The following is a 57671-nucleotide window of genomic DNA, read 5'->3' as shown; positions in this document are numbered from 1 at the left end:
TATGGTTGGTTGTTTGATTTGTTTTTTCAATAAATAGGCGTAAAGATATTAATTAAATCCTATCATTTGATTTAAGTTGATCTTATGTATCGCGGTTATTTGACGTAAGGAAGGAGAAGATATAGTTATAATGAAGAATTGTTTATGAATTTGTGGATTATGGCCTAAAGAAATAAAAAGAAACATAAGCATCTTGAATAGTTAGTTTTGTGGTGCATAATAAATGCCGACTGAAATTGATATCAGTAAATTCTGACATTTACTAAAATATTTCTTTTTAGTGATAGTTTATTGTTTGTGAGTGTTCAGGAAATAGATTTAATTTAAGTTTTAACTTTTGTGTATTTTATACCTCTTACTGGGTATTCGTTTCATGATTGTATGAAGCGGGAATACAAACAGTTGCCTAGTATATTTTTCTTATTATTAAAAATTAGGTTAAAGCAATACATTTAAGCTCGATGTTTGCTCTATTTGCACACAGATGTAGTTAATATTAAAAAAGGAAAAAAAATGACCTCAACAACAGATTTTCTGAAGCATATATACGATATTAATCTTTCTTATCTGCTGCTTGCCCAAAAACTTATCTCTCAAGAAAAAGCGTCTGCTATGTTCCGACTCGGTATATCTGAATCTATGGCGACTACATTAGCAGATCTTTCTCTTCCCCAATTGGTGAAATTAGCAGAAACAAATCAGCTAATTTGCCAATTTAGATTCGAAAACAGTGACACGATAGAAACGCTAACTCGTGATTCTAGAGTCGATGAATTACAACAAATCCATACAGGCATATTACTTTCAACCCACTTGTTGCAAACGCACAAGGCAAATGAAAATGAAATAGCGAGAAAATAATGAGTAGCATTACTGAAAAAAGTATTGTTAAAGAAGCTAGTGATATCCGTCTCGCGATGGAACTAATTTCTTTAGGGGCGCGTCTCCAAATGCTAGAAAGTGAAACTCAAATTAGCCGCGGTCGGTTGATCCGTTTGTATAAAGAATTACGAGGGTGCCCTCCGCCTAAGGGAATGTTGCCATTTTCAACAGATTGGTTTATGACTTGGGAACAAAATATTCACTCTTCCATGTTTTATAATGCATACCAATTTTTAATTAATACAGGTCACTGCAAAGGCGTTGATGCTATTTTAAAAGCCTATCGCTTGTATTTAGAACAGTGCATGCCATCATCAGAAGAAGAACCTCTATTAGCTTTGACTCGTGCATGGACGCTAGTTCGTTTTGTTGAAAGTGGCATGTTGCAAAGCTCTGTATGTAGCTGTTGTAATGGGTCTTTTATCACTTATGCACATATACCAGAAAACAGTTTTACCTGTAGTTTGTGTCAGCCGCCATCACGGGCAATAAAAAAACGTAAACTTTCCGAACATCCCGCCGATATTACGCTATATCGACAGGGTGGCATTACCAAAGCGGTAATGTGATTGGATTAATTCGGTATACTCTTAATAATTTGAGCTGTAGGTAAGCGAGTAGGGAATGACTGCAAAATGCAGTGAAATCACGGTAGCTAGCCCAATTGGACACTATCAACCATTCGTTAGAGTTATTCTACAACTTAAAATATAACGAGTATAAACAGGTAACGTATGTGCCTGTTATTCCCAATAATTCCCTTTGACTGCCATCTGTTATCTAACTGAGTTGAAGGGAATATTGTGTTAATACTCATCGGTTATATCATTGTTACAGCTACCGTTATTGGCGGTTATTTAATGGTAGGTGGCCATCTAGGGGCACTTTATCAACCTGCTGAATTCGTTATTATTTTAGGGGCAGGCCTAGGTGCATTCGTTGTTGGTAACAGTGGAAAATCGATTTTAGCGTTAATTAAAGTGTTACCACTGTTATTTCGTCGTTCCTCTTATAACAAAGCAATGTCCATGGATCTTATGGCACTGCTCTTTCAGTTATTAAATAAATCACGCCAAGAGGGCTTGTTGGCCCTTGAAAAAGACATTGAAAACCCTCAAGAAAGTGAAATTTTTTCTCAATATCCTCGCGTATTAAAAGATAAAACCACAACTATGTTTATTGTTGATTATTTGCGCTTAATGGTAACCAGTAACTTACAAAGCCATGAAATTGAAGCGTTGATGGATGAAGAGCTAGAAACCTTTCGTCAAGAGAGCGAGGTGCCAGCATCTGGTTTACAAATGGTCGGTGATTCTATGCCTGCATTTGGTATTGTTGCCGCCGTATTAGGGGTTGTTAATGCATTAGGCTCCGCAGATAGGCCTGCTGGTGAGCTTGGCGCATTAATTGCTCATGCGATGGTGGGAACTTTTCTCGGAATTTTAGTGGCTTATGGGTTCATTTTACCTTTGGCGGCTTTGATCCGCTTACGCAGTAGTGAACAACTAAAAATGATGGAATGTATCAAAGTTACTTTTCTTTCGGCATTGCAGGGATATGCACCACAAATTGCGGTTGAGTTTGGACGTAAGGTTCTGTACAGCGTCGATCGTCCTTCTTTTACTGAGTTAGAAGATAAAGTTCGCGAAGTGAAAGTGGGTAATCGCTCACAAACACAGAACGAGGAGTAATTAATCCATGAGAGCAAATAACGCCCATATTATTCGTGTTAAAAAACGGGTTAGTAATCATCAAAATGGACATGGTGGTTCTTGGAAAATTGCCTATGCGGATTTTATGACGGCGATGATGGCGTTCTTTTTGGTTATGTGGTTGATTTCGATATCCAGTCCACAAGAGTTAACTCAGATAGCAGAATATTTTCGTACACCATTAAAAACGGCTATTAATTCAGGTAAAAAAAGTGGTGACGCCACCAACCCAATTCCTGGTGGAGGGAAGGATATTGTCTTTCGTGAGGGCGATATTTTGCCTGAACCAAATAATAAAATTGAGGATGCGGCAAATTATCGCTTTGAAAAATTAAAGCAATCTCTTGAACAAGCCATTCTTAAAGATCCGCGTCTCAATGAATTAAAACCTCATTTGTTAATCGACATGATTGATGATGGTTTACGTATCCAAATTGTTGATAGTGAAAATCGTCCTATGTTCATGGTGGGGTCGGCTCATGTTGAACCCTATATGCGCGATATTTTACGAGCGATAGCACCTCTGCTTAATGATGTTCCTAATCGGATCAGTATTTCTGGTCATACCGATGATTTGCCTTATGCCAATAGTGCCAATTATAACAATTGGGAATTATCAGCAGATAGAGCTAATGCTTCTCGAAGAGAATTAATTGCAGGTGGATTAAATCAAGACAAAATTTTGCGTGTGGTGGGGATGGCATCAAGTATTCATCTCGATAAAAACAATGGATTAGCGCCAATTAACCGCCGTATTAGCATCATTGTATTAAATGATACGGAAACTGCACAAATCCTGCATGAATACGAGGGGGCGACTCCTTTAAATGATGTATTGAAAAAATCGCTACAACAAGTGGATGTAGCGCCAGTTGATGATAAGAAAACCGCGGATGAGGAATAAAACTCAGCGCCGTTATCAATGTTAACAAACTGATTGTCATTGTATGCCTCGAAATGGGTATACAGCATTAAGTGAAACCTAAGCTAAATTGGATGAAAACCATGGATATTACCGAGTTTTATCAAACGTTTTTCGATGAAGCTGATGAGCTACTTAGGGATATGGAACAACATTTGCTTGAGCTCGACCCTTTTGATCCTGATAGCGAACAGCTCAATGCGATTTTTCGCAGTGCACATTCAATAAAAGGTGGTGCTGCGACGTTTGGTTTCACACAGTTGCAAAACACGACTCATACATTGGAAAATTTACTTGATAAAGCACGCCATGATGAATTGACTCTCACGCCTGATATCATTGATGTTTTTCTGGATGCCAAAGATGTTATGGCTTCGCAATTAGAGGCTTATAAAAATGACTCATTACCCGATGAAGAGACTTTTAAACGTATTTGCGAAGTCCTTGGGCGAGTTGAACAAACAGCAGAAGAGGTGATAAGTCAGGAGCTTCCATTACCGCAGTCTATGCAAGCCGAGACAGTTGCCGCGATAGCTGATGATTATTCATATTATGTCATCATCACATTGACTCAATTAAAAGCGAATGAAGTGGATTTACTTACGGATGAGTTGGCCTTATTCGGTTCTTTGTATCACACCCAAAAAACAGAAGACAGTCTAGTTGCATGGCTTGGCACGAATACCACTATTGACGATATTTGTGGGGTTCTGTGTTTTGTGGTTGATGGATCACAAATTACCCATCAGAGGGTGGATGCACAAACTTGCTTAGCTTATTTACCATCTTCAAATAATGTAGGTTCTGATGAGGTGAAAAGCGAACAAGCTGCGGAGCTTGAAGTTAATAAAATAGCAAGCACAGCCAGTAAGGAAGCATCGACTACTCCACGTAAGACTGCGCCAGCAAAAACAAAAAATGATTCAAGTAGCATTCGAGTTGCCGTTGAAAAAGTTGATCAGCTTATTAACTTAGTGGGCGAATTAGTCATTATTCAATCGATGTTGACGCAACATAGTCAGCAATTGGATCATAATGAGTATAGCGATTTATTAAGTTCCATTGTCCAATTAGAACGTAATTCACGAGCACTGCAAGAGTCAGTGATGTCGATTCGCATGATGCCGATGGATTATGTATTTAGCCGTTTCCCTCGAATGGTGCGTGATATAGCCACAAAGCTGAATAAAAAAATTGAGCTCAAAGTGGAGGGAAGTGCGACGGAGCTTGATAAAAGCTTAATTGAACGGATTGTCGATCCGCTTAACCACCTTGTTCGCAATAGTCTTGATCATGGTATTGAAAAACCAGAAGTGAGAATAGCAAACGGCAAACCTGAAACAGGGACATTAACTCTCTCTGCTTCACATCAAAGTGGCAACATCTGTATTGAAGTACGTGATGATGGTGCAGGATTAAATCGCGAACGCATTCTCGCCAAAGCACGTTCCCAAGGAATGAGTGTCCATGATGGAATGAGCAATGAAGAGATTGCGATGTTGATTATGGCGCCTGGTTTTTCTACAGCTGAAGTTATCACTGATGTTTCTGGCCGTGGCGTAGGCATGGATGTGGTTAAACGTAACATTCAAGACATGGGCGGGCGTATACAAATAGGTTTTACCGAGGGTAAAGGAACTATTATTCGTATTTTGTTACCTCTGACCTTAGCAATACTTGATGGTATGTCAGTAAAAGTTTCGGATGATGTATTTATTGTTCCACTCAGTGCAATTATCAGTACATTACAACCACGCCAAGAAGATATATATCGTCTTGCTGGCGAAGAAAAAATGTTATTAGTTCGTGGTGAGTACCTTCCATTAGTTGAATTACATCAAGTCTTTAGTATCAAAGGCGCAGAGTCAGATTTATCCAACAGCATTGTGCTGATTATTCAGCATGCAGGGCATCGCTTTGCATTGCTGGTGGATAAATTAGTTGGGCAGCAGCAAGTGGTTGTGAAAAATATTGAAAGTAATTACCGCAAAATTCCGGGTATTTCGGCTGCCACGATCATGGGCGATGGTTCTGTTGCGCTTATTTTAGATGTTGCAGAGTTACAAAAAATGAACAACAGCATTTTGCTTAAAAAAAAGCAGCAAAGTGCACAACCCGTTATGCACTAAATAGAGGCTAAACACCATGTCAATGTTGGATGATGATTTAAATAAACTGGAAGAAGAAAAAAATGGAGAAGGTTACCTTATTTTTACTTTAGGTGAAGAAGAGTATGGTATTGAGATCTTAAAAGTGCAGGAAATTCGAGGCTATGAACAAGTCACTCGGATTGCCAATACGCCGGATTTTATTAAAGGCGTGACGAATTTAAGAGGCGTGATCATTCCAATTATTGATTTACGAGTAAAATTCTCCCATCAAAATATCACTTATAACGATAATACGGTGGTTATTGTTGTAAATTTAAAAGATAGAGTTGTGGGAATAGTAGTTGATGGTGTTTCTGATGTGCTGGTTTTAAATGAAGAACAAATCGCAGCACCGCCTGATTTTGCCGTAACTTTATCCACACAATATTTAACGGGTCTTGGAACCGTAGGCGAACGGATGCTGATCCTTGTTGATATTGAAAAATTATTAACCAGTGATGAAATGGCGCTCATTGATAGTATGACAGAATAAGAACTTACGTAAAATGATGCAGTTAAAGCTTTAATATTGTGTTAGGTATAACGGTAAATATTAGTAATAACATTCACTTGTGAGGTAGGCCGTGTCCGCATGGCCTACTTCATTCATTTGTATATTAATTGAGTCGCGATAAAAGAATTCGCCGCACAAATATTCCACTCATCATGGCTAAAGTTTTTAGCCATGAGACCGATATCAAAATAACAATAACATTATGTCAGTACAACCTCATGCACAGTCGAATTAAAATCGTATCAGGACTTTTGTCCGTTATTTTTATCTTTATTCTGTTGCAATTAATATCCAGTGGATTGATGTTTAATAAGCTGGGGGATAATAGCGACAGCATTAATTATTTGAATTCACTTCAACGCCAGAGGCAACTATTAACGGAAAGTTGGGTTAATTTATTGCAAGCACGCGCTAATCTAAATCGATCCGTGAACGCTTTGCTATTAGAAGGTCGCGATTATCAAGATGATGCTAATGCAGATGATTTAATTAAAGCAGCAGCTCGTAATTTTAAAGCTGCTGATTCAGCTTATCAACGCTATAACAAGCTAGTGGAAGAGACTAGCTATGATAAAGCAAAGTTTGAGCAGTTGTTTTTAACTTACGAAACCTACCGCAATGCGCTAGTTCAACTAGGCGAATATGCGCAAAAAGGGCAGCTTGATAAATTCTACGCACATCGTACATCTGGACATCAAATTCAATTTGAAGAGCAATTTAATGCTTATTTTGCTGATATCTCATCTGATTTTCAGAGTGAAGTGCAACGTGCAGATGCCAATTATCGCCAGTCTTTATATTTAATTATTGTCTTGTCTATCATATTGGCACTGATCGGTTTCCTGAGTTACCGCTATGTTCGTAAAGGTATTATTGAGCCATTAGGGCTATTAATTCAGCGTATTAATGTTTTTGCTGCTGGTGATTTAACCCCGACAGTTGATACAAAGTCCACCAACGAAATTGGTGAGCTGGCTCGTGGTGTTGAACATATGCAGCAAGAGTTGATTAATACTGTTCGCGGTGTGCGAGATGGTAGTGAAACTATCTATCAAGGTACGAGTGAAATTGCTGCGGGTAATAATGATCTCTCCGCACGTACTCAAGAGCAAGTCGCGTGTTTAGAAGAAACGGCGGCGAGTATGAGTGAGCTGACTGCCACAGTTAAGCAGAACACAGAATATGCACATCAAGCGAGTGAATTTGCTAGCCAAGCCTCTGCAATTGCTAAAGAAGGCGGAAAAGTGGTCTCTAACGTAGTGAATACTATGTTGAATATCGCAGATAGTTCGCAAAAAATTTCAGATATCACTGCGGTCATCGATAGCATTGCTTTCCAAACCAATATATTAGCACTCAACGCAGCCGTTGAAGCAGCAAGAGCAGGGGAACATGGTCGTGGTTTTGCTGTAGTTGCTGATGAGGTGCGTAACTTAGCCCAACGTAGTGCGAATGCAGCCAAAGAAATAAAAACCCTGATTGAAGATTCTGTTTCAAGAACTGATACCGGAGCTCGCCAAGCAGAAGATGCAGGTGAAACAATGACTAAGATTGTTGAATCTGTCACTCGGGTAACAGACATTATGTCGCATATCGCTTTGGCTTCAGATGAACAAAGCAAAGGTATCTCTCAAGTGAGTATTGCTGTTGCTGAAATGGATAAAGTGACACAGCAAAATGCCTCATTAGTTGAGCAATCAGCGGTTGCCGCCAATGTATTGGAAGAACAGGTAGCCAAACTTGCGCAACTCATTGCTATTTTTCGCTTACCTGCGATGAAACAAAAAGATTTACGAATGACGGAGCCTGCGGCAAGAACGATTTCAAATATCGTCAAAACGCCAGATCTGAAAAAAATATCATCGAAGGATCACCAAGATGATGACAATTGGGAAACTTTCTAAAAACTCAGACCAACGCGGCCACGTTTTATCGTTGGCAGCGTTTCTGTGCGTACTGCGAGAGTGACAGCAGAGCATAGAAGTTCTAGCTGGCATATGTGGGGATAAAAAATGAAGAGTATTCGAATTTCAGTCAGTTTATATCTGCTCCTTGTGATGTTTTGTGGAATGCAAATTCTATCGAGCGCCCTGTCATTAGGGATCGTGTCGAGTGAGCTTTCTTCTTTAGAGCGCATAGATCTTGGTTCTAAAAAGCGTGATTTACTGGAAAAAACCTATGAAGATCTCATGCAGGCACGTAGCACACTCACTCAAATAGTGGTGCACATCAAAGTTAATTCAGATGCCACCAGTATTGAACAAGCTAAAGAGGCTTTTGATGAGTTTTTACGTCAATCAGCTGGCGATTATGAACAATTTAAAGCTCAACCATTGTTAAGTGAGCAAGAAAACTTAGCTGCGATTGAAGAAAAGTATCAAGCGTTTGTGGTTATTTTAAAACAGCTTAGAGCATTGATTGATAACAATGATATTCCAGGCTATGTGGCATTACCTGCTCAACAACACCAAGAGCAAATGGCAAAAGCACTTGATGAGTATATGGATATTTTAACCACAGATAGCCAAAACTCCCTCGATTCTGCCAATTTTTATAACAAAATTGCTTGGATTATGTTTTTTGCTGTGACATTCACCATTTTAGCTGTCTCTGGTTTCGCGCACTTTTGGATGAAGCGTAAAGTGATTTATCCTCTCATTAGCATGAGTGATCATTTTATGAGATTGGCTCAAGGGAAATTGAATCAAGATATTCGTGTTACCTCTCGTGATGAAATTGGTGAAGTTTTTGAACAGTTAAAATTAATGCAAGCGTCACTGGCCACTTCAGTGACCACTCTGAGGACCAATACGGATCAAATGTATACCGGTATTCGCGAAATTGCTTTGGGTAATAACAACTTATCATCTCGTACTGAGCAGCAAGCCGCTTCATTAGAAGAGACTGCTGCAAGTATGGAAGAGCTAACAGCAACCGTGAAGCAAAATGCGGATAACGCACGTCAAGCAAGTGAATTAGCGATATCTGCATCTAAAACAGCAACAAAAGGGGGGGACATCACCGTTGATGTGATTGACACGATGACCGCGATTTCCCATAGCTCGCAAAAAATCAGTGCAATTATTAGTGTGATTGATGGTATTGCCTTCCAAACAAATATTTTGGCATTGAATGCTGCCGTAGAAGCTGCACGCGCTGGTGAACAAGGGCGTGGATTCTCCGTTGTTGCGGGGGAAGTTCGTGCCTTAGCACAACGGAGTGCGGAAGCGGCAAAAGAGATCAAAACATTGATTGATGAATCGGTTGGTCGTGTTAATCAAGGCTCTCAGTTGGTGAATGAAGCAGGACAAACAATGAATGAATTGGTGGCCGCAGTTAATCAAGTCACTGAACTAATGGGAAATATTGCTTCTGCATCGAATGAACAAAGCCGCGGCATTGAGCAGGTTGCTACTGCGGTGAGTCAGATGGATCTCGTCACACAACAAAATGCTGCCTTAGTTGAGCAGTCAACAAGTGCGACGGCTGCATTAGAAGATCAAGCCAATAATTTAGTCGATACGGTCGCCTTTTTTGACATATCGGAATCGAAAAGTGTTCGTGTTAATTAATGATTATTGCTGGAGTTAGCCATTAAGCAGTCGGCTATCGGCTGCTTTTGGGTTTCTATCAAATAGGACAAGGTACGATGCTTTTTTCACCACAAGTAGAACCATTGACCGATGAAGAATTTGGTCGGGTTTGTCGGTTTATCCACAAAAAGTCGGGCATCGTTCTTACCATGAATAAGAAAAACATGGTGTACAACAGGCTGCTCAAACGGTTACGTGACTGTAAGGTTAATAATTTTGCTGAGTATTTACGCCTACTTGAACGTGAACCTTTACATCCGGAGTGGCAAGCTTTTGTCAATGCACTAACAACTAATTTGACTGCATTTTTTCGGGAGCCGCACCATTTTGTGACGTTGAGTGAGTTTGTTCGTGCTCGTAAAAATAGCAATATCAACATCTGGTGCGCTGCTTCTTCGACCGGTGAAGAGCCTTACTCTATTGCGATGACATTAAGTGATGTGCTTGGCGCACAAGCGATGAATGCAAAAATTATTGCAAGCGACATTGATACCGAAGTACTTGATAAAGCGAAGACAGGTATTTATCGAATTGAAGAGCTAAAAAATCTAACGGCAATTCAGCGCCAGCGCTACTTTATGAAAGGAGTGGGTGATTTTGAAGGCTATGCCCGTGTAAAACAATCACTTAGAGATATGATCGAATTTAGATTTTTAAACCTAACGGATGGTGACTGGCAGCTTCAACATCGTTTCGATGCTATTTTTTGTCGCAATGTCATGATCTATTTTGATAAAGACATGCAAATCAAACTATTAGAGCGGTTTGCTCCATTGCTTAAACCTGATGGTTTACTGTTTATTGGCCACTCAGAAAATTTATCACAATTATCACAACATTTTGTAATTAAAGGACAGACTGTCTATAGCCTACAACCGACGAGGAAGGGGTGATGGTGATGGAAAAAATTAAAGTGCTTTGTGTTGATGATTCAGCGCTGATGCGCCAAATCATGCGTGAAATTATTAATAGTCATAACGATATGATGGTTGTTGACACAGCACCTGACCCTTATGTCGCGCGCGATTTAATCAAGCAACATGAACCAGATGTGATCACTTTGGATGTGGAAATGCCACGTATGGATGGCATTGATTTTTTAGAAAAATTAATGCGGTTACATCCTTTACCTGTTGTGATGGTTTCTACGCTTACTTCTAAAGGATCTGAAGTCACTTTAAAAGCATTAGAGCTAGGTGCGGTTGATTTTGTGACTAAGCCACAAATTGGTATTCGCGAAACAATGATGAGTTACCGTGATGTGATTGGTGAAAAGATCCGTGCCGCAGCGATGTCGAAGATCACTCGTCGTAGTCGTTTTGTACGTAATGATAAAACGGCTAATGAGCCAGCGAAGTTGGCGAAGCCACTTTCATCTTATGTTTGTCATAGCCGAGTGATTGCTGTTGGTGCCTCAACTGGAGGAACGGAAGCGATACGTCAATTATTAGAAATGCTACCGTCCGAATGCCCACCGATTGTGATCACCCAACATATGCCAGCAGGCTTCACTCGTTCTTTTGCTGAGCGGCTCAATAAGCTGTGTGCTCTCACAGTGAAAGAAGCGGAGCACAATGAGCCTTTACAAAAAGGTTTTGCTTATATAGCTCCCGGTGATTCACATATGTTGGTTATTGATAACGGACATGGTTACCACATTCGCTTGCAGCAAACAGAGCCTGTAAACCGTCATCGCCCTTCAGTAGATGTCTTGTTTGACTCTGTTGCCAAATGTGTAGGGCGCAAATGTGTAGGTATTTTATTGACGGGTATGGGAATGGATGGCGCAAAAGGCATGCTTAATCTGCGCCAACAGGGTGCGGTGACTTATGCACAAAACGAAAGTAGCTGTGTGGTATTTGGTATGCCACGAGCCGCGATCGAATTGAATGCGGTAGATGAAGTGCAAGATATTGCCAAAATTGCCCCAAGTGTTTTGGCTCGACTTTCAACTGTATCTGCATAGCGGCTACAGAATTTATTATTGTCTTTTTGAAGGAGTGGTTATGGCCGCTAAAGATCTGAGTTTTTTAGTTGTGGATGATTTTTCTACTATGCGACGTATTGTTCGTAATTTATTAAAAGAATTAGGCTTTAACAAAATAGAAGAAGCAGAAGATGGGGTCGATGCATTAGAAAAAATTCGTGCTGGTCACATTGATTTTGTGGTTGCCGATTGGAATATGCCAAATATGGATGGATTAGAATTATTAAAAACTATTCGTGGTGATGAAGCGCTAAAACACATTCCAGTTTTGATGGTAACGGCTGAAGCAAAAAAAGAAAACATTATTGCTGCCGCGCAAGCAGGGGCAAGTGGCTATGTGGTGAAACCATTTACTGCGGCGATATTAGAAGAAAAATTAAATAAAGTTTTTGAAAAGATGGGGCTGCAATAAACGCACCTGTCTAGGAGAGTGTGATGACTGAACAAACATTAACGGCGAACAATTCGGGTAATGAAGACCTTAAGCAAGTCATTACTCGAATTGGTACCTTGATGAGAACGCTACGCGAAAGTATGCGTGAACTGGGCCTTGAAAAAAGTGTTCAACAGGCTGTGGCAAGCATCCCTGATGGTAAAGATCGCTTACGTTATATCGCGCAAATGACGGCTCAGGCGGCAGAAAAAACCTTAAATGGTATTGATGTTATGAAGCCACTTCAGGTAAAAATGCATGCGGATGCAACGGCATTGCAGCTACAATGGAAAAACGTCAATAGCGAGAAAATTACACCTGAATTACATCAATCTACGCAAGCTTTTCTTAGTCAAGTTATTGATGATAGCAATACTACTAAGGCGGAATTGCTAGAAATCATGATGGCTCAAGACTTTCAGGATCTCACTGGCCAAGTGATTAAGAAAATGATGGAAGTGGTTGAAGAAGCTGAAAAACAGTTATTGGCTTTGTTAATGGAAAATACGCCGCCAGAAATGCGGGTGAAACAACAAAATGACAGTTTGCTGAATGGACCTCAAATCAATAAAGAAGGCGTGAATGTTATGGCTTCACAATCTCAAGTTGATGATTTATTAGATGAATTAGGCTTTTAAATAGCATATCCCCTTGCATAGGTGCTGCGAGGGGGCGCACTTCATTAAAATTAACATAAAAAAAGCACAACCTTATCGTTATCAGTAAATAATCGTTAACGTATATGATGGGTTATGGGATCTTCAGCTCTCTTAAAAACCATCTATAAGTAGGTCAATGGCTTTTTTTATGTCATCTCTTTGATCTGTAAAATCTGCAACCATTTTATCAAGTAACGAATGAGGTACTGATGCCATCTGATGCGTCATTAATACATAGGGGCGACCCTCGACTAACAGCGTTGGGTTCAGCCGTACAGGTAATGCGTGACGAACTAAACTTCTATCAAACAACGGAATGACTAGCGGAGTATTAAGCCTATCAATGAGGTCGCTTTGTATATCAAGTAAATATGGGGAATGGCTATTTTCACGGTTTTGATAGAGATTAAATTGCATTAAAACTCCTTGTATTTGTCCGACAGTAATCCGTATTCATCATTGATACGATTGAGTTCATCAAAACCCGCCGTGTTTGCTTGTTTCCACTCCAGTGCTTTTACTTTTTTCAACTCCATAATCAATGCCTTAGTTAAAATGGCTGAAAAGTTTAAGTTAGCGTTTCTTGCTTGCTGATACAGTTCAGGAGCAACGGTGACGCTTACCGTTTTTTTCATTCTATTTGCAACCGTACTCATAATCGCCTCAGATTACATGTGTATTTACCCGTGTAATATAGCATGGCCTGTTGCTTACGTTAGACTTTAACCTTCCATTTTGCTGTTTTTCAGCTCTTTTGCATTACTGTTTTTCGATTTGCGTAGCCACTCGCAATACTGATGTTGTTTTGCTCAATTGGCAAATAACCCTTGCGAACCTTATCTATTTTCCAGCATTGATTTTTTTACACTCTGTCATGCTATAGACCAAAATTGTCATCTGCTGACGAACAAGGAAACGGCGTGTCTGATGAAAGTGATGTAGAAAAAACAGAAGAGCCCACGCCTCATAAAAAACAAAAAGCAAAAGACGACGGGCAGATTGTTCGCTCCAAAGAGCTGAGTTCGTTGATGATGATGTTAGCGGGTATTAGCTTGCTATGGCTGAGTGGGGGGCATCTTGCTGATGAGTTACGGCAAATTTTCCGCCAAGGTTTTATTTTTGATGGCCACTATATTCAAAATACTGGATTGATGTTGAGTTACTTAGGACGAGTAGTGAGTGAAGCATTATTTGCTTTATTCCCTGTGATTGGTGGGTTAGCGCTGGTTGGGATCTCTGCATCATCATTGGTAGGGGGATTAGCCTTTAATAGCAAATCCATTAAGTTTGATTTGAAAAAACTTAATCCAATTTCAGGATTAAAACGCATTTTTTCAATGAATGCGCTTTCAGAGCTATTTAAGGCAATACTGAAGTCGTTATTTGTTGGGCTAGGTGCTGCCATTTTCTTATGGCAAAACTGGCCATCATTGTTACACCTAGTTACTGAATCACCGGTGACAGCCCTAGGCAATGCGATGCATAAAGTGATTTTTGCAGGTTACTTGATTGTATTTTTACTGATCCCAATGGTGGCTTTTGATGTTTTTTATCAATTTCGCTCACATCTGAAGAAGTTGCGCATGAGCCGCCAAGAAATTAAAGATGAGTTCAAACAGCAAGAAGGTGACCCACAGATAAAAGCGAAAATTCGTCAGCAGCAGCGCGCCATTGCGCGTAACCGAATGATGGCAGATGTCCCACAAGCAGATGTTATTGTCACTAACCCAACCCATTATGCTGTTGCATTAAAGTATGACGACAAAAATATGGGGGCACCTAAAGTGTTAGCAAAAGGAGCTGGGGTACTAGCACAGCGTATTAAGGAAATTGGCCAAGAGCATCGGATTTTGCAGCTTGAAGCACCACCACTTGCACGTGCTTTGTATCGTCATGCAGAGATAGGGCAAAGCATTCCTGTTGCACTCTATGCAGCAGTAGCAGAAGTTTTAGCATGGGTTTACCAATTGCGTCGTTGGCGACGTGAAGGTGGATTAAAACCAAGAAGACCGAAAAATTTACCAGTACCACCGGCGCTGGACTTTGTTGGAGAAAACAATCGCGATGGCTAATTTGGCTGCATTATTAAAATTGCCGAAAACGTTACAGGGCACGCAATGGCAAATTTTGGCTGGGCCAGTTCTCATCTTATTGATCTTATCAATGATGGTCTTGCCATTACCGGCTTTTATTTTAGACTTATTATTTACTTTTAATATTGCGTTATCCATCATGGTGCTATTAGTCGCCATGTTTACTAAACGTACCCTCGATTTTGCCGCTTTTCCTACGATCCTGCTATTTGCGACATTATTACGCTTATCACTGAATATCGCTTCAACGCGGATCATTTTGCTTGATGGTCATACAGGCCCAGATGCAGCGGGTCGGGTTGTTGAAGCCTTTGGGCATTTCTTAGTTGGTGGTAATTTTGCTATTGGTATTGTGGTTTTTATTATCTTAGTTTTGATTAACTTCATGGTTATCACTAAGGGAGCGGGGCGTATTGCTGAGGTAGGCGCTCGCTTTGTGCTAGATGGAATGCCCGGTAAGCAAATGGCGATTGATGCTGACTTGAATGCAGGGATCATTAATGATGAAGAAGCCAAAAAACGCCGATCTGAGGTAACCCAAGAGGCCGATTTTTATGGCTCAATGGACGGTGCAAGTAAATTTGTCCGTGGTGATGCTATCGCGGGGATCATGATTATGGTGATCAACGTGGTAGGTGGTTTGATTATTGGTGTTGGTCAGCATCATATGACACTCGGTGATGCAACGAGTGCTTATACCTTGCTGACTATTGGTGATGGGCTCGTGGCACAGATCCCCGCGTTAATCATTTCAACCGCAGCAGGGGTTATTGTTACTCGGGTTGCAACGGATGAAGATGTGGGTGAGCAGATGGTTACCCAACTGTTTAATAACCCACGAGTGATGTGGCTAAGTGCAGGGGTTTTAGGGCTGATTGGCCTGATACCGGGCATGCCTAACTTTGTTTTCTTACTTTTTACCGCTGCATTAGCCGGTTTAGGTTGGTATTTGGTCAAAAAGTCCAAACAACCAGAACAGAAATCAGAAGATGGCCAACTAAAACAAGTTCAAGAAGCCAATAAAGTGATGGAGGCAACTTGGGACGATGTGCAGTTGGAAGATTTACTGGCTATGGAAGTAGGCTATCGTTTGATCCCACTGGTTGATAACGATCAACAAGGCGAGCTATTAGGGCGTTTACGCGGGCTGCGGAAAAAATTTGCTCAAGAAGTAGGGTATCTGCCACCCGTTGTCCATATTTGCGATAATTTAGAGTTATCGCCATGCGAATATCGGATACTTATAAAAGGTGCTGAAGTTGGGCGTGGTGAAGCTCAACCGGGAAGAAGTCTTGCAATTGATCCTGGTAATGCTGCTGGAACATTGCAAGGTGATGCCACAAAAGAGCCTGCATTTGGCCTACCAGCGGTTTGGATTGATGATGATTTACGTGAGCAAGCACAAATTCAAGGTTATACCGTGGTTTCAGCGAGTACCGCAGTCGCAACGCATTTCAATCAAATCTTGCTGCAAAATTCAAGTACGCTATTTGGTCGCCAAGAAGCACAACAGCTGTATGAGCGAGTGAAAAAAGAAATGCCTAAATTAGCTGATGATTTGATACCAGATACGATTTCATTAACCATTTTACATCGCGTATTACAGAATTTGCTCATGGAAGATGTGGTGATCCGCGATATGCGTACCATTATTGAAACACTCGCTGAAATGGCAGGAGAAAACGGTGAACAAAAAGATACCGATTATCTGACATCTCAAGTACGTATTGCTTTGGGCAGAGCAATTACACAACAGTGGTTTGGTAATGCAGATGAAATTCAAGTGATTGGACTTGATGCAAATTTGGAACAAATTTTATTACAAGCCGCTAAAAATGGTGGAGGGTTAGAACCTAATCTTGCTCAATTTATACAAACCCAAGCTGAAGATGCCATTCGACATCAAGAAGCAATGGGGGCACCAACCGTGTTATTAGTTAACCATGGTCTACGTTTGATCTTATCTCGCTTTTTGCGCAGAAGCTTACCTCAATTGGTCGTCATGTCGAATCTTGAACTGAATGATCGCCGTAAAATTCGTATGACATCAATGATTAGTGGTAGCTAATCGACCCAATTAACTTGAGATTGATTGAGATTTAGAGCCCTTGATGAACTAATGTATATTGTGTTTATTCATTGTCCATGAGGTGGGGCAAAATGAGCATAAAACTTGAACTTCAGGTATGCTCAACCATGCTAAGACTAATTCCAAATACTGATTTTAATATTAAATTAAAAGTATTATCGAAAAATATAGAACACAGTGTCATTTATCGAAAGAGGAATAAGTCCTTTTCAAATAGATCATTTTGCTGTCCCTGATAGTTATCGATTGCTGAAGTTAAATAATAAACATCAGTATCGCATGGTGACTACCGGGGATAATCCTGAAACAGTTAATCTAGTTGAATTGAAGTTTAGGAAGGATATTGTATTTAATCATGAGTGCTGTACTTAAATTAAAGTATGGCGTTCATTTGCCGAAAGGCATCGAGTAGCAGTGTCGAACTTGCCTCGAATGTTTTTCAAATGTCTTATTGAACAATACCATATTGTTATGATTGACCAAGAGCAAACATCAACACCTCTGCAACTTGAAGTATAATGGGCATATTCCCCCTGCATTATTTATCAGTATAGGGTAAGCGATACGCAAAACAGCCTGTACTATAAAAGGTAAGTTTTGGGAGAAACTTGATTAAATCGAGATCTTTTTACCTAACACAGGGCGTTTTTGCTCTAACCCATCAGCACCATATGTCGATTGATTATTATGTTTTTTGGCGAAAGCGAGGCGTTGGCTATTGAGTTCAATGTGTAATTGCAACATTTGATGGTTGCGATAATTGAGCTCTTTTAACTCTGTTGTTAGCGCTTTGATCGCTCCCCAAAGACTTTGTAGAGCAGGGAAGTCTTCGTAAGGTGCTGAAATGTTGCTCTCTTGCTCTAAACGTAGGCGGTTTGTTTCACCGTGGCTAATCGCGGCAACCAAATAGCGCTTTTGTTCCGTGGTTTCTTGGAAAGGAGACGGTGGAACACGGTGATAGCCTAACAGCAACTCCTCATTTTTCATCACTATCTGTAGTGATTGCAAATGTGCTAGTTGCTGCTCTAGCAGTATGAGTAATTCATCGTTCATATTGGTTATCTTGCTTCATTTTTCATTGAAAGCATGGATTCATGTGCATCACGTAAAATCCCATCTGCCACTTTTCCCGCGTCCATTTTCAATGTGCCATCTTTAATAGCTTGTTTAATTTTTTCAACTTTTTCACTATTAATATCGCTTGCTTGCGGTTGTAACAGCTTCTTTTGCAATTCACTGGGTGAAAAAACGCTTTCTTTCACAGATTCAGTGGTTGAAACTTTTTTATCGCGAAGAGTTGTTGTCGCATCCTGTGGATCACGAGTGGTGACTTGAGTTAATGCTGAAATTGCAGGTGTTTGCTCGATAGCCATAATATTTTTCCTATTCCGATATCTTTCTGATTCATTTTATCGGCAATTATGTTGAATACTTTAAATGCGATGATAACCTTTCGGATAATTCTATACTCTAAACAATTCAAGATTTAGGGGACAGCTTGCTAAGCGTAGCGACCATACCTTAATGAAAAGCCCTGCACCTTGCAGTATAAAAGTAGATGATTACCTGTATTTTGAGTGCATATTATCGATATAACGATATTGCGACAATCAAAAATCGCTATTTGAGTGCTATCTGAACGCTGCCATTTTCTAATGCTTCTCCATTCACAATTTGCCCATTCACTAGGCGAACGCGTGTGTTTTGTCCCGTGACTGCATTATTAATCGCTCGACCTTCATACTTCACCGAAAAGTTATTGCCGTTGGCAAACACATACACAGTCTGTCCTGCTTTTATTGCCCATGGCCGGCGGATCATGGACTGAGTAACTATTTGGCCTGCATTAATATCACGCAACGCAATACTGCCACGAATAGCGAGTTTGTCCGTTGATACCCCTGCTGGCAGCTTATCTAACAGCCCTTTTTTAGTGCCAATATCTACAAATTCAATTTTTTCACCGCGGGTAATATTACGTGTTACGACATAATATTGACCCGTAACATTAACGATTAATTGAAGATACTGTTTTTTCTTTCCACATTGGACAGGTAATGAAACATTTCCCATATTACGTCCACCAATCGGCGGCATGATCTGCGGGTTTTCACAACTCGGCCAGCGTTCTATTGGCGTTTTAATTTCAATAGAAACTTGGTTTGGTTTGCTATGTATTTTGCGAAAATAATGATTAATATCTTGTGGTAAAGAGGCTTGGGCTGCGGTTGCCATTAAAGTTAACCCACAAAATGCAGTTGTATAAAAATAACCCATCAAGTCGCCTCTTATATTGTCATATTTCAAGTTGTAGCTAAGGCATATTGACTACGTGTATTTACGTCAGTCTCTTGTTTTCTCAAGCGTTAGCAATTCATTCATTTGTTGCCCAGTACTTCGCAAATTATTTTGAGCATATATTAAAACGAGTTTCCTAGATGCTCGCAGTTTACTCATTTGTACAATAATGAATGAGCTAAATAGGTCAATAATTTTGCCTTTATCTTGCCATTAGATTTTTTATCCGCCAGCTAATATAAGCGCGTCGAATTTTAAATTTCAGCGTTTTCTGTATTGCTATCTTCCTAGAGCAGCTTTTTCAACGAGTGCTGAAATACGTTTTATCATTGAGGTTGAACATGATTGATAAATTAGATGCTTTGTTTGCTTTTGGGCAACAAGCGTTATCAATACGCGGATCGCGACAAGCGGTGCTGTCCGCAAATATCGCGAATGCAGATACGCCGGGTTATCAGGCACGTGATATTGATTTTAATCGTCAACTGCAACAGGCGATAAATAACGGCGCCGTGAAAGGTAAGGGGGTTGCACTTGCGGTGACCTCAAAAGGACACATAGAAGGCCATGGGGTAAAACAACCGGCTTTGGATCTCAAATATCGTGTGCCTTATCAGACCTCAATGGATGGAAACACGGTCGATATGGATATTGAACGCAGTCAATTTGCCGATAACACCTTGAAGTATCAGGCAGACCTAACCTTTATCAATAGCCGCATCAAAAGCATGTTGGCTGTCTTACAGCAAGGGTAATGATTATGGCTTTACTGAGTATTTTAGATATTTCAGCTTCAGCGCTGACTGCACAATCACAGCGTCTTAACGTTAGCGCAAGCAATATGGCAAACGCTGAAAGCGTAGCAGGACCTGATGGTGAGCCATTTCGTGCTAAACAAGTGGTATTTCAGATGACACCCCAAGGTCGTCATCAAGTCGGTGGCGTTCGAGTGAGCCAACTGATTGAAGATCCGACACCACCACGTTTGGCATATAAACCCGGCCACCCATTAGCGGATGAAAAAGGTTATGTCCGTATGCCTAATGTCGATATGGTTGGCGAAATGATCAATACCATTTCGGCTTCACGTAGTTATCAAGCCAATTTAGAGGTGATGAACACAGCGAAATCGCTGTTGCAAAAAACCTTAACTATAGGCCAGTAACGGGAGGCTAAATGGGCATTGCAGCGACAATGTATGATTCTTTGGACAATACCACAGCAGGCCCTGAGCCGTTGCAAAGTAATATTCCAAAGAAAAGTCAAACAGATGACATGCGTGACACATTTTTGAAAATGATCGTCACACAAATGCAAAACCAAGATCCAACTAAACCAATGGAAAACACCGATTTGACCAGCCAGTTAGCACAAATCGCGACGTTGGAAAGTATGAACAAGTTGGGTGATAGTGTTAATGGTATTTCTCAGCAAATTGGTTCAGGGCAATCATTACAAGCGACTCAATTAGTTGGAAAAGGCGTATTGATCCCACGTAATGAAATTGTGCTTGCACCATTAAAATCATCCAATAATGACAGCAGTTCATCTGTTTCTAAACCTACCAATCCACTGCCAGAAGATGAAACGACCCGTTCCTTATCTGAAAGTAGTCATGATGGTGAAACAGCTATATCTGAAGGGGATTTTATCTCTTCGCCTTTCGGCTTTTTTCTTCCCAAAATGGCCAACAGCGTTGAAATCACTATCCGTGATAAAAATCGAACTGTGGTGCGAACCATTACCTATGACACTGATGTCAAACCCGATATTTATGATATGTCGTGGGACGGAAAAGATAACAATGGCAATGTGGTTGTCGATACAAAAGGTAAATATTTTTTCGATGTCAAGGCTATCAGTAACGGCACTGAAATCGAAGTTACCAAACTAGGCTACACCCGTGTTAATGGTGTCACGCCGGGGAGTGATGCACCTTTATTGGATGTTGGTATTGGGCAAAGTGTTCCACTTAGTAGCATTTTTAAAGTCTACCCATCCGCTTAATTTTAATTTCCCAACCGTCATGGAGAAAATATGTCATTTTCACAAGCAGTCAGTGGCTTAAATGCTGCCTCAGCAGGGCTTGATTCGATTGGTAACAATATTGCCAACTCCGCAACTAATGGATTTAAAGGTGCAACGACCTCATTTGCCGATATGTTTGCCGGCTCAGGCGTGGGGCTCGGGGTGAATGTTGCTGCTGTAACACAAAACTTTAAAGATGGTTCAATTACACGTACGGATAGACCAACGGACGTTGCTATTTCAGGTAATGGTTTTTTCCGTGTACAAGATGCTAATGGCGACATTTATTACAGTCGCGATGGCCAATTTATTCGTGATAAAAGCGGTAACTTAGTTAACAACCAAGGCATGATTGTAACGGGATACCCAGCGAGTGTTGATAATAAAGGTAATGTGGCTATTCAATCAGGGGGGGTACCTGAGGCACTTAATATCCCAACCGATATGATGGATGCTAAAGCGTCGGATATGGCTAAACTGACGATTAACCTGAATTCGGAAGACAATCCTAAAACATTTGACCCAGATAACCCAGATATACCGGGGAGCTATAACTTTAGCACTACGATGACTGCCTTTGATAGCCAAGGCAATACGCACGAAATTTCTGTTTATTTTGTCAAAACCGATGACAATAAATGGACAGCTTATGCGAAAGATGCCAATGACAAAAAAGCGGTAAAATTAGGAGATATGACATTTGATGGTAATGGTCGTTTATCTACACCAGCAGATGCAAAATTTCCTTTCGACTATAAAGGCCTTAACGGTGCGAATAATGGCACTTTACAAGTTGACCTAAATAATACTCGCCAACAAAAAGTCAGTGAATCATCAGTGAGTGCTATTGATGTAAATGGCTATCCAGCCGGTGAATATACAAACTTCAAAATCGAAGACAATGGTCTGATTGTGGCTAACTACTCTAACCAACAAAAACGTGTAGTGGGGCAGGTGGCATTGTCTGCTTTTGCGAATCCAAATGGTTTAGTGTCTCAAGGTGGCAACGTTTGGGCATCGTCGAATGCGTCAGGTAACCCTATTAATGGCGTACCGGGGGTTGGTCAGTTTGGCAATTTGACCAGTGGTGCACTTGAATCATCTAACGTTGATATGAGCCAAGAGCTGATCAATATGATTGTGATGCAACGTAACTATCAGTCGAATGCACAGACGATCAAAACGCAAGATCAGATGCTGCAAACGATGGTTAACTTACGTTAAGTATAGAGGTTGGCCATGGATCACGTTATTTATACCGCAATGGGGGGCGCACGACATGCGCTTGAAAATCAAGCGATTGTTTCAAATAACATTGCCAATATTTCTACGGCAGGTTTTAAAGCTCAGCTAGCAGCGATGCGTGCTGTCCCCATAAATGGAGATAGCGAGCAAACGCGTACATTAGTCGTTGCTTCGACTCCAGGTGCTGATATGAGCCAAGGGCCACTTAATTACACTGGTCGGCCAATGGATGTGTCGCTTAATGATAAACATTTCTTAGCGGTTGAATTGGCGGATGGAAGCGAAGCCTACACGCGCAACGGTAATATTCAGATTTCACCTGAAGGTGAGTTGATGATCGGTGAACGCCGTCTGCAAGGCGATGGTGGCCCAATTAATGTACCGCCAAATGCGGAATTAACCATTGGTCAAGACGGTACGGTAACGGCGTTATTAGCCACTGATCCACCGACGATGTTAGGCCAAATTGGTCGCTTGAAAGTGGTTGAAGCTCAGCCCCAAGATTTATTACGTGGCGAAGATGGATTATTTCATCTATCGCCACAAGCACAAGCGGCTAATGGTAATGGGCTCCCTCAAAGCGAAAATTCAATTATCACTTCAGGGGTAATTGAAGGCAGTAATGTCAATGCCGCTGAGGCGATGGTGGCGATGATTGCCAATGCTAGACATTTTGAAATGCAGATGAAAGTTGTGCGTAGTGCAGATGAAAATGCGCAAAAAGCGAATCAACTGCTTACCATTAGTTAACTTATTAGTAAGGAATTATCCATGATCCGTTCTCTATGGATTGCTAAAACAGGGCTTGATACTCAACAAACGAACCTTGATGTTATTTCAAACAACTTGGCAAACGTGAGTACTAATGGTTTCAAGCGCCAGCGTGCGGTATTTGAAGATTTACTGTATCAAAACATTCGTCAACCGGGGGCGATGAGCTCGGAACAAACCTCGTTACCATCGGGGTTGCAGTTAGGTACAGGTTCTCGCCCTGTTGCCACCATGCGCATTCATAGCCAAGGTGCTTTAAACAAAACAGGTAATTCAACCGATATCGCGATTAAAGGGCAGGGTTTCTTACACGTCCAAATGCCTGATGGGACGGATGCCTATACACGTGATGGTGCTTTACAACCTAACCAAGATGGTCAATTAGTCACTTCAAGCGGCTATCAAATCGTGCCTGCTATCACTCTCCCTGATAATGCAGAGAGTTTAACCATTGCTCGCGATGGTACCGTTTCTATCAAGGTATTTGGTGACAGCCAGCCACAACAAATTGGACAAATTACGTTATCGACCTTTATCAATGATGCGGGTTTGCAAAGTATGGGGGAGAACCTATACATGGAAACGGCGAGTTCTGGTGCACCAAATGAAAGTGCGCCGGGAACGAACGGTGCGGGCTTGCTATATCAAAATATGCTTGAAACCTCGAATGTCAATGTTGCCGAAGAATTAGTCAATATGATCCAAACGCAGCGTGCTTATGAAATTAACAGTAAAGCAGTTTCTGCATCAGATCAGATGTTGCAACGTTTAACGCAGCTTTAATTTCATAAATTACATCAAGTGGTTATGCCAACAACCACTTGATGAGCGCCTATTAGGTAAAACAGAAACAGCAGCAAAAGAGCATCATAATGACGAAAAGCGGTATTGCCCTTAATAATAGAAAAGTCCCATCATTTTCACCGAATAAGGCTATCGTGATTGCGATGGTATTCGTCATCAGCGGCTGCGCCCACATTAAGCCTGGCCCGCTGGTGGATACTCAAACAACAGCATTACCGACAGCCCCCACTGCACCTGCACCCAATGGAGCAATTTTTCAAAGCACACAACCTGCTTATTACGGCTATCAACCTTTATTTGAAGATAGGCGCCCACGTAATGTTGGCGATATCTTAACGATTAATCTCCAAGAAAATGTTAGCGCCAGCAAAAACTCATCAGCGAATGCCAATCGTAGTGGTAAAACGGGATTCTTAGCCGCAATTTTACCGGGCTTTATGCAAGGTTGGCTTGGCGGAAGCAATACCGAATTGGATGTGAAGGGGAATAGCGATTTCACAGGTAAGGGAGGTGCAAATGCTAACAACACCTTTAAAGGCACGATCACCGTCACGGTCGATCAATTGCTAGCGAATGGTAACTTGCATGTGGTCGGTGAAAAACGGATTGCTATTAATCAAGGAACGGAGTCGATTCGTTTTTCTGGGGTGGTTAACCCACGCACCATAGGTGCTGATAATAATGTGAGTTCAACCCAAGTCGCAGATGCTCGTATTGAATACGTCGGTGATGGTTATATTAATGAATCACAAACCATGGGTTGGTTACAACGCTTTTTCTTAAATGTTTCCCCTTATTAAGATGGAAATTGAGCTGTATATCGGTAGAGATAATCGAATGAATAAATTAGTGACCCTTTTGCTCATCTTGTTCTGTTTCACGGCGGTATCTGCACACAGTGAACGGATCAAAGATCTTACTACGGTACAAGGTGTGCGTGACAATGCGTTGATTGGATATGGATTGGTGGTAGGGCTAGATGGTACAGGTGACCAAACTATGCAAACGCCTTTTACCACACAAAGTTTAAGCAACATGTTATCTCAAATGGGGATCACGGTTCCTCCTGGCACCAATATGCAGCTGAAAAATGTGGCGGCAGTGATGGTGACCGCTAAATTACCGCCTTTTGCTCGTTCAGGACAATCCGTTGATGTCGTCGTTTCCTCGATGGGCAATGCGAAAAGTTTACGCGGTGGCACATTATTGATGACGCCATTAAAAGGCGTCGATGGGCAAATTTACGCGATGGCACAAGGCAACATCTTAGTAGGAGGTGCGGGGGCGAGTGCGGGTGGCAGTAGCATCAAAGTCAACCAATTAAATGGTGGGCGTATTTCAGGTGGTGCGACTATTGAACGTGAATTGCCAACGAGTTTTGGGCAAAGTGGTATGATCAACCTGCAATTGAACGATGATAGCTTTACATTAGCACAAGATATTAGTGATGCAATTAATCGCTTACGCGGTGCAGGGACTGCAACAGCGCTAGATTCACGTACAGTACAGTTAAATGTACCAATGAATAATGCGGATCAAGTGCGTTTCTTGGCTCAGGTTCAAGAGCTGAATGTGCGAACACCATTAGCGGAAGCGAAAGTTATCGTAAATTCACGTACTGGCTCAGTAGTGATAAACCGTAGTGTAACGTTAGAAAGTTGTGCGGTTGCGCATGGTAGCTTATCTGTAACAGTTGAAAGACAAACACAAGTCAGCCAGCCAGACACACCATTTGCCGGTGGGCAAACGGTTGTAACACGTAATACTAATATAGGCGTTCGTGAGCAAGGTGGGGCGCTGCAAAAGGTCAATGCAAGCGTACAGCTTAACCAAGTGATACAGGCACTTAATACACTGGGTGCAACACCGACAGACTTGATGTCCATTTTACAAGCAATGGAAAGTGCGGGTTGTTTACATGCTAAGTTGGAGATCATCTAATGAATGATATGCAACTGATGCAGGGGGCCGCATTTGATTTGCAATCGCTGAATGGGCTAAAGCGAGAACTGACTGATTCACCTGAAAAAGGTTTGCGACAAGTCACTCAACAGCTAGAAGCAACCTTTGTCCAGATGATGCTAAAAAGTATGCGTGATGCGTTACCGCAAGATGGCTTATTTTCTAGCGATCAAACACGTATGTTAACCAGTATGTATGATCAACAAATCGCTCAGGATTTATCGCAAAAAGGGTTAGGTTTTGGCGAAATGATGTATAACCAGCTAAAAATGCAAGGTAATACCTCACCACTAGAGCAACCGATGAAACCATTTAGTATGGAAGATCGCTTAATCGACAGCCTACCTAACCAAGCGATGGCACAAATTGTGCGCCGTTTTGCGCCATTAGGTGATGCTTTATCATCACCGATGCAAAAAGTGAAATCTCTCTCTCTAAACAGTCAAAATTTCATTAGCCAACTGATCGAACCCGCAAAAGCGGCGAGCCAAAAAAGTGGTATATCGCATTTATTAGTACTTGCTCAGGCCGCTTTGGAGAGCGGGTGGGGGCGTCGTGAAATCTTAACCGCAGAAGGGAAAAGCAGTCATAATTTATTTGGCATTAAAGCCGGTAAAAATTGGCAAGGCCCTACCACCAATATCATGACGACAGAAGTGATTAATGGCAAAAGCATTAAGATGCGTGATGATTTTCGTGTTTATGGTTCTTACGAGGAAGCGATTGCTGATTACATCAATTTATTGACAGAAAATCCACGCTATCGGGACGTGAAACATGCGCAATCACCAGAGGTAGCAGCACGTCGCTTACATCAGGCTGGTTATGCGACAGACCCGAACTATTCTGACAAGTTGATTAGTCTGATCAATCAAATTCGCGGCCATCAAACCTCTGATACGACAGCCTCTCGGGCTATTAAAGCCTATAACGTCGATTTGAGTGATATTTTTTAAAATTTCATGGCGCTAGGACTAAATTTTTTTGTCGTTTTTCCGATAACCACTACAGATTTGAAAAATTTCCGGTTGATATTGCGAAGGTTTCATCAATAACCATGGCGGTAAGCACCAGAGAAAGGAACAGCTTATGCTAAACAATGTAATGAACAACGCGCTTAGCGGGGTGAATGCTGCACAAGGCGGGTTAAGTGTTATATCAAATAACTTAGCTAACGCAGGTGTGGGCTATTATCACCGCCAAAGTGCCGTTTTCGGGGAGAATCCCGGTACAATGACTCCTAATGGCTATTTTGGTAATGGCACTTATTTCAGCCATGTGCGCCGTGAATTTGATGAATTTATCAACCAACAGTATGGTCAATCGCGCGCACGTAGCGGTGACTATGAAGCTTATGCAAAAAATAGTAGCCAAGTAGATGATTTATTAACTAATGATACGGGGGATATTTCCAATAACCTTGGTAGCTTTTTTACTGCTCTGGATGCGGCGAGCAGTGATGCCAGTGATAAAACATTGATTGATGTTTTTTTGGGTAATTCAAATTCATTAGTTAGCCAACTTAAAGAAGCGGATAGACGTCTACAAGAGATGGAGCGTGATGTTAATCGCCAAATTGAAACCAAGGTGAAAGACATCAATACCTACGCGGAAAAGATTGCAGGACTCAATCAACAAATTGCACGTATGCGCTCAGTAAGTGGCTCAGAGCCTAATGATTTATTAGATGTTCGTGATCGCCTTGTCAATGAGGTCAATTCATTGGTCGGCGTCAAAGTGATTGAGCAAAACGGTAATTACAACGTTACCTTTGCTAATGGCTTGCCATTGGTTACTGGCGAAAAAGCAAATCGACTTGAAGCAGTAGCATCTGCGCAAGACGATAGCCGTTTTAGCATTGGTTTTGTGGGTGCGAATGGACAAGTTCGTGAAATCTCTGATGAGGCGATTCGTGGCGGGGAACTGAGCGGTGTTCTCCGTTCTCGCAAAGATGTGATTGATCCTGCTTATCAAAAGCTAAATCAGCTTGCGTTAGTTTTTGCCAGTAAATTTAATGAAATTCATGCCAAAGGCTTTGACGCCAACGGCAATACAGGCAAAGACTTTTTTGAAATCGGTAAAGGTGGTGTGGTGAGCAACACTTTTAACCAAGGTAAGGCTGATTTTGATTTAAGTTATAGCGATGTTTCTAAGGTGACGGGCAATAACTATGAAATGCGTTTTGATGGTACCGATTGGAATGTCACACGGTTACCTGAAGGCGTAAAAATTGCTGTCGATACCTCAACAGCCGACACCTTAAAATTTGATGGCATTGAAATAAAAATAAGTAATAACAATGCGCAAGCCGGTGATGCATTTCTAGTGAAACCTGTTGATGGTGTGATCAATGGAATGCAAACGCTGATCAGCAATGCAGCTGACTTTGCGGCAGCCGGAGCTAAAGGTAGTGGGCCTGGGGACAATGAAAACATTAAACAATTAGTCAAATTGCAAGATCAAAAATTGGTTGGCGGTAATTCGACTTTCTCTGATTATTATGCATCGATAGTCAATGAAGTAGGGAGCCAAACTAAGCAGGCGCAAATTGATTCTGAAGTACAAAATAAAATGACTGAAAGTTTTTATGCGCAAGAGCAGGCAGTTTCAGGCGTTAATATGAATGAAGAAAGCATTCAAATGCAGAAGATCCAGCAATTCTTCAATGCGAATGCACAAGTATTAAAAACGGTCGATGACTTATTCAATGCCCTGATGAGAGCATTTTAATTTTCAGTAATTAAAAAGGATCCTGTTATGCGTTTAAGTACAAATATGATTTATCACCAGCGCCTGCAAGATATGAATAATGCTCAGTCACGCTGGATGGAGGCAGGTAGCCAATTAGCGTCGGGTAAACGAGTCAGTAAACCCTCAGATGACCCGCAAGCGTCTTCACAAGCAGTACGGATCAACCAATCAGAAAACCGTAATCAACAATATGTGTTGAGTCGTGGTTTTGCCAAAACGGGTATGTTGTTGCAGATGAGTGTTCTGACACAAATGAATGATGTGACGACTCAAATAGATACCACGATTATTCAGGCCTCAAACCAAGGCCCTTTAAGTGATAGTGATAGAGAATCGCTAGCCGATCAGATTTCAGGCTTAAAAGATCAATTGGTTGCACTGGGCAATACGACTGATGGCAATGGTCGTTATATTTTTGCTGGTTTTAAATCGGATCAGCCACCTTTTGAAGTCGACGCAAGTGGTGAGGTGATTTATAACGGTGGTGATAAAGCGATTACACAAAATGTGTCTAGCGATCGCGAAATGACGACCTATTATACGGGCAATCAAGTGTTTGCAACCGATGGTAGTAATCATGTTGAGGTATTTAAAGCACTCAATAAAGCAATTACAGCTTTAAAATTACCACAAGATACCGCAACAGAAGCTGAGCTAGCGGCCGCACAAAAAGATTTAGGTGAGGCAAATACGGCGGTTAAATCAGCGTTAGACCAAATTTCTAATATTGAGTCTAAGCAAGGTTTACAATTACAAGAAATTGATAAATTAGATTTTCTTGCAGATTCACGCAGTATCCAAAATAGCAAACGAGTCAGTGAATTGTTGGAAACAAATTGGACTGGTACAACATCAGATTATTATAAAGAGATGGCGATGTTCCAAGCTTCACAGGATATTTTTAAAGACTTAAATAGTATGTCGCTGTTTGGTGGTCGCTAAGTGATTTGCCAGCACTGATTGTTTGATAGAGGTGCTGGCTTAATTCGTTAGGGATAATCTATTTTTCTTTATTGGTTCAATAGCAGTAGATATTGTCTTTTTTGATATTCATTTTGATTCGTTATCCTTCTTAAATTACCTTCTATTTTCCCACATTAAAAATAATAAGTTAAAACAATAGGTTAAGATACACCTTATAAAATAAGGTATTTTTAACAATTTCGGGCTAGTTTCTTGTTATCTTAGATGTTTTCTATGATAGGCTATAGTTCACTGCCGTATAGGCAGCTTAGAAACATTCCATGAGTTAATACCTTTTACATCAAGAGTTCACTGCCGTATAGGCAGCTTAGAAAATTATTCCAAATGAAGATTGGCGGAAAGAAGCGTTCACTGCCGTATAGGCAGCTTAGAAAATAACGGGCGATCGCCGAATCGACAACCTCACGTTCACTGCCGTATAGGCAGCTTAGAAATAAAGCCATTACTGACACTCTCATTTTTGTGTGTTCACTGCCGTATAGGCAGCTTAGAAATAATTACTGTAAGGTTTATGTGAGTCATGAATGTTCACTGCCGTATAGGCAGCTTAGAAATAAAGGAAAATATCTATTTATATGTAGTTCCTGTTCACTGCCGTATAGGCAGCTTAGAAAAACAATGCATTTCGCATCAGAGCATAAGTCACGTTCACTGCCGTATAGGCAGCTTAGAAAACCTAGCATTGTTGTTTTTAACCCCAGCCTGTGTTCACTGCCGTATAGGCAGCTTAGAAATTCAAATGCGCCCGGTATACGGACACGAAAATGTTCACTGCCGTATAGGCAGCTTAGAAATGATTGAACGCGCAATCGAGGCGAGCTGACGAGTTCACTGCCGTATAGGCAGCTTAGAAAAAAACGGTTACATCTGGCTTAACTAAAATGTCGTTCACTGCCGTATAGGCAGCTTAGAAAGGGAATATTATTTAGCCCGGAAGCTATCGTGTGTTCACTGCCGTATAGGCAGCTTAGAAATTGAGGCTAATAGTGCTTCAGTTCAAGTGATGGTTCACTGCCGTATAGGCAGCTTAGAAATAGCATGTATAATTCAACCGACCCGACTAGTCGTTCACTGCCGTATAGGCAGCTTAGAAAATCATATTCCGGTGGCAGTATTCAGAATCGTTGTTCACTGCCGTATAGGCAGCTTAGAAAATCTGTCGCAATATCCGCAGTCACCACCATTTGTTCACTGCCGTATAGGCAGCTTAGAAATTTTGGGATAGAGTGGGGGAAATAAAGAAAGAGTTCACTGCCGTATAGGCAGCTTAGAAATATGTGGGTGTGGAATCTCATTTTTTGCCTGAGTTCACTGCCGTATAGGCAGCTTAGAAAGCACAGGCCAAAGGGTTGGAGACCACCTTAGCTGTTCACTGCCGTATAGGCAGCTTAGAAATTCAAGAAACACAAGGCGCGCCATTGCTGATTGTTCACTGCCGTATAGGCAGCTTAGAAAGATTTTTATTCACCATTTCCAGTTCTTGAGCAGTTCACTGCCGTATAGGCAGCTTAGAAACACTAAAGCCGAAAACACCCCTTTGACACGGAGTTCACTGCCGTATAGGCAGCTTAGAAATATCTCTTTAGCTTTTCTCACAATATCGGGAAGTTCACTGCCGTATAGGCAGCTTAGAAATTGTCACTTGCGGACATTTGAGAACGTTTAAGAGTTCACTGCCGTATAGGCAGCTTAGAAAATGAGGAATACAAGTTAGTGAGAACATACCACGTTCACTGCCGTATAGGCAGCTTAGAAATGTCATATTTGAATTGGTGCAAACTGCTAGAGGTTCACTGCCGTATAGGCAGCTTAGAAATGAAAAAGCTGGAGACATTGAGGAAGCAACAAGTTCACTGCCGTATAGGCAGCTTAGAAAGTCAACGTCTACAGGACAAGCGCTATCAAATAGTTCACTGCCGTATAGGTAGCTTAGAAAAACTAATGCAACATCCCATTGCGGATACTCATGTTCACTGCCGTATAGGCAGCTTAGAAATAACACCGGCGCATTGCGCGGCGTTCGTTTGCGTTCACTGCCGTATAGGCAGCTTAGAAAGACAGGATGGAAGTAAGCAAGGAGCATTATGTGTTCACTGCCGTATAGGTAGCTTAGAAATATGAAGGTTACGGGGACTCGTGTGCGCAACAGTTCACTGCCGTATAGGCAGCACATACAATCAGTCTTAATGACAAACCAAGGTAATGACTTGCGTACCTTGTTGTTGCCAATACAATATCCATCTTTCGCCTTTTATGTGCCCAGCGAGATCATTTGTTAGCTCAAGCGTCAGTGTATTGTGGGTAATGTTAATGATTTGTGAGCTAAAAAAATCAATGCCTTGTTTTGTATCATAACAGAGTGCCTTGTATAAACTCTCTTTGGCACTAAACGCGAGGGTGACAGCGAGAGGAAAAGGCCAGCCAAACAAGTTTTGCCTTTCAGCATTATTAAGTACGACTTGCCAAATTTGCTTTGCTTCAGACTCATCAATAATGGTTTCTATATCGATGCCGACACTTGTTATGGCCTTATCAATCGTAGCAATCGCAATCGCACAACAACAATTATGACTAAGACTGCCTTTAATGCCTTTTGGCCACAAAGGCTCACCGTGTAAACCCATATCGATGACTTGGCCGCGACCCGTTAATGATTTAATCGCATAGGAAGCTGCGATACGTCCTGCTAGATGCTCGGCTTTTCGTTTGATGACTGCATTTGCGAGTTTGCTGTGATGCGGAAGATAGAGTAAGTCATCACGGGTGAAGGTGGTGGGGTCAAAGTACAAAAAGTGTAATGTTTGTTTACCTAAGTAGCGGGTTAAATAATGAGTATCCATACTGATATGGGCCTTCAAATGAATTATCAAAGGTAACAATAAGTCGCTTGATTATTTATTGTTATTCCTTTTTTTAGCATCAGCCTAATCTTTTTTGAAAAGCCATAAAGCGCCACTCCACCATTATGATAGAAGTTGAACTAGTGACGATAAAGGCTTGATATGGTAATTCACAATCCATCCAATGCTTCTTATGGGGCGTTTGATGCCTCATGTAATACACAATCAGGGTTAGTACTTCTATCAACACGGGGCATAGCGAGGACAAGCGTATAATGTGTCATAAATTACCTCTTGTTGCTGCTCAGCCCGCGATTTGGGCCGCTGAACGCTTGTATACAGAATACCCTGCTTGGAGCGTTGCACATTATGTCGAATTGGTCGGCGAACTTAATGTCACGCAGCTAAAGCAAGCCATTATTAGTGGCATGATGCAAGCGGATACATTACGTATGCGTTTTCAAGAACAGGATGGTGAAGTGGTTCAGTGGTTTGATGAGACATTACAGTTTGATCTTCCTGAATACATAGACTTACGTCACTGCCCTGAACCTCATAATACTGCGTTGACTATTATGAATGCTGATCTTCAACAAGATTTACGTGTGAACAGTGGCAATTCATTGGTAATGCATAAAATATTACAACTGGATGATCAGCGATGGTATTGGTATCAACGCTACCATCATATTCAAGTGGATGGTTTTAGTTTCTCGGCGATTACTCAGCAAATAGCGGCAATTTATCGTGCGTTACAGCAAAAACAATCAATACCAGCATCACCATTTACCCCTTTTCAAGCGGTTGTCGATGAATATCTAAAATATCAAAATAGTGAAATTTTTCATATAGATAAAGAATTTTGGAATGATTATTATCAAAAATTACCCATTCCTGCATCACTGTCCTCCAAATCATTATTGGATAAAGCCAACAATATCATACAATTACAGTATATTATTGAAAATCAATTCTTTGCTCATAAACAGGGGTGTCAGTCGATAGATTTAGCGCTTGCACTAGTGACATTATGGCTCGGAAAATTATGTGGCCGTATGAATTATTCGGCTGAATTTATGTTTATGAGGCGTATAGGATCTGTCGCACTCGCTGCAACAGGACCTGTGGTAAATATGTTACCCTTTGCTATTCAGATTGATGAAGGGGAAACATTACCTGAATTTGCACAACGGCTCGCTCAACAGCTGCAAGTGATACGCCGCCATCAACGTTACAACTCTGATTATCACTTTCGAGATAGGTGTGGAGCGGGACGAAATGAATTAATTTACGGCCCTGTATTAAATGTAAAAATGTTTGATTCTCCATTGGAGATGCCAAAACTTACCACCAAAACGCATGTGCTTGCTTCAGGCCCAGTTGATGAGCTGGAATTGGTGCTATTAGTTGATGAAACAGGACAAGTGACGATTGAGTTATTAGCTAATGGTCGCTGTTTTGAACGGAAAGAACTTGAAGAACATTTACAACGCATCTCATTGATGGTTAGGCAATTTATCCATAATCCTACATTAAGATGTGGTGATGTTGATGTCTTGCTGGAAAGCGAATATCAACAACAATTACGCATCAATCATACTCACAGAGAGTTGCCCATCACAACACTAAGTTGCCTTGTTGCTACACAGGCAGCTAAAACACCGGATGCAATTGCATTAGTCGATCAGCAATATTCGCTGACTTATGACGAAATGAGAAAACAAGTCGTTGCTCTATCTCTACAGCTAAAATCGTTAGGGGTAAAATTAGGCGATAGCGTGGCAATTGCCTTACCTCGGTCGATATTTTTAACGCTTTCTATCCATGCAATCGCTGAGATTGGGGCAGCTTGGTTGCCATTAGATATTGATTCTCCAGATAGACAGTTGGATAAAATATTGAAAGATGCTCAACCCATACTTTTGATTACGCTGGCGGAATATCTACCCTGTTTTTCCGGTATAAAAGTTTTATGTTATAACGCGTTATTGCCATATATCCCACAATGGATTGAGCCTTGTATTCAACCTGAACACACCGCTTATATTATGTATACGTCGGGCTCAACAGGGGTGCCTAAAGGAGTAATGATTGGGCAAAAAGCGATAGTAAACCGTCTACTATGGATGCAAGAGAGTTATCCATTGGCATCAACCGATGTTGTGATCCAGAAAACACCGTGTAGTTTTGATGTCTCAGTGTGGGAATTTTGGTGGCCGTTGATTGCGGGGGCTAGATTGGTGATGTTAGAGCCGCAAGCTCATCTTGATCCGCTAGCAATGATGTCATGTTTTAAGCAGCATAGGGTCACCACAGCCCATTTTGTTCCTTCTATGTTAGCGGTTTTTATTGAGTCATATATCAGACAGCCACACAGTTTAACGCTGAAACAGGTCTTTTGTAGTGGTGAGGCTTTACCGACTGAGCTGTGTCGTCGATGGGAACGGCTAACTCATATACCGTTATATAATCTTTATGGGCCTACCGAAGCGGCTATTGATGTTAGTTATTACAAGGCTTACGGCGATGACCTTGCTGCTGTAGAAGGAAATACTGTACCAATTGGTTACCCAATATGGAATTCAGGTATGCATATACTTGATAGCCAACAGCGACCTGTTCCTTTTGGGGTCGCGGGTGAATTATATTTAACAGGAGTGCAACTCGCACAGGGCTATCTTAAACGTCCTGATTTAACAGACAATCAATTTATTTTTAATCCACTTAATGTGGGTCAACGCATGTATCGTACAGGTGACATTGCTCGTTGGCTCAGTTCAGGCGCAGTGGAATATCTCGGTAGAACTGATTCGCAGCTGAAAATAAGAGGCCAACGGGTAGAGCTTGGTGAAGTGGAGTGTGCCATGTTACAGCTTCCTGATATAGCACAAGCCGTGGCACATGCATGTATATTAGATAATACGGCGCAAATGGCAGGGGATACACGGCAGCTAGTGGGGTATGTGACTTCTATCTCAGGTCAGCAACTTGATATGGTTAGCTTAAGAGAACAGTTAAGTGAGCATTTATCACCTTATATGCTACCGTCAATGATTGTACAACTTGATGTTTTACCACTCAGTAAAAATGGTAAATTAAACCGTAAACGCTTACCTCTTCCTGAATTGCTTTCCCCTAAAACGGGCAGAAAACCGTTAACGAAAACCGAACTAATTATTGCCAAGGCTTACCAGCAATTATTAGGTTGTCATATTGAAAGCATTGATGCGGATTTTTTTGCTTTAGGAGGGCATTCTCTTCTGGCAATTCAGCTAGCGGCACAGCTAAGTCAGCAGTTACGCCAGCAAGTCACCCCTGGCCAAATTATGGTATCACCGACAATAGGCAAACTTGCTGCACGTTTAAATCCGCAACCTACATTCAAAGATCCTTCGCTATGGGGCATGGAAACGATTTTACCCTTGCGTGAACGAGATGGCCCTACACTGTTTTGTTTTCATCCTGCATCGGGTTTTGCATGGCAATTTAGTGGATTAGCTTGCCATCTTAGTGAGCGTTGGAGTATCACTGGTTTGCAATCACCACGTCCAATGGGAGCAATGATGGCTGAAACCATTGATGATGCATGCGAGCAGCATCTCAAAACGTTATTAATCCAACAGCCACAAGGCCCTTATTATTTATTAGGGTATTCTTTAGGAGGAACTTTAGCTCAAGGGGTTGCTGCTCGTTTGCGAAAGCTCGGTAAAGAGGTGTTATTCTTAGGTCTTTTGGATACTTGGCCGCCAGAAGTACTCAATTGGCGTGATAGGGCTCAGGGGGAAATAAACCCCGATATAATAGCTAAAATCGCTCAAGAACGAACCGCATTTATGTCAGTACAGACGAGTACAGAAACCAATAACCTTTTTCGAATCATTGAGCAAAATTATACCGATGCGGTCAGATTACTGACGACAGCTCATACATTACCTTATGATGGTAAGGTGACACTATTTGTGGCTCAAAAAACGCTACCTGAAGGGCTAACTCCTAAAACAGCTTGGGCGCCGTGGGTACAACACGTCGATCTTTACCCTCAAGACTGCACTCATGTTGATATTATTTCCCCAAAATCATTTACGGCAATTGGCCCTGTATTACGACAAATATTAGGTTAGCTTATTATATTACAACCGCATTAATGTAATGAAATTGTCTTGTATTTTCTTTAGTCATCAAATATTTGCTATATTTAGCTGTGTAAATAACCAAAAAGCTTTTTATATCATGGTATTAGTTAGTATTACTCTTCGGATATTAACAACATAAATTTGCATGACAAGCAAATGAGAACCCATACTTTTACATAATATTTTTCATCAAAATAGAGATAATAATTATCGTTATCCCATTTATTTTACTGTGTTAGCATGCGCGACACTGATTTAATCAAAGATAAAACGAAAAGAAGTATGAGGAGAAAACTAAGGTTACTGAGTGTAAGTTTATTAAAAAATACCCTGCATTTCGAGTCATTTTTATTGCATAACTATTAACGATATTGAGTTAATTATTTTTCGGCGCATTAACACGAGTGGCTTCGATATGAAGGCTATTTCAATCTCTGGTGGTCAGTGGGTAGGGCAAGTTTTCAGCTTGAATGCGTAGCTATTGCTTTTGGTATTGTATCGAGTGCCATCGACGACGCTGCTGGTAGTGAATTTAGGGGCTTACAAATGACTGTAGGCTGAATACTTGTTGAATTACTCAGAAAATTGAGACCGTTTCACCATAAAAATATTAGGAGTTAAAGCGGCATAGTCGGTGGTTCGTGGTGTTGCCTTATCTATTCAAAGGTGTGGCTGTTGTAACGTATCCGCTAATTATTATACCAATAATTATTTATATATTTGATGGCTTAAAGGGAACAACATGGAAGAAACGTTAATCGAATATGAAGTCGATACGCTAGCAACATTATCGCCAAATAGTTTTCTATTTACTTCACCTTATCAAAGCTTTTCAACAACAGGGTGCTTTTGCCAATTAACAACACCAGCCAAATGCGGTGAAAACTTATCAAGTATTTTTCAAAAAGACCTTATAGCTGCTTTTGACGCAGCAAAAATGGCAGGCATCACCAACCCCATCATCGTTGGTGCGCTTCCTTTTAATACTGATGAACCCTCAACATTATTTGTACCTCAAAGTATAAAAAAGATCATAGAGCCATTAGCTGAATCAAAAGGTTCAAAACCAAACATTCAGGTTAGTCAGCATCGTGAATATCCGAATCAACAGCAATTTACTTCAATGGTTGAGCAAGCAATTAGCACGATGCGAACGACTTTATTAGACAAAGTGGTATTGGCGCGTTTGTTGGATATAGTGGTTACGGCGCCCTTAGAATGCCATTATCTTTTGCAACGATTAATGTCTCAAAATCCAACTAGTTATAATTTTCATGTACCGTTGTTTGATGGTAGTAGATTGCTCGGTGCTAGTCCGGAACTATTGATCCGTAAACAAGGTCATCGCTTTTTTTCACAACCACTTGCCGGCTCGGCGCCACGAAATCTTGATGAACAATCCGATCGAGAAATAAGTTTACGCTTATACGGTTCGATAAAAGATCACTATGAGCATCAATTAGTGATACAAGCTATGAAAGCATTACTCTACCCTCGTAGTCATCGATTATTTTTTTCTGAACAACCTAAACTGGTTAGTACCCCAACATTATGGCATCTCGCGACTGATATTGAAGGTATCGCACATTCACAAGAAAATGCACTTTCATTAGCGTGTTTATTGCATCCAACGCCCGCTTTAAATGGTTTTCCATATCAGTTAGCTAAACAATTTATTTCACAGGTAGAACCGTTTAATCGTCAATTATTTGGCGGCATTGTTGGCTGGTGTGATCATCGTGGTAATGGTGAATGGGTGGTTGCTATTCGCTGTGCTCGAATAAAACAAAATTATATCAGCTTATTTGCTGGTGCAGGTATCGTACCTGATTCATCGCCATTATCAGAATGGCAAGAAACAGGGGCGAAGCTTTCAACGATGCTTAATGTTTTGGGCCTGAATTAAGGAGGCAACAATGTGCATTGCTTATACGCGTTGGCCAGAACAATTTGCTGCCCGTTATCGTTTGAAAGGCTACTGGCAAGATCTCCCTTTAACACATATTGTGACACGTTATGCTAGTAATCAATCAATAGCCATTGTTGATAGAGAGCGCCATTTTAGTTATCAACAATTTAATCAATCTATTGATAATTTAGCTGCGTATTTACAGTATAAAGGGGCGAAATGTGGAGAAACCGCACTTGTTCAGCTAGGTAATGTAGCTGAATTTTATATTGTCTTTTTTGCGTTATTACGGATTGGCGTGGTTCCTGTCAATGCATTATACAGTCATCAAAGTCACGAACTGAATGCCTATGCGCAGCAAATTAATCCAACTTTATTTATTGCGGATAGGCAGCATTCATTATTTGTTGATGACGGCTTTTTAACCACTTTTTGCGCTCGTTACTCGTCGGTACGTTTAGTATTACTGAATAATGATATAGGCGCCCGCAGCCTGAATAACATGATAAGACAAACGCATTATCAAGTTATTGCAACACCAACACCGGCCGATGAGGTTGCTTTTTTTCAATTATCAGGCGGAAGTACTGGGACGCCTAAACTGATCCCTAGAACTCATAACGATTATTTATATAGCGTTCGTCGCTGCCAAGAGATTTGTCAACTTAATCGGCATACTTGTTACTTATGCGTACTACCTTCAGCACATAATTTTTGTTTAAGTTCACCGGGAGCTTTAGGGGTCTTCATGGCAGGGGGATGCGTTGTGCTAGCAAATAACCCAAGTCCAGACCACTGTTTCAAGCTTATTGAACAGCATGGGGTCAATATCAGCGCAGTCGTACCTTCTATCGTTAATCTTTGGCTGCAAGCTCTGAGAGAGCGAGGGGGTCATAAGCAACTCTCTTCTTTGAGGCTACTGCAAGTAGGGGGAGCTAGCCTGACGTCATTACTGGCGAAACGTATTACTGGTGAAATGAATTGTCAGTTACAGCAAGTGTTTGGTATGGCAGAAGGACTTGTTTGCTGCACGCGTCTTAATGATGCATTGGATAAAATCACGCAAACTCAAGGTTATCCTATTTGCCCTGATGATGAGTTATGGGTAGCTAATGAGCAAGGTGAAAAGCTTGCTTCTGGTGAAATGGGTCATTTAATGACGCGGGGGCCATACACCATTCGAGGGTACTTCAATAGCATAGAACATAATCAAGAAACGTTTGATCATGAAGGTTTTTACTATTCAGGGGATTTAGTCTCGATCAGTATCGATGGTTATCTCACCGTACATGGACGAGTAAAAGATCAGATCAATCGAGGTGGCGAAAAAATCGCGGCGGAAGAAATTGAAAATCTGTTACTTCAACATAACGCAATCACTCAAGCAGCTCTTGTCAGTGTTGAACATGATGTATTAGGTGAAAAAAGCTGTGCCTATTTGGTGACGACAACACCATTACGAGCAGCAGAAATAAGACGTTTTTTAAATCAGCAAGGGATAGCTAAATACAAATTACCTGATTTTATTAAATTTATTAAAGCATTACCGTTGACTGCGGTCGGTAAAGTGGACAAAAGAAAATTACGTGAATGGCTAATTGATTAATCTTAAATAGGAGGAAGAAGAAAATGGCAATACCAAAGCTGCAAGACTATGATTTACCAAATATGAACAATATTCCTCCCAACAAGGTTAATTGGGAATTTAAACCAGATAAAGCGGTATTGCTTATTCATGATATGCAGTATTACTTTGTCAACTTTTGGGACAAAAACAGCCCAATGTTAGCTAAAGTTATCGATAACATTAATATACTGCGACAATTTAGCCGGCTGCATGGGATCCCCATTTATTACACTGCTCAGCCCAAAAACCAAAGTCATGAAGAACGTGCTTTACTTAATGATATCTGGGGAGCGGGTTTAGTCAACTCCCCCGAGCAACAGCCGATAATTGAAGCTTTATCTCCTCACATAGATGACATTATCTTACCTAAATGGCGTTATAGTGCATTTCAACGGTCATTACTTGAGCAGCAGATGCGAGAAGGGCATCGCAATCAACTGATCATTGTTGGGATCTATGCGCATATTGGTTGTATGGTGACCGCTATCGATGCATTTATGCATGATATTAAACCCTTTTTTGTTGCTGATGCGATGGCGGACTTTAGTCGAGATGAGCACTTAATGTCACTCAATTATATTGCGGGTCGTGCTGGTTGTGTACTCATGACCAAAGATTTATTACAAACAGCGATTTCAAAGGAAGCACTGCGTACACAGGTTCTTTCTTTGCTTGATGACTCTGATTTCCCTTTAGATGATGAAAATCTTATTGATTATGGATTAGATTCAATACAAATAATGTCATTAGCTTCCAATTGGCGAAAAACTTATCAACATATTGATTTTATTAGTTTAGCTAAGGAGCCAAGCATTAACGCATGGTGGTCATTACTGTCACAGAAAATGTGAACGCTATGAAAAGTACATTTAATTTTCGCGATAAAACGGTGTGGGTTACGGGTGCCGGACGTGGGATTGGATTAGCGACAGCACTAGCATTTGTGAACTCAGGCGCTGAGGTAACTGGGTTTGATATTGCGTTTACTCAAGGCAATTATCCTTTTGCAACAGAAGTGATTGATATTGCTGATCCTCAACAAGTTGCTCAAACATGTCACCGATTATTTGAGCTTCAACCGAGGTTGGATGTATTAATCAATGCTGCGGGTATTTTAAGGCTTGGCAATACTGATGAACTGGATGTGACAGATTGGAAAAAAGTTTTTTCGGTAAACGTAGATGGTGCTTTTTATCTATTTCAACAAACAATGGCACAGTTTCGTAAACAAAAAAGTGGAGCGATAGTTACGGTTGTTTCTGATGCAGCACATCTACCGCGTATGGGGATGAGTGCTTATTGTGCATCTAAAGCAGCATTGAAAAGTTTAGCTTTAACGGTAGGTTTAGAGCTGTCTAGTAGTGCGGTACGTTCTAATTTAGTCTCTCCAGGTTCAACGGATACCGATATGCAACGTATGCTGTGGGTGAGCCATGATGCAGTTAAACAGCGGGTTTCAGGCGCCGCAGATCAATTTAAATTAGGGATCCCCTTAGGGAAAATTGCTAAACCAGATGAAATTGCCAGCACCATTTTGTTTTTAGCTTCAGATGATGCAAGTCATATCACCTTGCAAGATATTGTGGTCGATGGAGGCTCAACATTGGGGGTATAGCCCCCAGTGTTGTATATCGATACACGATTTTATAATGTCTCTATTCCGTCTTAATCTTTATTGACCTTGTGTTTTTTGTTATCTATTGATTATTAATAAAATCAATTGGTTATAATGATAAGAAAAAAAGAAGGTGTTTTACGAAAAAATACAGTAATGAATTGTTGTCTAAGACATTTTATCTGGTAAGTTATAGTTCACTGCCGTATAGGCAGCTTAGAAAACTGTGGTTGCGGTGACAACCGTTGTGGTGGTGTTCACTGCCGTATAGGCAGCTTAGAAATTGTAAAGCATAACTACATTGAAATTAGTACCGTTCACTGCCGTATAGGCAGCTTAGAAACTTCCCCCATACAACACAAACCCCGCGACAACGTTCACTGCCGTATAGGCAGCTTAGAAACGCCAATTGAAGCAGGCAAAGAGCATCTTGTAGTTCACTGCCGTATAGGCAGCTTAGAAAATTTTCCATGCCCATCGAATAAATATTTCAGCGTTCACTGCCGTATAGGCAGCTTAGAAACATCAGGCGAGCTTTCCGGTGCAGGATATAAAGTTCACTGCCGTATAGGCAGCTTAGAAATGTCACCGTAATCGACCACGTACCGCTTTTACTGTTCACTGCCATATAGGCAGCTTAATGATTGTTACCATCGAATGCTTATTTGTTTTATTAAAAAGCACATAGTAACCAATTGAAATTAGACAATCTGAATGCAATCAATGAGTTATTTTTATTCACCAACTCTGCGATCATCTTCCCAAAATTGCATAATAATGCATAACAGTAGGTTAATTGCTATAGACATTCCATAAGGTAAATTGTATTAACATAATAATGTAACTTACTAATCTAATGGAAAGGCCAAATTTACATGGATGATTTTTCCCCTTCAGATCTAAAAACAATTCTGCATTCTAAACGTGCCAATATGTACTATCTAGAGCATTGTCGAGTGATGCAGAAAGATGGGCGCGTGCTCTATCTCACCGAAGCAAAAAATGAAAATCTTTATTTTAATATTCCAATCGCTAATACAACGGTTCTGATGCTAGGCACAGGAACATCGATAACACAAGCGGCGATGCGGATGTTATCTCAGGCAGGTGTGCTTGTTGGTTTTTGTGGTGGTGGGGGAACGCCTCTTTACATGGCTTCTGAGGTGGAATGGTTAACCCCTCAAAGTGAATATAGACCGACTGAATATCTACAGGGTTGGATGAAGTTTTGGTTTGATGATACTGAACGTTTACGGGCAGCAAAATCGTTGCAACGAGCGCGTATCAAGTATTTACAGAAAATTTGGCAGAACTCGCGAGAGCTACAAAATGAAGGTTTTATCTATAATGATAGTCTTATCCAAAGTGCGCTAGACACCTTTCAAATAAGAACAGATACCGCTACAAACTCGCAAGAGTTATTACTTACCGAAGCCCAATTAACAAAAAACCTTTATAAGTATGCGGCAAATAATACTGGGCAAAAGCACTTTTCACGGCAACATAAATCGATAGATAAAGCCAATGCTTTTTTAAATCACGGTAATTATTTGGCCTATGGCTTAGCAGCCAGTTGCTTGTGGGTATTAGGGATCCCTCACGGTTTTGCGGTGATGCATGGTAAAACAAGGCGGGGAGCCTTAGTATTTGATATAGCTGATTTAATTAAAGATGCTATCGTACTGCCATGGTCTTTTATTTGTGCAAAGGAAGATGCTAGTGAGCAAGAGTTTCGCCAGCAAATTTTACAATCCTTTGTTGATAACCATGCACTCGATTACCTTTTTGATACCGTAAAAGCAATCGCTTTACAAACAGGCTCAGAGCAACAAACTCAGGAGCCAACGCAATGATCGTGACCTTCGTTTCACAGTGTGAAAAATACGCTTTAAAAAGAACACGCCGAGTACTCGATGCGTTTGCAAATCGTATTGGTGATAACACATGGCAGACACTTATCACCGCTGAGGGACTAGAAACGGTCAAAAAAATGCTCCGAAAAAGTGCCAGTCGTAGCACAGCGGTTAGCTGCCATTGGATACGCTCTCGCTCACGAACGCAACTGTTGTGGGTTGTAGGCAACCGTAAAAAATTTAACTCAGAAGGATATGTACCTGTTAATCGGACAGAAAAATCCTTTCTTGGGCGCGAACATGAAAATGATTGGCAGTACCTTTCTCTCATAGAAGCTTTTGCTAAATTAGCAGCACTCCTACATGATTGGGGCAAGGCATCGCGCCTATTTCAAGATAAACTTAACCCAGAGATTAAAACGCCTTTTAAAGGTGATCCAGTAAGGCATGAATGGGTTTCATCAATACTGTTTAGCGCATTAGTGAAAAGCCAACCTAATAGTGAAAATGATGAAAACTGGCTCGATGTACTGAGTACGCAACAATGGGATGAATCACAATTACAACAGTGGGCGAAACAGAATCAACAAGCGGGATTGCCACTATCAGGGCTACCCGATGCCGCATCATTATTAACGTGGCTAATTTTATCCCATCATAGACTGCCTTTTTTAGATGTTAAACAGCAACAGGGTGATGCTAAAAATGGTGACCGTCTACTGTTAAGCCAAATAGGCCATAAAGAAGCTAATACACTGGCAGATATGATGACATTCATTGAACAGTATTGGGGTTATGAAAATAAATATCATGAGCAGGAATTTAACCAGCGGCTAGGCATGTGTTTTGAATTTCCAAATGGCTTATTAAGTACGTCACCAATATGGACTCAAGCGATTAAACAAGCTGCGATCCACTTAAAACAGCAATTGCCTCTATTTCAACAAGCTATGGCTGATGGTAGCTGGAAAATCATTGCCCATTATGCACGCCTTTGTCTCATGTTAGGGGATCATAATTACTCTTCAAAAGAAAATGACCCACAGTGGAAAAGCGATATTCCCCTTTATGCGAATACTCATTATGTAAAAGAGAATCCACTCAATAAAGGTATGCAATTTAAACAAAAACTGGATGAGCACCTCGTTAAGGTTGCTGAAATTGCTCGCGATGTGGCGGAACAATTACCTTTTTTTGAAGGGGAGCCACCTACAGCGGGCGAGGTTAAAAAATTAACTCATCAAAAAAACAGCACCGGGCCATTTAGCTGGCAAGAAGATGTCGTTAGCACAATTCATAAATACCGTGAACAACAAGACGATATAAAAGGCTATTTTATTGTCAATATGGCCAGCACAGGTTGTGGTAAAACGCGAGCAAATGCAAAAGTTATGCAAGCATTATCAGAAGATAAGCAAAGCTTACGTTTTATACTCGCATTGGGGTTGCGAACACTCACATTACAAACAGGTGATGAATACAAAGACAGTATTGGGCTAGAGGAAGATGAACTGGCTGTATTAGTCGGTTCTAAAGCTGTCACTCAATTACATCATCATGCAGCTGATGCTGATAACAGCGCGAAAGATGATGATAATGCTGAAAATAAAACTAAGCCACAAGATATAGGCTCTGAATCACAGGAAACATTATTTGATGACGACGAAGAAGTGCTCTTATGGCAAGAGGATAAGTGGCAAGGCGCTCTCCCTGAAGAAGCATTATCAACTGTATTAACCAAAGCAAAAGATAGAGCGTTGCTCTATGCGCCTGTTTTGGCTTGTACTATTGACCATATTATGGGCGCGACAGAAACCACTCGTGGTGGCCGTTATATTTTGCCAAGTTTACGTTTAATGTCATCTGACCTTGTCATTGATGAAGTGGATGATTTTAGCGATGATGATCTTATTGCTATCGGCCGTTTGATCCACTTCGCTGGCCTGCTTGGGAGAAAGGTGATGATCTCTTCGGCAACCATCCCTCCTGATACTGCTTTAGCCTATTTTCATGCTTATCAATCAGGCTGGTATATTCATGCTAAAAGCCGACAACAGCCATTACAAATTGGTTGCATATGGATGGACGAAGGTAAATATAATTCAGCGAAAGATCAGTGCCAAGCGACAACACAAATTGCGACCATCACGGCAAATGATGTGAATTCAGTGTACTTATATCAGCAATATCACGATCAATTTGTTGATAAACGTGCTGAGGTTTTACAGTCACTACCTGCTCGCCGTAAAGCGTTAATTGTACCGATGCCGATTGAGCAAGGGAAAAATAGTCAGAAGCGCTTTTTTGAGCATATTCAAGCAGCCATTTTAACGCAACATGAACATCATCATTTTGTTGATCAGCAAACGGGTATTCAACTTTCATTTGGTGTGGTACGAGTAGCCAATATCAGCCCTTGTGTTGAATTGACACGTTTTTTACTTGAATGTGAATGGCCTGAAAATATTGAAATTCGCACAATGGCGTATCACAGTCGGCAGGTGTTATTACTGCGTCATGAACAAGAACAGCATTTAGATAAGGTGCTTAAACGTAAAGAAAAAATGGGTGAACAACCTATCGCACTTGCCGATCCTATTATTCGTCAGCATTTAACTGAAACTCAAGGCAAGGCTAAGAACTTGATCTTTATTCTTGTTGCTACACCTGTTGAGGAAGTAGGACGCGATCATGACTTTGATTGGGCGGTTGTCGAACCGTCGTCATATCGTTCTATCATTCAGGTATCAGGGCGGGTACGTCGCCATCGCGAAGGCGAGGTCGAACAGCCGAATGTGTCATTATTGCAATATAATTGGAAAGGTTTTCAAGGTAAGGAGAAATATGTTTTTGTTCGTCCAGGTTATGAAAATAGTGCGATAAAACTCAAAACGCATAATTTAAGTGAACTGGTTGATGAGCAACAGTTAAGAAAATCAATTAATTCACTGCCTCGAATAAAAAAACCAACCAATGTTGAGGGCACTAAAAGTTGTAATTTCGCCAGTTTAGAGCATGCATCGATTAGTTATACGTTGAAAACCAACTGCCTTTTTCCAACTGAGCAAGTTGGAAAAACAGTCAAAACACATCAAAGAAGGCGTTCACGCGCAAATTCATCTGCTATGGTTCGAGTTAATACGGCATCTCATTTATGGGGCTATACCCACGGTTGCTGGTGGATGACGGCGATACCCGTGCAATTAGCACCTTTTCGTAAAAACTCATTATCGATTCGGCTTTCATTAGTGATTTCAAATAGAGGAAAACCTGAATTTTGGGAGTATGACCGAGTTAGCGGATGGGTCACGAAAGATAGTGTGTCAGGTGTTCAGTACGTTGATTTTCCTAAATCGTTGAAAGAAAGATTATGGCTAGTGAGGGATTATCAGCAATCAATTTATCAACATAGTCAAGATGAGGGGCAACTCACGTCGATTTCACGGCTATACGGTGAGGTTAGCTTTTTGAAGCGTGATAATGATAACCATAATTATCAATATGATGACCAGATGGGGATTTACGAAGTAGAAAGATAACTGGCACTAGGCCAGTTATCTGCTGCCTATACGGCAGTGAACATGGTTTTAGATTCTAGAGAATAATTTTCTAAGCTACCTATGCGGTAGTTTGGGAAGTTTATCAAGTTGGTACATAGTCGTCATCATCCCTAGTATAAATTAAATCTATCTTTTTAGAGTATAATGGTTGATCGTTTTTGTGTTGTCGGCTAGATTGGTATTTAACTTAAGTCACAAGGACCTCTAAATATGCTTGATCCAGCAATAGACGCTTTCTTTGCCGAGCGCAAAGAGGGCTGGCTTAAAAAGAATTTAAAAGCTTCAATGAATGAACATGAAGTTAGCCAGTTACAGCAAGAGTGTGAAAAAACTTTTTCATTAAATGAGTGGCTACCAAGTGCGGCTAAACGCGCAGGACAAATATCTATTTCGACTCACCCTTGTACATTTAGCCACCCTAGCGCCCGTAAAAATAAAAATGGTTCAGTCAGTGCAACTATTGCACATAGTCAATATGCAAATGATGGTTTTTTACGATCAGGAAATGTGACTGTTGAAGCTGATGCATTAGGCAATGCCGCGGCATTAGATGTCTATAAGTTTTTGACTTTACAAATGCAAGATCACAAAACACTGTTATCTCACATTGAAGCAGAAACTCCCCTCGCAAAATCATTATTGACGATAAATACGGGGAGCTATCAAGAATTACGGGAAGGCTTTCTGGCTATGGCTGCGACGGATGAAACCGCGGTGACTAGCTCAAAAATAAAACAAGTCTATTTTCCCGTATGGACTGATCATGAAGACTACCATTTGCTTTCAGTATTAACCCCTTCAGGGATAGTGTTTGAAATGCGTCGACGTATCGACAATATTCGCTTTTCCGAACAAACCAAAGCATTGCGTGACTTAAAACGCAAAGGTGAATATAGCGAAATGGGTTTTAAAGAAATTTATGGTATTACCACCATTGGTTTTGGGGGAACTAAGCCACAAAATATTTCGGTTCTAAATAACCAAAACGCAGGTAAGGCACATTTATTACCTTCTCTTCCTCCCGTGATAAATATACGGGAAACACGACTACCCTCAAAAAATTTCTTTGCAGATTGTATTAACCCTTGGCATATAAAAGAGGCTTTTGAAGCTTTTCATGGGTTAATTACATTACCAAAAGATAAGCGAGGTAGTCGTTTTTCTGAATACCGTGATAATCGAATTCAAGAATATGTGGATCACATAATTATCATGATGTGGAAAATCCGCCGTGCATATGAACAAGAAGATGTCGTTTTACCGACCAAACTTGCTAAATACCAACAAACATGGCTATTTCCAAACATGCAGCAGCAGCGTGATGATTTGGATGATTGGCTGTTGGTGTTAATTGCGGAAATAACTCGCCAATTTATTGCGGGCTATAACAAGGTCAATGGTAAAAAGGCACTGTCATTTGGTAATGATGAGTTTAATGCCATCGCTGAGATTGTGGCTAAAAATAAGGAATTATTAAGATGAGTGAGCCTATCTATCTTATTAAACTACCGCATCTTAAAGTCCTTAATGCCAATGCCTTATCTAGCCCGTTGACAATTGGTTTCCCTGCGATGACCGCATGGCTTGGCTTTATGCATGCTTTAGAACGTAAGCTTAATAATGATTATGAATTAGATGTTCAATTTGATGCTCTGGCGGTGATCAGCCATGAATGTAATTTGCAAACTTACCGGGGTCCTGGTGATTTTGTGAATTCAATTATTGGTACAGGTAACCCTCTTGATAAAGACGGTAATCGCTCAGCTTTTATTGAAGAAGCAAGGTGCCATTTGGATGTGTCATTATTAATTAAATATGAAGATAACGAAGACTCCCCAATCAATACCGCAGTATTAAATAAAATCCATGAGCTGATCCCAACCATGAAACTGGCTGGTGGCGATATTTTGTCGGTTGAGATGCCACAACGGTATATTTTACCTGATGGGTACAATAATGCTGAAAAAATCAAATTATTTAATAGCTTAATGCCCGGTTATGCCTTAATTGAACGCCGCGACTTAATGATGGAGGCGATGCAAGAAGGGCAAGATGCCATGGATGCACTATTAGATTATGTCACCGTAAATAACCAGTGTGTTGAAATAGAAAACAGTGATGAGTCTAAAAAGAAACCATTTGAATGGAAAATGCAACGCAAAACATCGGGCTGGATTGTCCCTATAGCAACAGGGTTTCAAGGCATATCTCCATTAGGAAAAGCAAAAAATCAACGCGACCCTGAATGTTCCCATCGATTTGCAGAAAGTATGATCACATTAGGGCAATTTTTAATGGTCAATAAAGCCGAATGTCCTGATGAAATACTTTGGTGTTATGCACAGGATTTTGAAAATAATCTCTATTTATGCGAACAAGTTCAACCTAAACATTTTACAAGCGGAGAGTAAAAATGGCGAAGAATAACGATGTAGCCTCAGTATTGGCCTTTGAAAAAAAATTGGTTCCATCTGATGGTTATTTTTATGGCACTAGCTGGGATAATAAAAGCCAATTTACCCCTTTGGCTCTTCAAGAAAAATCGGTTCGCGGAACCATTTCAAATAGGTTAAAAGGCGCGGTTAAAAACGACCCGTTAAAACTAAATGCAGAAGTTGAAAAAGCCAATTTACAAACCGTTGATGCATGTGCATTAGGTACCGAACAAGATACATTAAAGCATCAATTCACCCTTAAAGTTTTGGGGGGCGTTGAATCACCTTCTGCTTGTAACAATGCACTATTCAAAGAAAGCTACACCAAAGCAGCTAAAGAGTATATTGAAAAAGAAGGCTTTCGTGAGTTAGGTCGTCGCTATGCGCATAATATTGCTAATGCGCGTTTTTTATGGCGCAACCGAGTTGGAGCCGAAAAAATTGAAGTTGAAGTCAATATATTAAACTCAGGGCAAGAGCAGCAATGGACATTTGATGCAACGCAATACAGCATTCGTAGTTTTGATAAGCAAGACAAGCAAGTTACAGAATTAGGAAATAAAATTGCTTCGGCCTTGGCAAATAGTGAAGGTGCATTATTGCTTGAAATTACCACTTATGCACAACTAGGAAAAGCACAAGAAGTTTATCCAAGTGAAGAGTTGGTGATGGATAAGGGGAAAGGCAATAAAAGCAAGATCCTTTATCATGTCAATGGTCATGCGGCGATGCACTCACAAAAAGTGGGCAACGCGCTACGCTCTATTGATACATGGTATCCTGCTTATGATGATGAGGTTAATAGCGCTGGCGCAATTGCAATCGAGCCTTATGGTGCAGTGACTAACCTTGGTACGGCTTATCGCACCCCTGGTGCTAAGCAAGATTTTTATACTCACTTTGACAAATGGGCTAGAGGTGAAAAATTAGCGCGTGTTGAGGATGAACACTATGTGATGGCGGTGTTGGTTCGTGGTGGTGTATTTGGTGAAAGCGACAAATAAGGTGAGCTATGAACTATTATCAGGAGATAACTTTATTACCTGATCCAACCATACCGTTAGATTTTTTATGGCAAAAAGTTTATCAGCAAACGCATATTGCCCTTGTTGACAACAAATCAGCCGCAGGAGATAGCGCAGTTGCGATTGCATTTCCTGAATATGGTAGCGTTGGTTTTCGATTAGGTAAAAAAATGCGTTTATTGGCAAAAACTGAACAGGCACTGGTTCAGTTAAACATAAGCCGTTGGTTGGAGAGGTTATCTGATTATGTGCATATCAAATCAATTCAACTGGTGCCTGAATACGCTACAGCGGTTAGCTATGTACGCCAGCATGTAAAGGGTGAAAAACGGATCCAGTTGGATATGCAAAAAAAGGCGCGACTATATGCAACTAAATCCGGTTTGTCGGTTGAGGCTTGCTTGGCACAGCTGAAGGAGAAACAGCCGAAAGCACAGAGCCGTTTGCCGTTTTTATGGGTTGAAAGTCAGCAAACTAAATCACGGAATGAAGCAAGTGGGCACCGTCCGTTTCCACTGTTTATTAAATGCCTTTCAGCCGAAAAGCCCCAAACAGGTTTGTTTAATTGCTATGGATTAAGTCAAGCAGTTACTGGCGATATAAAATTAGCAACAGTTCCACATTTTTGACCTTGTTTTTTTGCTATTTTAAAATTTGATATTAAAACAATGGGTTACAATAAGTAGAGAAAAAGAAGGTATTTTTGTAGAAATACGCTTAACGACTTGTTGTAACTTATTTTTTATTTGATAAAGTCTAGTTCACTGCCGCACAGGCAGCTTAGAAATAATTGATTAACGAGTTCTGGTGGTAAATCTGGTTCACTGCCGCACAGGCAGCTTAGAAAACGCGGCGACCCGCTAAAACGCCGTTCACAATGTTCACTGCCGCACAGGCAGCTTAGAAAAAACTCACGCAATGGCTCGCGCTGATATGGCAGTTCACTGCCGCACAGGCAGCTTAGAAAATTTGTGCATCAGATAATTGCGGCTTGCCAATGTTCACTGCCGCACAGGCAGCTTAGAAAACAAAAAGCCCTGATCCAACTTTGGGATTAATGTTCACTGCCGCACAGGCAGCTTAGAAAAGTTCACGCACAAACAGACGTTGAAAACCATTGTTCACTGCCGCACAGGCAGCTTAGAAATTCCCGATTGCGGTAAACCCCAAAACCATTCTGTTCACTGCCGCACAGGCAGCTTAGAAAAATGCCATTGACCAAGATTTAATACCAGAATCGTTCACTGCCGTACAGGCAGCTTAGAAATTTTTGGTGCATGGAAGGCAACCGCTCGGAGTGTTCACTGCCGTACAGGCAGCTTAGAAATACATATTGATACTGATACGGTCTTGTGGTGGATTCACTGTCGCACAGGCAGCTTAGAAAAGGTTATTTTATTGTTGATTAAGCATTTACTGCCATATAGGCAGCGTTTAAAACGTTATTTCTAATTAAAGTATTACAGATTTTCTGTGTTTTATCTCTATACATAATTTTTTGTGGATAATTGCCAGATTATTTTAGTGTTGTTTAAATGTGATTATATAAAGGAACAATTATATTGCTGATAATATTTTTACTCATCATTATAAGGATAGATATACAAATTGAATTTTTATTTGAACTACTGAAGTGATACTTAAAGATAAAATGAATGCATAGGTAGCTTTTGCTGTACTACCTAGTTTACCTAACCCACAAACAACCCAAACATCAGTGACAACTGCTCAAAGGCTTGATGAATCAAACGCTCACTATAACGTGGTAAGATCGAGATAATTAACCCTAACATACTGATACCAATGGTTAATGTCAGAGGGAAGCCAACGACAAACACCGAGAGTTGTGGAGTCATACGATTCAGAATACCAAGGGCTAAGTTAAGGATTAAAAACAAGGTAATAAAAGGTAGTGCTAACATTAACCCATTGATAAAAATACTATTGGCAAATTGGACTAATGACCAAAAACCGTCTCGATTAAGAGGAGAGACTTGAATTGGGATCAGTTCAAATGAATTGATCACGATGTAAATCAGCCACAAATGGCCATCGAAGGAAAGAAATAGTAGTAACATAATCAGATTTAGAATACGTCCTAAAATGGGCATATTCGGGCCGCCAGTTGGATCAAAAAAGGTGGCAAAAGAAAGTCCCATCTGTAATCCAATTACCTCACCTGCATGACGTACAGCGGCAAATGCCATCTGCATCGTGAGTCCGATAGCAATACCAATCACGATTTGCTGAACAATCACCCATAACCCCATTGCTGAAAATAAAGGAATATTGACGATAGGCAGTTGCGGCGAAACAATTAAAATCACAAAAAAAGCTAAGATGATACGTGCTTTGGTAATAGATTGTTTTTCATTGAAGAAGGGGGCGGTGCCAAATAGGGCTAATAGGCGAATAAAAGGATAGAAACCTTGGCTTAACCAAAGCGTTAGCGTTTCACTGGTAATGGTTAACATGGCTAGCCAATGATAAATGGCAGGTTACTAAATAACGCGCGCATGTAATCAAGCAGTAGATTGAGCATCCATGGACCGGCAATAATGATCACTGCAATCACGGAGAGGATTTTGGGAATAAATGACAGGGTCATTTCATTCACCTGTGTTGCGGCTTGCAATAGGCTAATAATTAGCCCCGCAGCAAGAGCCGCCAGCAATAATGGTGCGGCTAACATTAAAGCAATTTTCATGGCTTCTGTGCCCATTGCCATGATGGATTCAGGTGTCATCACTATTCCTCATTGATACTTGTCATAGTTCAAGTCGCAGTGTTGTTGACTGCGTTCATTCGCTTCTCATCATCTACTTATGTATGCTCTTAGCGATTGGCTCACTTGTTGCCCATCAGCACTTCGAATGATTTTGAGCATAAACGACTCAATACTATTAGTTAAAAAAAACTCTGTGACAAAGAACCAAGTAGCAGCTGCCAGCCATCGACTAAAACAAATAGCATTAATTTAAAAGGCAAAGACACGGTTGCCGGCGGCACCATCATCATACCGAGCGCCATTAATACACTAGCGACCACGAGATCGATGATCAAAAACGGAATAAAAATGGTAAAGCCGATTTGAAAAGCGGTTTTAAGCTCACTTGTAATAAAAGCAGGGACTAAAATACGCATTGGCACGTCTTTGGCTTCTTGAATATCACCGACTTTGGCGATCCGTGCGAATAGCGCTAAATCTGATTCGCGAGTTTGTCCTAACATAAAAGTGCGAAATGGTGCCGTGCCTTTTTCTAAAGCAGTTTCTAAGCTAATTTTATCTTCACTAAATGGCTGATAGGCTTCGCGGTAAGCTTGATCTGCAACCGGTGACATCACAAAAAAGGTTAAAAATAGTGCCAAACCTAATAATACTTGGTTCGGTGGTGCAGAAGGGGTACCGAGTGCATTACGTAATAGACCTAATACAATGATAATGCGAGTAAAACTGGTCATCATTAACAGTAAGGCAGGGATAAAGCCCAATAAGGTTAAAAACAGTAATGTTTGTACTGGTAATGACCAACTTTGCCCACCATCAGGTAGTGTTTGGCTGATAATAGGCGGCAAGGAAGCGAAAGCTTGAGTGGGTAGTAATAATGAAGCGATCACAGCTATCGTTTTCAAAGGGAACATGTGTGCTTCCAATTATTGGTAATTTGTTATTTTGGAGGCCACTTGCTCAACTGTATCTTGTTTTTTCTTGAACACAGATTGAAATGTCAGCGGCTCAGGGACCGATGTAAGTGGTTTTTTATTCACCGCTGGGCATTGATGCAGTAAATTCACAGATTGTGCAGTCACGCCTAGCACCAGCCATTCATTATTCATTTCTACCACAACTACACGTTCTTTGTTGCCAAGTGAACAGCTACTTTTCACTTTTAATAATTGGCTTTTACCTAATTGTTTAGGGGCGAGACCGAGTTTTTTCACTAACCATGAACCAGCCAGTATTAACAAGATGATCCCACCTAATGCCCCTGATATTTGCATTAAGCTATGACTATTACTGAGGGCGGGGATCGCCTGACCGCTTGGTTGTTCGGTTTGGCTAATAAATGGAGTCGTTTTCATATCAGTCTCTAACCTATTAACGGCTTAAACGGCGCATGCGTTCTGACGGTGTAATGATATCGGTAATACGGATACCATAGTTGTCAGAGACTACCACCACTTCACCTTGAGCAATCAAATAGCCATTAATCAAAATATCTAATGGCTCACCAGCAAGTCCATCAAGAGAAACCACTGAGCCTTGTGAAAGGCTTAATAGTTTTTTGATAGTCATTTTAGTGCGACCCAATTCGACAGATAGACGAACTGGGATATCCATAATTAAATTAATATCAGAAAGCTGATCAAGCGTATTTTGCCCATCTAAACTTGCAAACGCCTGTGCACTGGCTGAGGAGGATCCCGCTTTCTTTTGTTGCTCCAACGCTTCAGCCCATAAATCTTCACTGTCGTGATTGGTTGATGCATCAGGAGAGTTATTCGCCTCACTCATTGGTACTTTCCTCATCTAGAGTGTTTAAAACAGGGTTAATCAAATGTTCTACACGCAATGCATATTGACCATTTTGAGTGCCATATTGGCTCGTCAATACGGGCACACCATCAACACTGACCATTAATCGGTCAGGTTTATCGATAGGGATCACATCCCCTTTTTGCAGTTGCAGTAAGCGAGATATCCGTAATGGGATATCGACAAAATTGGCGACAAGTTCTAACTCTGAGCGTTTAACTTGCGTGACTAAATTACTGACCCATGCTTCATTTTCTTGGTGGCCTTGTTCTACGGGGGGATTAATTAACCGCTCACGCAGTGGCTCAATCATAGCGATAGGGATACAAATACTGAATTCACCAATGGTATTGCCGATTTCCACTAAAAAAGGTGTGGTAACGACGATGTCATTTGGAGATGTGGTGATATTGGTGAATTTTACTTGCATTTCTGAGCGCACATATTCCACATCGATATCTGCTATTGGCTTCCAAGCTTCACGATAGGCACCCAAAGCGAGTTTCAACATCCTATTAATAATACGCTGTTCAGTATTGGTGAATTCTTTACCTTCAGAGCGAACAGGGAAGCGGCCATCGCCACCAAATAGGTTATCGACTGCGATATACACCAACGCGGGTTCAAATGTGAACAGCGCCGTGCCACGTAATGGTGGCATATGGATCAAGTTCAAGTTAGTTGGAACAGGTAAATTACGAGCAAATTCATGATAAGGCTCGATTTTAATGCCACCTACCGTAATGTCTGGACTACGGCGCAGCATATTAAACAATCCCATACGAAACTGACGTGCAAATCGCTCATTGATGATTTCAAGTGATTGCATACGCTCGCGAATAACACGGCGCTGTGTATTCGGATCATAAGGACGAACGTGTTCTTTGTCTTTGGATGGTGTCGCTGATTGGTTCGATGATGGTGCATCATCATTGAGCAACGCATCGATTTCAGCCTGAGATAAAATATTATCGCTCATCTGAATTACCGCAAAATAAAGGTCGTGAATAATACGTCTGAAATATCTTGTCCTGACTCTCCCGGGATCAGCGTCGGTGAAAGAGTTTCTTTAATGGCTTGCATCAACTGTAGTTTCCCTTCATGGGTACTGAGTGTTTTCGGTTTTTGTTCAGACAACAGTAATAACAAGCGGCTGCGAACTTCAGGCAAGTATTCGTGAAGTTGCTTACGTGATTTTTCATTGGCGAGCCGTAAGGTCACATTGATATATAAAACGCGATCAGGTGATTCATTCAAGCCAGGTAGATTTACGGTGAAGGGCTCTAAATCCATAAAGATGGGTTGAGGCATATTGATGCGTTTTTCATCTTCATTGACTGGGTTTGCCGTCTGCTGTGTTGTCCACCATGTGTAACCGCCAAAACTTGCACCAGCGATGGCAAGAAGGGCAAAGAGTATCATTAGCCCTTTATTTGAATTTTTAGATGAATTGCTTGAAGACGGCATGTTAGCAAAATTCCTATTGATAAAAACTAAACCCAATTAGGGTTTTACTTTGTAATCTTTAGCATTATGGCTTGATTGAGCCAGTCTAAAGGGGGGAAAAACGAAACAAAAAGGGGGTAACTCGGCGCTTTAGTTACGAAATCACCACCTATTGTTTGAAAATCAAGCGAATGTATCAATGCCACCTCGTGCACGAGTCACTGGTTGAGCTGATGGAGTCAATGATGACTCACTGCTAGCGATACCGACTAAAGTTGCACTGGAGGAGGGGAAACTTTGTTGATGGTCGGTTTGCTTGTTTGAACCTGATTGGCCATTAGGGGTGTCTTGTCCTACAGAGCCCTGTGCTAGGTGAATGCCACTTTCTTGGAGTGCGTTACGCAATATTGGCATCATGCTTTCCATTGCTGCGCGAACATGGCTATGAGGTGAAACAAAATGCATTACCGCTTGGTTATCTTCTATGCGTAAATGGACATTTAGGGAACCAAGATCTTCAGGGTGTAAGCGAATTTGTGCCTGTGAAATACCTTGGCGTGAAAAAAATAGCATATGTTGATTAATTTGCTGCTGCCATGCTTCACTGCCGAGTGGTACTCCCGGTTGCATGGGTATCATCGGTGTATTGGTGCTGACAGTGTGTGTGGCGGTAGGTGTCGGCATCATACTGACTGTATGTGCAGAGGCCGATTGAGTTGACGTAGGTTGTAGTAGAGAGTTATCGACAGAAGAGGTGAAGGCACTCTTCAGATTGCCCGTATTTTCTCCATTGCTGATCGCTTGGGATACTGAG

General features: G+C 41.0%; 50 protein-coding genes and 3 CRISPR repeat arrays (1 of these 53 only partly in view). Of the genes, 36 read left to right on the top strand and 14 right to left on the bottom strand.

Annotation, left to right across the window (positions count from 1 at the left end):
• Positions 1-513 precede the first annotated feature (513 nt).
• The 12 genes from flhD to JI723_RS12900 all read left to right on the top strand — a co-directional run bounded on the left by flhD (position 514) and on the right by JI723_RS12900 (position 12831).
• The gene (gene flhD / locus JI723_RS12955; RefSeq protein ID WP_070926015.1) at positions 514-861 is read left to right on the top strand and encodes a flagellar transcriptional regulator FlhD; all 348 of its coding nucleotides are present in this window, start codon (positions 514-516) and stop codon (positions 859-861) included.
• Positions 861-1451 carry a flagellar transcriptional regulator FlhC gene (flhC, locus tag JI723_RS12950; protein WP_070926017.1) on the top strand — a complete coding sequence of 197 codons (591 nt, stop codon included), beginning with the start codon at positions 861-863 and terminating at the stop codon, positions 1449-1451. The genes flhD and flhC overlap by 1 nt, the downstream gene beginning before the upstream one ends.
• A gap of 234 nt (positions 1452-1685) precedes the next feature.
• Positions 1686-2573, top strand: coding sequence for a flagellar motor stator protein MotA (motA, locus tag JI723_RS12945; protein ID WP_140181593.1), 888 nt, complete (start codon positions 1686-1688; stop codon positions 2571-2573).
• A gap of 7 nt (positions 2574-2580) precedes the next feature.
• Positions 2581-3498: a flagellar motor protein MotB gene (gene motB, locus JI723_RS12940; protein ID WP_140187181.1), complete on the top strand. Its 918-nt coding sequence runs from the start codon at positions 2581-2583 to the stop codon at positions 3496-3498.
• Between the two features lie 101 nt (positions 3499-3599).
• Positions 3600-5645, top strand: coding sequence for a chemotaxis protein CheA (gene cheA / locus JI723_RS12935; protein WP_070926021.1), 2046 nt, complete (start codon positions 3600-3602; stop codon positions 5643-5645).
• 16 nt (positions 5646-5661) lie between these two features.
• Positions 5662-6159, top strand: coding sequence for a chemotaxis protein CheW (cheW, locus tag JI723_RS12930; protein WP_070926024.1), 498 nt, complete (start codon positions 5662-5664; stop codon positions 6157-6159).
• A gap of 239 nt (positions 6160-6398) precedes the next feature.
• On the top strand, positions 6399-8084 hold the full coding sequence (locus JI723_RS12925; protein WP_070926142.1) for a methyl-accepting chemotaxis protein: 1686 nt from the start codon (positions 6399-6401) through the stop codon (positions 8082-8084).
• A 108-nt stretch (positions 8085-8192) separates the two neighbouring features.
• Positions 8193-9752, top strand: coding sequence for a methyl-accepting chemotaxis protein (locus JI723_RS12920; RefSeq protein WP_139158642.1), 1560 nt, complete (start codon positions 8193-8195; stop codon positions 9750-9752).
• Between the two features lie 77 nt (positions 9753-9829).
• Complete coding sequence (locus tag JI723_RS12915; RefSeq protein ID WP_272579576.1) at positions 9830-10666, top strand: CheR family methyltransferase; 837 nt, start codon at positions 9830-9832, stop codon at positions 10664-10666.
• Between the two features lie 5 nt (positions 10667-10671).
• Entirely contained in the window at positions 10672-11739 is a 1068-nt protein-coding gene (locus JI723_RS12910) for a protein-glutamate methylesterase/protein-glutamine glutaminase (RefSeq protein WP_272579577.1), read from the top strand.
• A 40-nt stretch (positions 11740-11779) separates the two neighbouring features.
• Positions 11780-12172, top strand: coding sequence for a chemotaxis response regulator CheY (gene cheY / locus JI723_RS12905; protein ID WP_004918582.1), 393 nt, complete (start codon positions 11780-11782; stop codon positions 12170-12172).
• A gap of 23 nt (positions 12173-12195) precedes the next feature.
• Positions 12196-12831: a protein phosphatase CheZ gene (locus JI723_RS12900; protein WP_272579578.1), complete on the top strand. Its 636-nt coding sequence runs from the start codon at positions 12196-12198 to the stop codon at positions 12829-12831.
• 132 nt (positions 12832-12963) lie between these two features.
• On the opposite strand, the gene JI723_RS12895 is transcribed toward JI723_RS12900, so the two are convergent.
• On the bottom strand, positions 12964-13269 hold the full coding sequence (locus JI723_RS12895; RefSeq protein ID WP_337979425.1) for a CcdB family protein: 306 nt from the start codon (positions 13267-13269) through the stop codon (positions 12964-12966).
• Entirely contained in the window at positions 13269-13508 is a 240-nt protein-coding gene (locus JI723_RS12890) for a type II toxin-antitoxin system CcdA family antitoxin (protein ID WP_272579580.1), read from the bottom strand. Before JI723_RS12890 ends, JI723_RS12895 begins: the two co-directional genes overlap by 1 nt.
• Positions 13509-13772: 264 nt before the next feature.
• Between JI723_RS12890 and flhB the strand changes: the two genes are divergently transcribed.
• Together flhB and flhA are read left to right on the top strand one after the other, a co-directional pair.
• Positions 13773-14924: a flagellar biosynthesis protein FlhB gene (gene flhB / locus JI723_RS12885; RefSeq protein ID WP_070926032.1), complete on the top strand. Its 1152-nt coding sequence runs from the start codon at positions 13773-13775 to the stop codon at positions 14922-14924.
• On the top strand, positions 14917-17013 hold the full coding sequence (gene flhA / locus JI723_RS12880) for a flagellar biosynthesis protein FlhA (RefSeq protein ID WP_272579881.1): 2097 nt from the start codon (positions 14917-14919) through the stop codon (positions 17011-17013). The genes flhB and flhA overlap by 8 nt, the downstream gene beginning before the upstream one ends.
• Before the next feature lie 633 nt (positions 17014-17646).
• On the opposite strand, the gene JI723_RS12875 is transcribed toward flhA, so the two are convergent.
• From JI723_RS12875 to flgA, 3 genes are all read right to left on the bottom strand, one after another.
• Complete coding sequence (locus JI723_RS12875) at positions 17647-18087, bottom strand: flagella synthesis protein FlgN (protein ID WP_140181607.1); 441 nt, start codon at positions 18085-18087, stop codon at positions 17647-17649.
• Between the two features lie 5 nt (positions 18088-18092).
• Positions 18093-18407 carry a flagellar biosynthesis anti-sigma factor FlgM gene (flgM, locus tag JI723_RS12870; RefSeq protein WP_070926040.1) on the bottom strand — a complete coding sequence of 105 codons (315 nt, stop codon included), beginning with the start codon at positions 18405-18407 and terminating at the stop codon, positions 18093-18095.
• 247 nt (positions 18408-18654) lie between these two features.
• Positions 18655-19311 carry a flagellar basal body P-ring formation chaperone FlgA gene (gene flgA, locus JI723_RS12865; protein ID WP_070926042.1) on the bottom strand — a complete coding sequence of 219 codons (657 nt, stop codon included), beginning with the start codon at positions 19309-19311 and terminating at the stop codon, positions 18655-18657.
• A gap of 362 nt (positions 19312-19673) precedes the next feature.
• Between flgA and flgB the strand changes: the two genes are divergently transcribed.
• The 11 genes from flgB (at position 19674) to flgL (ending at position 29835) form a co-directional block, all read left to right on the top strand.
• Positions 19674-20087: a flagellar basal body rod protein FlgB gene (gene flgB / locus JI723_RS12860; RefSeq protein ID WP_272579584.1), complete on the top strand. Its 414-nt coding sequence runs from the start codon at positions 19674-19676 to the stop codon at positions 20085-20087.
• A gap of 5 nt (positions 20088-20092) precedes the next feature.
• Entirely contained in the window at positions 20093-20497 is a 405-nt protein-coding gene (gene flgC / locus JI723_RS12855; protein ID WP_140181613.1) for a flagellar basal body rod protein FlgC, read from the top strand.
• Between the two features lie 11 nt (positions 20498-20508).
• Positions 20509-21339 (top strand): flagellar hook assembly protein FlgD, encoded by an 831-nt coding sequence (locus tag JI723_RS12850; RefSeq protein WP_272579585.1) that lies wholly within the window; start codon positions 20509-20511, stop codon positions 21337-21339.
• Between the two features lie 30 nt (positions 21340-21369).
• On the top strand, positions 21370-22584 hold the full coding sequence (flgE, locus tag JI723_RS12845; protein ID WP_140181615.1) for a flagellar hook protein FlgE: 1215 nt from the start codon (positions 21370-21372) through the stop codon (positions 22582-22584).
• Positions 22585-22599: 15 nt separating this feature from the next.
• Positions 22600-23355 carry a flagellar basal body rod protein FlgF gene (locus JI723_RS12840; RefSeq protein WP_272579586.1) on the top strand — a complete coding sequence of 252 codons (756 nt, stop codon included), beginning with the start codon at positions 22600-22602 and terminating at the stop codon, positions 23353-23355.
• 21 nt (positions 23356-23376) lie between these two features.
• Positions 23377-24159, top strand: coding sequence for a flagellar basal-body rod protein FlgG (gene flgG / locus JI723_RS12835; RefSeq protein ID WP_070926050.1), 783 nt, complete (start codon positions 23377-23379; stop codon positions 24157-24159).
• A gap of 89 nt (positions 24160-24248) precedes the next feature.
• Positions 24249-24980 carry a flagellar basal body L-ring protein FlgH gene (locus tag JI723_RS12830; protein ID WP_070926052.1) on the top strand — a complete coding sequence of 244 codons (732 nt, stop codon included), beginning with the start codon at positions 24249-24251 and terminating at the stop codon, positions 24978-24980.
• 37 nt (positions 24981-25017) lie between these two features.
• Positions 25018-26121: a flagellar basal body P-ring protein FlgI gene (locus JI723_RS12825; RefSeq protein WP_337979424.1), complete on the top strand. Its 1104-nt coding sequence runs from the start codon at positions 25018-25020 to the stop codon at positions 26119-26121.
• Entirely contained in the window at positions 26121-27098 is a 978-nt protein-coding gene (gene flgJ / locus JI723_RS12820; RefSeq protein WP_070926054.1) for a flagellar assembly peptidoglycan hydrolase FlgJ, read from the top strand. The genes JI723_RS12825 and flgJ overlap by 1 nt, the downstream gene beginning before the upstream one ends.
• A gap of 133 nt (positions 27099-27231) precedes the next feature.
• Positions 27232-28872, top strand: coding sequence for a flagellar hook-associated protein FlgK (gene flgK / locus JI723_RS12815; protein WP_272579587.1), 1641 nt, complete (start codon positions 27232-27234; stop codon positions 28870-28872).
• A 27-nt stretch (positions 28873-28899) separates the two neighbouring features.
• Positions 28900-29835 carry a flagellar hook-associated protein FlgL gene (gene flgL / locus JI723_RS12810; RefSeq protein ID WP_272579588.1) on the top strand — a complete coding sequence of 312 codons (936 nt, stop codon included), beginning with the start codon at positions 28900-28902 and terminating at the stop codon, positions 29833-29835.
• Between the two features lie 268 nt (positions 29836-30103).
• Positions 30104-32053: a CRISPR direct-repeat array (repeat unit 28 nt; unit sequence GTTCACTGCCGTATAGGCAGCTTAGAAA).
• A 7-nt stretch (positions 32054-32060) separates the two neighbouring features.
• On the opposite strand, the gene entD is transcribed toward flgL, so the two are convergent.
• The gene (entD, locus tag JI723_RS12805; protein ID WP_337979423.1) at positions 32061-32717 is read right to left on the bottom strand and encodes an enterobactin synthase subunit EntD; all 657 of its coding nucleotides are present in this window, start codon (positions 32715-32717) and stop codon (positions 32061-32063) included.
• Between the two features lie 275 nt (positions 32718-32992).
• On the opposite strand from entD, the gene JI723_RS12800 reads away from it, so the two are divergent.
• The 11 genes from JI723_RS12800 (at position 32993) to cas6f (ending at position 51503) form a co-directional block, all read left to right on the top strand.
• Entirely contained in the window at positions 32993-36838 is a 3846-nt protein-coding gene (locus JI723_RS12800) for an enterobactin synthase subunit F (protein WP_337979422.1), read from the top strand.
• A gap of 754 nt (positions 36839-37592) precedes the next feature.
• Positions 37593-38756 (top strand): isochorismate synthase, encoded by a 1164-nt coding sequence (locus JI723_RS12795; protein ID WP_272579591.1) that lies wholly within the window; start codon positions 37593-37595, stop codon positions 38754-38756.
• 10 nt (positions 38757-38766) lie between these two features.
• Positions 38767-40365 carry a (2,3-dihydroxybenzoyl)adenylate synthase gene (locus JI723_RS12790; RefSeq protein ID WP_272579592.1) on the top strand — a complete coding sequence of 533 codons (1599 nt, stop codon included), beginning with the start codon at positions 38767-38769 and terminating at the stop codon, positions 40363-40365.
• A gap of 23 nt (positions 40366-40388) precedes the next feature.
• Positions 40389-41237, top strand: a complete 849-nt coding sequence (locus JI723_RS12785) for an isochorismatase (RefSeq protein WP_272579593.1) — start codon at positions 40389-40391, stop codon at positions 41235-41237.
• Positions 41238-41242: 5 nt separating this feature from the next.
• Positions 41243-42001, top strand: a complete 759-nt coding sequence (gene dhbA, locus JI723_RS12780) for a 2,3-dihydro-2,3-dihydroxybenzoate dehydrogenase (protein ID WP_070926148.1) — start codon at positions 41243-41245, stop codon at positions 41999-42001.
• Positions 42002-42196: 195 nt separating this feature from the next.
• Positions 42197-42645: direct repeats of the CRISPR family, unit length 28 nt; unit sequence GTTCACTGCCGTATAGGCAGCTTAGAAA.
• A gap of 231 nt (positions 42646-42876) precedes the next feature.
• Positions 42877-43854 carry a type I-F CRISPR-associated endonuclease Cas1f gene (cas1f, locus tag JI723_RS12775; protein WP_319068578.1) on the top strand — a complete coding sequence of 326 codons (978 nt, stop codon included), beginning with the start codon at positions 42877-42879 and terminating at the stop codon, positions 43852-43854.
• The gene (gene cas3f / locus JI723_RS12770) at positions 43851-47393 is read left to right on the top strand and encodes a type I-F CRISPR-associated helicase Cas3f (protein WP_337979421.1); all 3543 of its coding nucleotides are present in this window, start codon (positions 43851-43853) and stop codon (positions 47391-47393) included. The genes cas1f and cas3f overlap by 4 nt, the downstream gene beginning before the upstream one ends.
• Positions 47394-47624: 231 nt before the next feature.
• Entirely contained in the window at positions 47625-48896 is a 1272-nt protein-coding gene (gene csy1, locus JI723_RS12765; RefSeq protein ID WP_319068573.1) for a type I-F CRISPR-associated protein Csy1, read from the top strand.
• Positions 48893-49825: a type I-F CRISPR-associated protein Csy2 gene (gene csy2, locus JI723_RS12760; RefSeq protein WP_319068571.1), complete on the top strand. Its 933-nt coding sequence runs from the start codon at positions 48893-48895 to the stop codon at positions 49823-49825. Before csy1 ends, csy2 begins: the two co-directional genes overlap by 4 nt.
• A gap of 2 nt (positions 49826-49827) precedes the next feature.
• Entirely contained in the window at positions 49828-50853 is a 1026-nt protein-coding gene (gene csy3, locus JI723_RS12755) for a type I-F CRISPR-associated protein Csy3 (protein ID WP_319068569.1), read from the top strand.
• A gap of 8 nt (positions 50854-50861) precedes the next feature.
• Positions 50862-51503, top strand: coding sequence for a type I-F CRISPR-associated endoribonuclease Cas6/Csy4 (cas6f, locus tag JI723_RS12750; protein ID WP_319068568.1), 642 nt, complete (start codon positions 50862-50864; stop codon positions 51501-51503).
• Between the two features lie 130 nt (positions 51504-51633).
• Positions 51634-52262: a CRISPR direct-repeat array (repeat unit 29 nt; unit sequence GTTCACTGCCGCACAGGCAGCTTAGAAAA).
• 303 nt (positions 52263-52565) lie between these two features.
• Here the strand turns inward: cas6f and fliR are convergent.
• From fliR to JI723_RS12710, 8 genes are all read right to left on the bottom strand, one after another.
• On the bottom strand, positions 52566-53348 hold the full coding sequence (gene fliR, locus JI723_RS12745) for a flagellar biosynthetic protein FliR (protein ID WP_140181649.1): 783 nt from the start codon (positions 53346-53348) through the stop codon (positions 52566-52568).
• A 2-nt stretch (positions 53349-53350) separates the two neighbouring features.
• The gene (gene fliQ / locus JI723_RS12740) at positions 53351-53620 is read right to left on the bottom strand and encodes a flagellar biosynthesis protein FliQ (protein ID WP_140181651.1); all 270 of its coding nucleotides are present in this window, start codon (positions 53618-53620) and stop codon (positions 53351-53353) included.
• Positions 53621-53781: 161 nt separating this feature from the next.
• Complete coding sequence (gene fliP / locus JI723_RS12735; protein ID WP_319068565.1) at positions 53782-54516, bottom strand: flagellar type III secretion system pore protein FliP; 735 nt, start codon at positions 54514-54516, stop codon at positions 53782-53784.
• A gap of 12 nt (positions 54517-54528) precedes the next feature.
• Positions 54529-54957, bottom strand: coding sequence for a flagellar biosynthetic protein FliO (gene fliO / locus JI723_RS12730; RefSeq protein WP_337979420.1), 429 nt, complete (start codon positions 54955-54957; stop codon positions 54529-54531).
• Positions 54958-54973: 16 nt separating this feature from the next.
• The gene (gene fliN, locus JI723_RS12725) at positions 54974-55390 is read right to left on the bottom strand and encodes a flagellar motor switch protein FliN (RefSeq protein ID WP_070926085.1); all 417 of its coding nucleotides are present in this window, start codon (positions 55388-55390) and stop codon (positions 54974-54976) included.
• Positions 55383-56390 carry a flagellar motor switch protein FliM gene (gene fliM / locus JI723_RS12720; protein WP_319068560.1) on the bottom strand — a complete coding sequence of 336 codons (1008 nt, stop codon included), beginning with the start codon at positions 56388-56390 and terminating at the stop codon, positions 55383-55385. The genes fliN and fliM overlap by 8 nt, the downstream gene beginning before the upstream one ends.
• Positions 56391-56395: 5 nt before the next feature.
• Positions 56396-56878 (bottom strand): flagellar basal body-associated protein FliL, encoded by a 483-nt coding sequence (fliL, locus tag JI723_RS12715; RefSeq protein ID WP_070926089.1) that lies wholly within the window; start codon positions 56876-56878, stop codon positions 56396-56398.
• Between the two features lie 162 nt (positions 56879-57040).
• Positions 57041-57671, bottom strand: partial view of a flagellar hook-length control protein FliK gene (locus JI723_RS12710; RefSeq protein ID WP_337979419.1) — the 3' end only. Its footprint extends 722 nt past the window's final position; only the last 631 of its 1353 coding nucleotides appear in the window; its start codon lies off the right edge, out of view; it ends in the stop codon at positions 57041-57043.

Origin of the sequence: Providencia manganoxydans, assembly GCF_016618195.1 — a bacterium.
Taxonomy (GTDB): Bacteria; Pseudomonadota; Gammaproteobacteria; order Enterobacterales; family Enterobacteriaceae; genus Providencia; species Providencia manganoxydans.
The sequence above is the reverse complement of the archived record's forward strand: the minus strand, read 5'-3'. Positions and strand labels throughout refer to the sequence as shown.

What these genes read in the sequence shown, in the direction of transcription:
- flhD (WP_070926015.1), top strand. Translation starts at nt 514, where the DNA reads ATGACCTCAACAACAGATTTTCTGAAGCATATATACGATATTAATCTT.
- flhC (WP_070926017.1), top strand. Translation starts at nt 861, where the DNA reads ATGAGTAGCATTACTGAAAAAAGTATTGTTAAAGAAGCTAGTGATATC.
- motB (WP_140187181.1), top strand. Translation starts at nt 2,581, where the DNA reads ATGAGAGCAAATAACGCCCATATTATTCGTGTTAAAAAACGGGTTAGT.
- cheA (WP_070926021.1), top strand. Translation starts at nt 3,600, where the DNA reads ATGGATATTACCGAGTTTTATCAAACGTTTTTCGATGAAGCTGATGAG.
- cheW (WP_070926024.1), top strand. Translation starts at nt 5,662, where the DNA reads ATGTCAATGTTGGATGATGATTTAAATAAACTGGAAGAAGAAAAAAAT.
- JI723_RS12925 (WP_070926142.1), top strand. Translation starts at nt 6,399, where the DNA reads ATGCACAGTCGAATTAAAATCGTATCAGGACTTTTGTCCGTTATTTTT.
- JI723_RS12920 (WP_139158642.1), top strand. Translation starts at nt 8,193, where the DNA reads ATGAAGAGTATTCGAATTTCAGTCAGTTTATATCTGCTCCTTGTGATG.
- JI723_RS12915 (WP_272579576.1), top strand. Translation starts at nt 9,830, where the DNA reads ATGCTTTTTTCACCACAAGTAGAACCATTGACCGATGAAGAATTTGGT.
- JI723_RS12910 (WP_272579577.1), top strand. Translation starts at nt 10,672, where the DNA reads ATGGAAAAAATTAAAGTGCTTTGTGTTGATGATTCAGCGCTGATGCGC.
- cheY (WP_004918582.1), top strand. Translation starts at nt 11,780, where the DNA reads ATGGCCGCTAAAGATCTGAGTTTTTTAGTTGTGGATGATTTTTCTACT.
- JI723_RS12900 (WP_272579578.1), top strand. Translation starts at nt 12,196, where the DNA reads ATGACTGAACAAACATTAACGGCGAACAATTCGGGTAATGAAGACCTT.
- JI723_RS12895 (WP_337979425.1), bottom strand. Translation starts at nt 13,269, where the DNA reads ATGCAATTTAATCTCTATCAAAACCGTGAAAATAGCCATTCCCCATAT.
- JI723_RS12890 (WP_272579580.1), bottom strand. Translation starts at nt 13,508, where the DNA reads ATGAGTACGGTTGCAAATAGAATGAAAAAAACGGTAAGCGTCACCGTT.
- flhA (WP_272579881.1), top strand. Translation starts at nt 14,917, where the DNA reads ATGGCTAATTTGGCTGCATTATTAAAATTGCCGAAAACGTTACAGGGC.
- JI723_RS12875 (WP_140181607.1), bottom strand. Translation starts at nt 18,087, where the DNA reads ATGAACGATGAATTACTCATACTGCTAGAGCAGCAACTAGCACATTTG.
- flgM (WP_070926040.1), bottom strand. Translation starts at nt 18,407, where the DNA reads ATGGCTATCGAGCAAACACCTGCAATTTCAGCATTAACTCAAGTCACC.
- flgA (WP_070926042.1), bottom strand. Translation starts at nt 19,311, where the DNA reads ATGGGTTATTTTTATACAACTGCATTTTGTGGGTTAACTTTAATGGCA.
- flgB (WP_272579584.1), top strand. Translation starts at nt 19,674, where the DNA reads ATGATTGATAAATTAGATGCTTTGTTTGCTTTTGGGCAACAAGCGTTA.
- flgC (WP_140181613.1), top strand. Translation starts at nt 20,093, where the DNA reads ATGGCTTTACTGAGTATTTTAGATATTTCAGCTTCAGCGCTGACTGCA.
- JI723_RS12850 (WP_272579585.1), top strand. Translation starts at nt 20,509, where the DNA reads ATGGGCATTGCAGCGACAATGTATGATTCTTTGGACAATACCACAGCA.
- flgE (WP_140181615.1), top strand. Translation starts at nt 21,370, where the DNA reads ATGTCATTTTCACAAGCAGTCAGTGGCTTAAATGCTGCCTCAGCAGGG.
- JI723_RS12840 (WP_272579586.1), top strand. Translation starts at nt 22,600, where the DNA reads ATGGATCACGTTATTTATACCGCAATGGGGGGCGCACGACATGCGCTT.
- flgG (WP_070926050.1), top strand. Translation starts at nt 23,377, where the DNA reads ATGATCCGTTCTCTATGGATTGCTAAAACAGGGCTTGATACTCAACAA.
- JI723_RS12830 (WP_070926052.1), top strand. Translation starts at nt 24,249, where the DNA reads ATGACGAAAAGCGGTATTGCCCTTAATAATAGAAAAGTCCCATCATTT.
- JI723_RS12825 (WP_337979424.1), top strand. Translation starts at nt 25,018, where the DNA reads ATGAATAAATTAGTGACCCTTTTGCTCATCTTGTTCTGTTTCACGGCG.
- flgJ (WP_070926054.1), top strand. Translation starts at nt 26,121, where the DNA reads ATGAATGATATGCAACTGATGCAGGGGGCCGCATTTGATTTGCAATCG.
- flgK (WP_272579587.1), top strand. Translation starts at nt 27,232, where the DNA reads ATGCTAAACAATGTAATGAACAACGCGCTTAGCGGGGTGAATGCTGCA.
- flgL (WP_272579588.1), top strand. Translation starts at nt 28,900, where the DNA reads ATGCGTTTAAGTACAAATATGATTTATCACCAGCGCCTGCAAGATATG.
- entD (WP_337979423.1), bottom strand. Translation starts at nt 32,717, where the DNA reads ATGGATACTCATTATTTAACCCGCTACTTAGGTAAACAAACATTACAC.
- JI723_RS12800 (WP_337979422.1), top strand. Translation starts at nt 32,993, where the DNA reads ATGTGTCATAAATTACCTCTTGTTGCTGCTCAGCCCGCGATTTGGGCC.
- JI723_RS12795 (WP_272579591.1), top strand. Translation starts at nt 37,593, where the DNA reads ATGGAAGAAACGTTAATCGAATATGAAGTCGATACGCTAGCAACATTA.
- JI723_RS12790 (WP_272579592.1), top strand. Translation starts at nt 38,767, where the DNA reads ATGTGCATTGCTTATACGCGTTGGCCAGAACAATTTGCTGCCCGTTAT.
- JI723_RS12785 (WP_272579593.1), top strand. Translation starts at nt 40,389, where the DNA reads ATGGCAATACCAAAGCTGCAAGACTATGATTTACCAAATATGAACAAT.
- dhbA (WP_070926148.1), top strand. Translation starts at nt 41,243, where the DNA reads ATGAAAAGTACATTTAATTTTCGCGATAAAACGGTGTGGGTTACGGGT.
- cas1f (WP_319068578.1), top strand. Translation starts at nt 42,877, where the DNA reads ATGGATGATTTTTCCCCTTCAGATCTAAAAACAATTCTGCATTCTAAA.
- cas3f (WP_337979421.1), top strand. Translation starts at nt 43,851, where the DNA reads ATGATCGTGACCTTCGTTTCACAGTGTGAAAAATACGCTTTAAAAAGA.
- csy1 (WP_319068573.1), top strand. Translation starts at nt 47,625, where the DNA reads ATGCTTGATCCAGCAATAGACGCTTTCTTTGCCGAGCGCAAAGAGGGC.
- csy2 (WP_319068571.1), top strand. Translation starts at nt 48,893, where the DNA reads ATGAGTGAGCCTATCTATCTTATTAAACTACCGCATCTTAAAGTCCTT.
- csy3 (WP_319068569.1), top strand. Translation starts at nt 49,828, where the DNA reads ATGGCGAAGAATAACGATGTAGCCTCAGTATTGGCCTTTGAAAAAAAA.
- cas6f (WP_319068568.1), top strand. Translation starts at nt 50,862, where the DNA reads ATGAACTATTATCAGGAGATAACTTTATTACCTGATCCAACCATACCG.
- fliR (WP_140181649.1), bottom strand. Translation starts at nt 53,348, where the DNA reads ATGTTAACCATTACCAGTGAAACGCTAACGCTTTGGTTAAGCCAAGGT.
- fliQ (WP_140181651.1), bottom strand. Translation starts at nt 53,620, where the DNA reads ATGACACCTGAATCCATCATGGCAATGGGCACAGAAGCCATGAAAATT.
- fliP (WP_319068565.1), bottom strand. Translation starts at nt 54,516, where the DNA reads ATGTTCCCTTTGAAAACGATAGCTGTGATCGCTTCATTATTACTACCC.
- fliO (WP_337979420.1), bottom strand. Translation starts at nt 54,957, where the DNA reads ATGAAAACGACTCCATTTATTAGCCAAACCGAACAACCAAGCGGTCAG.
- fliN (WP_070926085.1), bottom strand. Translation starts at nt 55,390, where the DNA reads ATGAGTGAGGCGAATAACTCTCCTGATGCATCAACCAATCACGACAGT.
- fliM (WP_319068560.1), bottom strand. Translation starts at nt 56,390, where the DNA reads ATGAGCGATAATATTTTATCTCAGGCTGAAATCGATGCGTTGCTCAAT.
- fliL (WP_070926089.1), bottom strand. Translation starts at nt 56,878, where the DNA reads ATGCCGTCTTCAAGCAATTCATCTAAAAATTCAAATAAAGGGCTAATG.